Genomic DNA, 57,671 nt, shown 5'->3' on the forward strand with positions numbered 1-57,671 from the left:
GTTAAGCCAATCACTCTTTGAAGTACTATAAGTACTCAATTATTGGAATTAACGTTGACATATTGTCATTCAGTTTTCAATGTTCATTTTATAAAAAATCTGGAGCGGGTGATCGGAATCGAACCGACAACATCAGCTTGGAAGGCTGAGGTTTTACCACTAAACTACACCCGCTTAGTTATATTATTAAATTGATGAATGGTGCGGCCGAGAGGATTTGAACCTCCACGGGATTACTCCCACTAGGCCCTCAACCTAGCGCGTCTGCCATTCCGCCACGACCGCGCATGGTTTGCAGTTCTTAAATCAATATGTTGTTCAAGTGACTGTCATTAATTATATTACGTTGAGTTTACAAAGTCAATACAAACACTCAACTTTTTAATGTAATTTTACATTGCTTACAAACTCTTAAAACTTTGTTTCGTTTTGTTTAAGCAACGTTTATTATCATACGACGTTTCATCCATTTCGTCAATAACTTTTCTTCACTTTTTTACAAAAAAAGTACTACACCTCAAGTTATTAGTGTAGTACTTTCCTTATTATTATTTATGACATTTTTCTTAACTTTCCACCACAGCGTCCACACCTGTATTTTACTGTGTTGACCTTTCTAATACGCTTAAACTCTAATTTACAATTCGAACATTTATATAAATAATTGGCTCTTTCATCATAACTTTTAACTGCTTTACAAAATCTAGGAGCTCCAACATCTTTGCTCAATTCCCTAAAATCATCATCTCTATGTTTATAGCCTTTACCTTCTATATGTAAATGGTAATGACAAAGTTCATGTTTAATGATGTCTTTCAAAGCCTTTATACCATAAAATTCATATTGTTCTGGATTGATTTCGATATTATGACTATTAAGTAAATAACGTCCTCCAGTTGTTCTAAGTCTTTTATTAAAAGTGGCTTTATGATCAAAAGGTTTATTAAAGGATTCTAATGAGATGTTTGATACTAGTTCCTGTAATTTATTATCGTCCATTAGGATCAATCATAGTTAATGAAACTTTTTGTCTTTCTTGATTAACATCTAGTACCCATACATCTACAATATCACCGACACTCACTATATTCATTGGGTGTTTAACATAACCTTTAGATAATTTAGAAATATGAACTAAACCATCTTGCTTTACGCCGATATCTACAAAAGCACCAAAGTCTACAACATTTCTAACTGTTCCACTTAATGCCATGTTTGGTTTCAAGTCTTCCATAGAAAGTACGTCTGATTTTAATATTGGTGTTTCAAATTCATCTCTTGGATCTCTTAAAGGTGCTATAAGTGACGCAATTATATCTTCTAATGTTGGAATACCAATATTAAGCGTTTCACTTGTCTGATTTAAATCTATTTTACTTAATTCATCTTTTAATGCGTCTGTTCCAATATCTTCTTTGCTTAGACCAACATGGTTTATTAATTGATAAGCAGCATTATAACTTTCTGGGTGAATAGCTGTTTTATCGAGTGGTTCTGTTCCATCTAATATTCTTAAGAAACCAATACTTTGTTCAAATGTCTTGTTTCCTAATCTCGGAACTTTAGCAATTTCAGAATGATGTGAGATTGCACCTTTTTCTTCTCTAAATTTTATAATATTATTTGCAACAGTGTTACTTAAGCCTGAAACATAACTTAGCAATGATGGAGAGGCTGTATTAACATCAACTCCTACTTGGTTCACTGCAGTTTCTACAACGAATTTTAAAGTCTCACTTAATGATTTTTGATTAACATCATGTTGATATTGACCTACACCGATTGATTTAGGATCAATTTTTACTAGCTCACTTAAAGGATCCTGTACCCGTCTACCTATTGAAACCGCACTTCTTTCTTCTACTTTAAAATCTGGAAATTCAGCTCTTGCAATATCTGACGCCGAATATACAGAAGCCCCAGCTTCATTAACAATAACAAACTGACATGTTAGTTGATGTTTTTTTATCATTTCAGCTACGAATTGTTCTGATTCTCTACTAGCAGTTCCGTTTCCGATTGCTACAAGTTCTATATTGTGTTTATTGATCAATTCGACAAATACTTTTTCAGCTTGTTCCATTTTTGAAACTGGTGGATGAGGATAAATAACATTTTTATCAACAAATGAACCATATTCATTTATTACTGCTAATTTACATCCTGTTCTATATGCTGGATCTAGACCTAATATTTTCTTACCTTTTAACGGAGCTTGTAATAACAGGTTTTTTAAATTCTCTGAGAAAATCTCGATTGCATGATTTTCAGCTTTTTGAGTTAGTTCGCTTCTAATTTCTCTTTCAATTGATGGAAGGATTAATCTTTTCAAACTATCTTCAATTGCTTCAGTAATAATTTCAACGTGTTTATGATTATTTTTAATGTATTGAGATACTAAATATCTTTTTAATGTTTCATGATCAATTTCAAAAGCTACTTTTAAAACACCTTCAGATTCACCACGATTTATAGCTAACACTCTATGAGGCACTATTTTTTTTAGTGGTTCTTCGTATGCATAATACATTTCAAAGACATTTTTTTCATCTTCAGCTTTCTTTTTCTTTTCAGTAACCAGTTTACCTTGTTTCTCGATATTATTTAAAATATATTTTCGATATTTAGGTTCATCTGATATGATTTCAGCAATAATATCTTGCGCACCTTTTATAGCATCTTCAGTAGTTTCAACTTCCTCAGTTAAATATTTAGATGCTACATTTGATAAAAGTTCTTCTGAGTTACCTTCAATTATCCAATTCGCTAATGGTTCAAGACCTTTACGTTTAGCTTCTGTTGCCCTTGTTTTTTTCTTTTTCTTAAATGGGCGATATAAGTCTTCAATTCTTTGTAACTTAGTTTGATTAAGGATGTCATTTTTCAAATCATCAGTAAGTAAACCTTGCTCATCTATTAATCGAATAACTTCTTCTTTTCTTTTATGTAAGTTAACTGCATAAGTATATTCATTTTCAATAAGTTTGATTTCTACTTCATCTAATCCACCAGTTAACTCTTTTCTATATCTTGCAATAAAAGGCACTGTATTTTTATCTTCTAGCAATTCAAGTACAGTTTTAATTTGTTTTTCTGTAAAGGGATGATTATTTTTTATAATGTCTATTAATTCTTGATTCATAATTGCCTCCTAAAAATGATTATATTCTATTTTAACATAAATCTAATAAATGCTTTATCTTGTGTAAGTCTTCTTTCACAGCCTTTTAATAAATAAAAAAGAACACCTTAAATCGCGTTATATCGATTAAGGTGCTCTCCTATTTCATTGCTGCTTCTTTTAATTTTTTTATTGCTGTTCTTTGTAGTCTAGAAACGTGCATCTGGCTGAGACCGATTTTTTCACCAGTTTCTTTTTGACTCAAGCCTGTAATAAAGGTGTATTGGATAATTTCTCTTTCTCTTTCGGTTAAGATTGGAAGGATTTTTTCTAATATCATCCTTTTTTCTGTTAAGTCATAACCATCTTCAGATTCGCCCATTATATCTAATAAAGTAACAGTCGAACCGTCTTTATCCGCTTCAATTGAATGGTCAACACTTAACGCGTTATAGCTTTGTCCCATTTCCATTGCTTCTAATACATCTTCTTCTGTTACTTCTATCCTATTAGCAATTTCTATGATTTTAGGTGATCTTCCTAATTCATTCGTCAGTTCTTCATTAGCTTTTTTTATTTTAGGACCGATTTCTTTAATACGCCTCGGCACATGTACACTCCATGTTTTATCTCTTAAATACCTTTTGATTTCACCAATTACTGTTGGTACTAAAAAAGCTTCAAACTTTCTCTCGAAAGATACATCAAACCTTTTAATAGCTCCTAATAAGCCTACCATACCAACTTGCACTAAATCTTCATGGTGAGCTTGTCCTTTAGAATATTTATATGCTAGAGACTCTACTAATTTTTGATAATGTAACACAAGTTTTTCTTGCGCTTCACTATTATCGTTTTCTTGGTAATCAGCAATCCACGCGTTAATATCTTTTGGAGAAACGTCTTTATAAGCTTTGGACTCTTCCGTCATTTGTTTGCACCTGCTCTTTAGATAAATACTTTGTCATACTTATTGTAACACCAGCATCTTTTTGAACGCTTACTTCGTCCATCAATGATTCAATAAGAAATAGTCCTAAACCACCTTGTCTCAAGAAATTAATATTATCGCTTTCTTGATAAGGTCCAAGTACTTTTTTAGCTTCTTCATAATTAAAGCTTTTTCCTGAATCAGATACAATGATTTCTATTTTATCTTCGAACACAAGATATCCTATTAGTATTTCACCTTCAACTTTATCACTATACGCGTGTTTAACAGCATTTGTTACTGCTTCAGATACAGCGATTTTTGAATCTTCAATATCTTCGTATGAAGCGCCAGCTCGATTGAATACGCCTGACAAAGTTAATCTGACCAAACCTACGTATTCTGGAGCAGCAGGAAATCTCATCTCTATATAATCATAGTTAGATGTCATCATCTTATACCTCCGTTCCTTTGTTGACATGCATTAATTCTTTAAGACCCGTAATATCAAATAATCTCTCAATTCTTTCTGATACACCAAGCACATATAGTGACTTATCGTGTTCATTGAGTGATTTTAATGTGCCAACAAATAAACCTAAGCCAGTAGAATCCATATAACTTACGTTTTCCAAGTTAACATGTATATCGTGTGTTCCTTTTTGTCTAATTGGTTGTAAAACTTCTTGTAGTTCAGGCGCAGTATAAACATCTAGTTCTCCGCCAACCTTTATTTCATAGTAGTTTTCATGCTCAGTAGTTTCAATGTTAAGATTCATTCCTTGATACACCCCTAAATATATTAGACTTTCATCATTTATGTTTACCCGATTAAATATTTTTTAATCTTGCATTATTTAACACGCTTTACAATTAATATCGTTAAATCATCTCTCTTATTAGGATTTTGAAGTTTAACGAGTTCTTCATATAGAATTTGCACTATATCTTGTGGATGAAGTTGTTTATACTCATTGATCATTTTAAGTAAATCATTTGTTTTAACAAACTCATTTTGTTGATTTCTCAACTCTGTTACACCATCAGTAAATACGATAATCATATCTTGTAGTTCTATTTTTATTTCACTTTGTTTATATCTAGTATGTTTATGAACACCAAGTACGATACCACGTTCTGTCATTTCTTCAAATTCACCAGTTTGACTTCTATATATATAACCTGGTTCATGACCTGCTGAACTATAATAGAGCATATTATTTATTTCTTCATATAGACCATAGAACATCGTTACAAACATGTTTTGATTGACGTTCTTTTCCACAACACGGTTTAAACGTTTAAGTCCATCACTCGGAAGTTGAGAATGTCCATAAGAATCCATTCCAAATTTAATCATACTCATAGCTAATGCTGCAGGAATACCTTTACCGATTACATCGGCTACAGCAAAGCTCATCGTACCATCGTTATGATCAATTAAATTAAAATAATCTCCACTTACTTTTTGTGCAGGCACAGAAATAGCCCCTATTTGTATACTATCAAATTGAGGTATTTGTGGTTTAAGCATAGTTTGTTGCAAACTTGAAGCAACTTCCATTTCTTTGTCATGTATTTTTATTTTATTTAATAATTTTTTATAGTCACGATATGTAAAACCATAGCCTATCATTACTTCTAGAAGAACATCAAATGAACTCATGATTTGTGACTTACTTAAACTTTGTTCTTTTTCTATGATCTCAATATGTAGTTGTACAATTTCTTCTGGTGAAACATTATCTTCAATAGCTTCTGTCGAATAAGTTTGACAAGCGGATAAAATTTCATCATTACTAGTCTTAACATAATCGACTAATAACTTTTGATACTGTTGCTTCTTCTGTTCTGACACAAAGTCACCTCGTTTCAAATAGACTAAAAAAGCTTTAGGCTAATCCTAAAGCGGAGAATGTTTTAAATTCATTATGTATTACCTAATGCATCAAATCTTTGTTGCAAAGTAAGGTTGAGGCTGATGGCTATAGCTGTATCAACCTCTTTCATCTTTGCATCAGATAAATATGTTAGTTTTTCTTTTAATCGTTTCTTATCAATAGTTCTGATTTGTTCAAGCAAAATAACTGAATCTCTATCTAGTTTATATTTCGCTGCTTCAATTTCTACATGTGTAGGTATTTTAGCTTTATTTATCTTACCAGTAATTGCTGCTACAATGACAGTCGGACTATATCTGTTACCCGTATCATTCTGGATAATTACGACTGGTCTTGTTCCCCCTTGTTCAGAACCAGTAACTGGTGAAAGATCTGCGAGATATACATCTCCTCTTCTCATTTATTCACCTTGTTGAGATGCTAAGTGCGATTCATTTGAATCACAAGCTTCACATTCACTATAGTAAGCTTCAGATGCAAGGGAGAGATTTAAGTCAGCCATAGAACGATATCCTTCTTTCAGTGTTTGTTCTAAACTTTGAGTACGATTTTGAGTTAAAGATGTCATAACAAATACCTCCAGATAAATTAAGTATGAATTTATGTTGATTAAGTTATTAATATCATAACAAATGTAACTCTATTTGACTATGCTATTTCAGTAATTCATTTGTAACTTCTTCATTTTCACCATCATGATAAATACGTGGTAACCTCTTTTTTAAGTTACAAAGTACTTCATAATTAATCGTTTCTAACGCATCAGCAATCCTTTCAGCAGATTGTTCTGAATCAACATGATTATCCATTAAAATAACTTTATCGCCTATTTTTATGTCATCAGGAATTTTAATCATTGTTTGATCCATACATACTCTACCAATTACGGGGCAGTTTACACCATTTACATTAACATAAGTATTTTGCATTTTTCTTAAATATCCATCAGCATATCCAATTGGAAGTGTAGCTACTTTAATGCGTTCTTCAGCAGTATAAGTAGTGCCATAACTCACTGTATCTCCAGGTTCAAGATATTTAGTTTGAACAATTTCAGTTACTAATTGAGCTGCTGGTTTTAATTTTAAGTTTGAAATTTCTTGAATATATTTAGATGGATAATAACCATATAAAGAAATGCCAAATCTTACTGCTGTACAGATAGATGCATCATACCTAAGAGCACCTGCTGAATTTTGTGAATGAATATATTCTGGTGTTTTTGAAGATTGTACAAATTTTTCAAATAAGTCATATTGATTTTTCGAAAAATCATTTGGCTCATCTGCAGAAGCAAAATGTGTATAAACACCTTCAAATATTAATCGTTCATGTTGTTCTATTTTGTTGATAGCAGATTGATAACTTTCAATATCTCTCAATCCAATTCTGCCCATACCTGTGTCTACTTTTATGTGCATCCATAACGGTTTATCAGAGTCATCATCGAGTGATTCAATTGCTTTATCTAACCATTCTTCAGTTGGAACAGTTAAGGCAACTCTATGTTGTACTGCTTTATTAATATCTTTTGTATTAATCACACCTAGTACTAATATTTTCGCTTTTATACCGTGCATTCTTAACTCAATAGCTTCATCTAAAGTAGCAACTGCAAAGAAATCGACACCTTCATTCATTAAATAAGATGCAATCGGCACACTACCTAAACCGTAACCATTTGCTTTAACGACTGCCATAATTTTCTTATTTGGATGTAATCTACCTACAGCTTGATAATTTTCTAGTATTGCCTTTAAATCAACATTGATATAAGTTGGCCTATAATATTTTTCGGACAACAGCAAGGCACCTCCTCTTATAATAAGTGTATTTTATCATATAGATATTATTCTTGCTTATTATTATCTTTTTCGATAATAACAATTGCCTCAGCATACTTCTCAGTATGTGTGATAGACGTATGGACATGAAAACCATCACAGGCTATTTCAGGTTTCCCATTCTCATCAGGTAAACAGTTGATAGAATGAAAGCCGTACTTTTTACCAATACCGGTACCCATTGCTTTAGTAAAAGCTTCCTTTACAGCAAATCTGCCAGAAATAAATTCAACTTTCCTATTATCCAGGTTTATTTTATTAAAAATTTCTAGTTCATTGTCTGTTAAAATTTTATTAACCATTGTTGGTCGTTTATCATACCATTCTTTAATACGTTTAATTTCAACTAAATCAATACCAACACCATGAATCATAATTTACACCTTCATTCTCACTGGTTAATGTCATTTTCAATTCTATTTTGGATAGCATATTTAATTTTATTCGCTTTATCCTTATTTAAATATTGAATCATTTCATTACCACCTGCTGTAGATAAGGTGATATTGGCCAAATTGTATTTTCTCATAATAAATCCTTCATACAAGTCGACATTTTGAATTCTACCCATCGGAATTGTTGTTTCTTTTATCATAAATATTCCAGATTTAATGTTAATTTCATCATCATTAATTTCGTAACGGAAATTTCTATACATATAGTAAGGTTGAATTATTAAGCCATAAATACTTATGAAAAAAATAATTGCTATAGGTATAGTCAAAAACCATTTAGAAACGTCTGTCCACAACAATTCAAAAATCACAAACATAACTATTAAAATAATTAATAATAAAGAAATTGTAATGGATGATCCAATTCTTTCCACTGTCATTCCTTTTTTATCCATTCTATATCTAGGAAGCATGATCATTACCTCCTTTATATTTGTACCAATTGTAGATGTTTAATGCATCTTCTTTATTTATAAACCTTAATCCTTTAGACATCATGGCACTTCCATATGCTAAATGTATATTGAAATGTGCTATATCTTTTCTTTTAATTATAAGATTTTCATGCAATTCAAATGTCAAAACTTTGTCTCTATTTGCCCAAATTGTTGAATATTGAAATGGAGTTGCATTCAAAATCACAATTGAATCATCGTATATTTTGAAACCTGACTTCATTGTAATAACACTTGCAAATAACACCATTATTAAAAATATTACTACTCCAATTATCCATGTATAAGACCATAAATATATTTGTATAGGAATAATAGCTATTGCCAAAATTACTGTCGGAACAAATACTCTTCTGCGTATACCTTGAGCAGGCAACCCTTGATTTACAGAATGAAATTGAAATTGTGGAATAATTTCTTCTAATAATTTATAAGCTTCTTGTTTCTTCATAAATGGAAGTATTGTAACTGTACCTATATCAGATTCTTCATTATTTTCAAAATGACCATCTGAAGTAATAATAGCAGAAATTTTAGTATATCCTATAGCACGTCTGAAAAGTGATTCTTCTTCTTGTAATGCTTGTATTCTTTTGATAGGAACAGTTCTTTTCTGAACTGTTAACAATCCATACTTAACAGTTAGTAATTCCCCATCAAATGTTAATTGATATTTATAGTTCTTAATGAACACAATAAGCGATCCTATAATATAACTCATCATAATAAACACGACTACTATCGAAATGATGACAAATGTTAAGTTCATTACTTGATTTATTAATGGGCTAATATAATCTTCAATATCAATAACTTGCGTAATAACCCCTGATAATGATCCTAGTGCTGCAAAGACAATTAAAATACCACCACTCGTAAAACTCATTTTCAATAATTCTTTTACTGATAACTGGAAAAATACAGCCTCTTCTTTAAGGCTACTTTCAGAAATATTGTGGTCATGATGTTCAATATCTTCTTCTACTTGTACATCTTGATTTGTTTCATTATTTTTAAGCTTATTCTTTCGATCTTTCAGATACTCAGACAATTCATCACTTTGCTTTTTTGTGATTGTATCTAGTTCTATACCATCACTAGGCGTTTTCACACTTAAATTAACGCCTCCTAACAATTGATGGACAATATTTTGAGAAGTATCAACTGATTGAATTCTTTCTATATTTAACTCTTTTCTGTTTTTCGAAAAGACACCCCAAGTCATAATTAATTGATCTTTTTCAATCCAATAACGGGTTTTATAAATTTTAATACCTTTAAATATACTAATAATTAAAGAAAAAGCTAAAATAACTATTGGAAACGTGAGATCCCAAATATTATCAAAGCCGCGTGTTATAACTAGAAATACTGCAATGATTAATGGAAAGATATTTTCTTTTAAACTTTGTAAAAAGCCACTAACATATGAGATTGGATGCAACTTCTGCGGATTAAACATCATCTGTCACCTCTTTAACTTTTGTCATGATATTTAACCTCGTTTTGTCTGCAGTTTGTCGATTAACCATTGGTAAGAATACTGAACTACCAGCTGTTACAACAACTACAAAATATATATTTAACATTCTTGAAATTGGCCCATGCTTAATTTTCACAAATTGGACTCTTCTATATGGTTGTACAGACCTCTTTTGATAATACAGACCTTTCTGTACTTCTATATATTGTTCACCTATTTCAAATGAGGTTCTTTTTAATCTAATAATAGGATTAATGAATCCAATTACAATCATCATAATAGCTAAAGTTGGAATTACATAAATAAGAAACGTCCACCACTCAAATTTATTCCATAAATACAAAAATACACTAAACAATATTAGTATAGCTATTACATTAAAAATATGATGAATATACTCGTATTTTATAGACTGTTTTGGCATTTTATTATCGAGTACTTGTTTATACATATAATCTCCTCTATTGATCAATTTACGTGTATTATATCATAAAAAAAGTGTGTGTAACCTTAGAGATTACACACACTTTCGTAATTTTATTTTGAATGCTCAGCGAATGTTCTACCTGAGAATTGTTTTTTTGAACGAGGTTTATTTGGTTTAGTATTTTTACCTTTATTACGGTCAAAATTACTGTTTTTGTCGTTACTACGACGTTTGTTATTTTTACCTTCAAATCTAGTTCTAGATTTACCACGAGAATTACCTCCACCGCGGTTACCTCTTTGACCAGATTTTTTAGATAATGGTTTTTCAAATGTTAATTGAACATCTGATTCGTTATTTGAAGTAATTAATTCTTGCAATAATGCAGCAACTAATTTTTGATCTCCATATACATTGATTAGCTCTTCAGCTATTTTTTCAATGCGTCCTTCGATTGGACTTTCCACCCAACCTTTAACTTTATCTTTAACATCTGATTCTTTAGCTTGCATTACTTCACCAGGTGTTGGTGGACGTAAAGAAGTCATTTGGCGTTTATTTGCTTTTTCAATTTGACGGATATAATCCATTTCAACTGGGTTAACAAATGTTATTGCAGCGCCTTTTTTACCTGCTCTACCTGTACGGCCAATACGGTGAGTATAGCTTTCAGTATCTTGAGGAATATCAAAGTTATAAACATGACTTACGCCTGAAATATCCAAACCACGTGCAGCAACATCAGTTGCAACTAAAATGTCGATTTTGTCATTTTTGAATTTCTTCAATACTTCTAAACGTTTAGCTTGTGTAATATCACCATGTAATCCTTCAGCACGATAGCCTTTAGAAATTAAAGCGCTAGTTAATTCATCAACACGGCGCTTAGTACGTCCAAACACGATTGCTAATTCTGGATTTTGAACATCTAATAAATTAGTAAATGTCTCGAATTTTTCTAATTCTTTTACGATAGTGTAGTACTCATCGATTTGAGGATCTGATAATTCGTTAGACATTGTTTTAACGATTTTTGGACTCTTCATGAATTTTTGAACTAATTCTTGAATAGCTTTAGGCATTGTAGCTGAGAATAGTAATGTTTGACGGTTTTCAGATGGAAGTTTAGACATTATAAATCTCATATCATCTATAAAGCCCATGTTCATCATTTCGTCTGCTTCGTCTAATATTAACGTTGAAATAGATTCTGTTTTTAACGTCTTTCTATTTAAGTGGTCAATAACACGACCAGGTGTACCTACTACGATTTGAGGACCTTTTTTAAGTGATTTAATCTGTCTGTCTATTGGCATACCACCAAATACAGTAACAACACTTACATTTTGTCCTTTACTAAAACTACGTAATTGCTCCGCTACTTGGTTTGCTAATTCACGTGTTGGTGCAAGTATTAATGCTTGAACACCTTGTTTTTCTGCTACTTTATCTATTAATGGGATACCGAATGCACCAGTTTTTCCTGTTCCAGTTTGTGCTTGTCCTAGCACGTCCGTACCTTGTAATGTATGAGGAATACTTTCAATTTGTATTGGTGTTGGCTCAGTAAAGCCCATTCCGTCCAAAGCGTTTAAGGTAGCTTCAGAAATACCTAATTCTTTAAATTTTTGCAAAATAATTCTCCTTTTAGATAGTTAATTCTTCTCTTCTTTTTTATTCAACTTCTATATACTACCACCCTTTTAGCAATAGCGCAATGCAGTTAAATCGTCGTTTACATTTTATTTTCATAGTTTAAAACATAAAAAAACTGCACTAAAAAGGGATTTAGTACAGTTTTACATCATTATTTATTTTTAAATATAAATTTTTCAACTTCATAAAAAACTTTATAATTCACTTTTGATAAACAAATTTCATGTGGTCCTCTATCAATTTCAACTAATCTAGCATTTTTAATTCTTGATACAAGATCTCTAGATTTATCTATTGGAACTAACCCATCAATCGTTCCGTGTATAATGAGAGTCATAGCATCAATTTGTTCTGGTATATATAATGCACTTTGCTGTAATTTTTTAAATGCTAGAAAAGATTTATAATTTATTTTAATCGTTCTTAACAACATAAACTCTAATATTTTCAAATCAGCATGACGCATATTATTAATAAAGCGATAAGGTGATTTTACTAATTGTTGAATATTAATATTTTCATATGCAGGAGCGATTAAAATCAATTTATCTGGTTGTTCAATTTTAGCAAGCAGTCCTGCAATAACGCCACCCATAGAAAAACCAATAACGATGACGACATCTGATTTCTCTCTAAGTATTTCATATGACTTTTGAGCTCTTTCATACCACATATCTTCATTTGTATCTTTTATTAATAAATTAAGACCATGCCCAGGATATTCAGGTGCTTCAAGTATAAACTCATATCGACTACTTAAGTATTCAATCAAAGGTAATAATTCGTATCTTCCCCCTGTATATCCATGTAAAAATAAAATACCTATTTTCATGTTAGTGAATTGATAATCGTTTCTAGTGACATACCTCTTGATCCTTTAAATAAAGTAACACTTTCTCCATTTAAATGTTCTTTTAAGTAGTCTGTAATTTTTTCTTTAGAATCAAAATGGTAATGATTTTGAATATACTCACTTGCAATATTGGATATATGAGCCGCTTCTTCTCCATAAGTGATTAATGTTTGAATATCTTTTCCTTCTAAGTAATAGCCAACTTGTTGATGCATTTCTTTACTCATATCACCTAATTCTAGAACATCAGCTAATATTAATATTTTGTCATCTGACTCCATATTGTGCAGTGTATCAATCGCCGCTTTCATACTTGTTGGACTTGCATTATAAGCATCATTAATTAGTAAACCATATTTTTCTGTTTCGATACGCTGCATTCTCATATCTGTCAAAACTAAATCATCTAAAGTACTTTGAATAATATCTTCGGTTACACCAAATTGTTTTGCAACTTGTATCGCATACGTAGCATTTTTAACATTATGCTCACCTAATATGCTTAAGTGGTACACCATATTGCTATTGTTCAATTGAAAGTTTATGCCATTACTTGTTGATTGGTTAGTTTGTATAATCACGTTATTATCGACATTTGTTCCTACTGATACTTTAGTATTGTTAATTGAAGTAACGATTGATTTAAGTAATGGCTCATCTCCATCATAAATAAATAAACCATCATCTTTAAGTCCTTCAGTAATTTCAAATTTTGCTTTTGCAATACCTTCTCTTGATCCAAGATCTTGCATATGAGATTCGCCAATATTTGTCACAATTGCAACATCTGGTTCAGCTAAAAGTGTTAATTCTCTTATTTCACCAAAGCCACTCATACCCATTTCTAATATAGATACTTCAGTGTCTTCATCTAAATCCAAAATTGTAAGTGGGCATCCTATTTCATTATTGTAATTGCCTTGCGTTTTCTTTACTTTAAAAGATTTGTTTAGAACGCACTCGACCATATCTTTAGTTGTTGTTTTACCATTTGATCCTGTAATTGCAACAACTTTAGGATTAACATATCTTAAATATGACTTAGCCAAATCTTGTAATGCTACCAATGTATCCTCAACGAATATAATCGGTCCTTTAGGAGGATTAGGTATGTCTTTTTGCCAAAATGAAGCACCAGCACCATTTTCTAACGTTTGACTAACAAATCGATGGCCATCAACATTTTCACCTTTAAAGGGAATAAACAAATTTGATTTTTCAATTTTTCTAGAGTCAATACAAGTCCCTTGTACAACTTCATCTAAATAATCTTCTTGAATTTCACAATCTATCCATTCTTTTATTTTACGTAATTTAATATTCATTATGATTACCCTCAGTCAATTTTGTATTTAATATTTTTCTTGTTATCGTAACGTTCAATAGCAAGTTCAATTAACTTCGTTATAAGTTCTGTATAACTCAAATTCATATTTTCCCATAATAATGGATACATACTATATTGAGTAAATCCTGGCATTGCGTTCGTTTCATTAATATAAATTGTATTATCCTCAGTCAAGAAGAAGTCTGCTCTCACTAGACCAGAACAATCCGTTGCTTTGAATGCTTCTACAGCCATATTTCTTAATGTAGTAGCTGTTTCTTCATCTATATCAGCTGGAATTTGAAGTTGTACCTTACCATCTTTATATTTTGATTTATAATCATAAAATTGTACATCTTTAATAACTTCTCCCGGTAAAGTCGTTTCTGGATAATCATTTCCTAATACAGCGACCTCTATTTCTCTTGCATCGACACCTTGTTCAATTACAAGCTTACGGTCAAATTGAAATGCTTCATCAATACCAGAAATGAGCTCTTCTTTATTTGTACATTTACTTATACCTACACTTGAACCTAAATTAGCAGGCTTTACAAAAACTGGATATTCAAGTTTATTTTGAATTAATTCAATTATATTATGTTCATACTTTTCATACTCACTTTTTAAGAAACTTACATATGGTAATTGTGGTAACCCTCTATGAGCAAATAAATGTTTCATTACTAATTTGTCCATTGAACTTGAAGCTGCAAGAACTCCATTCCCAACATAAGGTATATCTAGCACTTCAAATAGTCCTTGAATCGTACCGTCTTCTCCGTTAGGACCATGTAATAGTGGAAATACAGCACTATATGCTTCACCATTATTACTTACTTCAAGTAATTTAGAAATTGGTGTTAGTTCAACGCATGTTAATTTTAATTGATCGATGTCAGTGATTTTTTCATTAATGGATTGTTCACTTTTAATCCAGTCACCATCATTCGTTATGTATATAATATCGATAATGTATTTAGATAAATCAACTGAATTAATAACATTTTGTGCTGTTAATATCGATACATCATGTTCAGCACTTTTCCCACCATATATAATACAAATATTTTTTTTAGACATAAAGACGCCTCCAAGTAGATTGTTAGCCTATATTTTATCATGTTTACTACCTTTGATGCACCTATCAACATTACTATTTTAAAAATAACCATTTTGAGAATAGCAAAATTGTACCACTTTATGTACAATCAAGTTATAATGATAATTATGAAATTTAGCGTTAATTAAAGGAGTCTTTTAATGGAAACTTCTACTCGAACATTAAATAAATCGTTCCTAGAGAGAATTGATTGGCGATTAATTACAATCATTCTTATACTATTTGGGACAAGTTGTTTAATCATCAATTCAGCAATGTCTGGCGGACAATATGAAACAAACTTCCTACTTAAACAAATCTTATACTATGTACTTGGGTTTCTTTTAGCAGTTGGCTTAATGTTTATTTCACCAAAGACTTTACGAAAGTATGTATGGATTATTTACATAATTGGAAACCTATCCTTAGTTGGTTTGTTAATATTACCAGAATCTAGTTTCACGCCTATCATAAATGGTGCAAAAAGTTGGTATAGACTTGGACCAATCAGTGTACAACCATCAGAATTTATGAAAATTATATTAATAATGGCACTGGCGAATGTCATTTATCAACATAATAGATTTACTTATAATAAATCTTTGACTAGAGATTTAAACTTATTAATGAAAATCGGTTTAACCTCATTAATACCAATGGCGTTAATTCTATTTCAAAATGATTTAGGTACAACGCTCGTATTAATTGCAATTATTCTCGGTATCGTGATTGTTTCAGGTGTTACTTGGAGAATTCTTGCACCAGTATTTGTCGGTTTATTTGCTATTGGATCTAGTCTGATTTTGCTTATGATTTTTAAACCAAGTATTATCGAAAAAGTATCTGGTATAAAGACTTACCAACTGGGACGAATAAATTCTTGGTTAGACCCATATGCATATAGCTCAGGAGATGGTTATCATTTAACCGAGTCTTTAAAAGCTATAGGATCTGGACAAATATTTGGTAAAGGGCTAAATAACGGAGAAGTTTATATACCTGAAAATCATACTGACTTTATTTTTTCAGTTATTGGTGAAGAATTTGGGTTTTTAGGAACAATGGTCGTCCTTATTATCTTTTTAGCATTATTTATTCACTTAATAAGACTAGCGACAATAACGAGCCATCCATTCAATGTAGTCTTTATAATTGGATATATATCATATGTATTGTTCCACGTTGTACAAAATATTGGTATGACTATTCAGTTATTACCAATTACAGGTATACCACTTCCATTTATTAGTTATGGTGGATCTGCTCTATGGTCTCTCATGGCGGGTGTAGGTATATTATTATCAATTTTTTATCACGAAAAAGATAAATATACAGTATCAAAAGAAAATATAGAATCAGAATAAAACATTAAAAAAGCATCCTCAGCTGAGGATGCTTTTTTAAATTCACCATTATATTATTTTAGTTTGTTTGCAGCTACGTTAGGCAAACTACGCATTATTTCTATTCGTGACTTAGTTTCTGTTATGTTTACGCCTAATGATGATAAAAGTTTGACCACATTCTTTACCTTTGACTTAGGTTGATTCATGGGTACCACCTCTTATTCAATTTAATTACCTTAACTACATTCTACTCTAAAATAATCAATTTGACTATAGTTCATTCGGACTATATTGTTATATTTTCGTTTGAATTGTTATGTTTTTATAATAATTATGAAAATTTTATTAAACTACTTCGTAACCTGCATCAAAAATTGCATTTTCAATATTATCTATACTTGCTGGATCTTGATAAACTACTCTTACTTGATTATCATCCGGACTTGCAACGACTTCACTAACTCCGACTAATTGGCCTACTGATTCTTCTACTGCTTGTTTGCAATGCGCACATGACATACCTTCAACGTTTATAATTTGTTCTTTCATGTTAACACTCCTATTTATATAAATTTTATTTAATTTTCTACCTTATTCTTTCAATTATATGCATATGTTTAATGACGGTCAAATACAACCTTTTCAATTTTATTTTAAATGTATTATACTAGGTTAAAGATAAAGAAACGGAGGCATTGGTATGGACTTTTTCTCGTATTTTTCATTTGATTTCTCCATCGTAGTATCAGTGCTACTTATTACGGCTTTTATTTTAAATGTCGTATTTGGATTTATTATTATCTTTTTAGAGCCAAGAGAAGCTGGCGCAATATGGGCTTGGCTATTAGTACTGCTATTCGTCCCTATACTCGGGTTTATACTTTACCTATTATTTGGAAGACAAATTCAGAAAAAAAGTATCTTCAATTTAGACGAAGAAGATAAAATTGGCCTCGAACACATTATTAACGAGCAAATTAAAGCAATAGATGAAAATAATTTCGAAATTGATAAACCTGAAATTTACAACTATAAACATCTTATTCATATGCTTTTATATAATAATTCAGCATTCTTAACAACTGATAATAAAGTTGAAATGTTCACTGATGGTCATGATAAGTTTGATTCTCTTATTGAAGACATTAAAAATGCTAAAGAATATATCCATATTCAATATTACATTTTCAAAAAAGATAATTTAGGTAAAAAAATCTTAAAAGAACTTGAAAAGAAATTACAAGAAGGTATAGAAGTTAAAATGTTATATGATGATATGGGCTCTCGTAAGTTAAACTTATCATCCTTTAAAAAGTTTAGAGAACTAGGTGGCGAAGTTGCTAGTTTCTTTCCATCAAAGTTACCTCTAATCAACTTCAGAATGAATAATCGAAACCATAGAAAAATTGTCGTAATCGATGGGAAAATTGGTTATGTTGGTGGATTTAATGTTGGTGATGAGTATTTAGGCCTAGATAAAAAGTTTGGATATTGGAGAGATACACATTTAAAACTTGAAGGCGACTCAGTTAATGCATTGCAATTAAGATTTATGATGGATTGGAACTCTCAATCTACTCGTGATAAAATGCTTTACGAATCTAGATACTTTCCAGATGTTGATTCTGGTGGAAAAGTTGGTATTCAGATTGCTTCAAGTGGTCCTGATGAAGAATGGGAACAAATTAAATACGGTTATTTAAAAATGATTTCAGAAGCTAAAAAACATATTTATATTCAAACACCTTATTTTATTCCTGACTTGTCATTTTTAGATGCCATTAAAATAGCATCTTTATCTGGAGTAGATGTAAATGTGATGATTCCAAATAAACCTGATCATCCTTTCGTATATTGGGCAACATACGCAAATGTAGGAGAACTTGTTAAAGCTGGAGTAAATGTTCATATTTATGAAAAAGGCTTTATACACACTAAAATGGTAGTTATAGACGATGAAGTCGTAAGCATTGGTACAGCAAATATGGATAATAGAAGTTTTGTCCTTAATTTTGAAGTAAATGCATTTATTTATGATCATGAAATTGCAAAAAATTCACGCCTTGCTTATAAAAACGATATGAAACATTCATCATTACTTACTGTAGAAAAATATGACAACAGAAGTACTTGGATTAAGTTAAAAGAAGGTATCGCTAGACTACTGTCACCAATATTATAAAAATTATGCAGGTAGAATCGATTATACATCCGTTTCTATCTGCTTTTTTAAGGAGAAAACGATGAATAAAGAAAAGATTATCTTAAATGCTGAAGCATACGTAAGACAACTACATCAACAAGATACTACTGGGCATGACTTCGAACATATTTTAAGAGTAAGATTTCACGCATTAGATATTGCACACTATGAAAAGGCAGATACCTTTGTTGTAGAGTTAGCTAGCCTATTACATGACTCTGTGGATAAAAAATTATTTAAAGATACTACTACAGCTTGGGAACAATTATACAAATGGATGAATGAAATGCAATTAAGTTCAGACATTCAAGACGAAATTGTTCATATACTTAAATTCATGAGTTTTAATGGTGGTAAAAACAATGGCAAATTAAAAAGTTTAGCTGGTAAAATTGTACAAGATGCAGATAGAATAGATGCTATTGGTGCAATTGGAATAGCGAGAACATTTCAATATGCAGGTCATTTTAAAGAACCAATGCATATCTCAACACAGAAACCTAGAAACTTAAATACTTTAAATTCAAGCCAGTACCATGATGAGCCAAATACGGCAATTAACCATTTCTATGAAAAATTATTATTATTGAAAGATATGATGAATACTGAAAGAGGAAAAGAAATTGCACAAGAACGACATTCGTATATGGAGAGCTTCTTAGAACAATTCTATAAAGAATGGGATGTTACAAAGAACGGAGAAGGACATAAATCCTAACTCAAAAGTATCTTACGATTTTGTTCGTGCATTTGCCAGAGGGTATGGCTCTAGCCTGTAGTCTCTCGCGCATACTATTCCCTCAGGCGTCCGCACTTACAAAATCGTTGTAAATATCCATTCTATACAAAAAAGAGCCTAGGATATTTATGTCCTAAGCTCTTTTTTTAAATTTATTTCTTTTTCTTTTTGTTAGAAACTAGTTTAGCTGGTTTCTTTTCTTTGTTTGCTTCTTGTTGATTTTTTTCATGTGCTTCGATAATAGGTTTCATTTCTTCTTCAACTTTATTGTTGTAGAACACGTTACCTAACCATGTTTGAACTACTAAGAATGCACCACCGACAGCCCAATATAAACCTAATGCTGAAGCTGAAATGTATGACATCCAGATAATCATAATTGGAGAAATGAACATCATCATTCTCATCATGTTTTTCTGTTCATCAGGAACATTGGCATATTTCATTGAAACAAATGCTTGTAGTGCATATATAATACCTGCAATAATTGTAATGAAAAGATCTGGTTGAGTTAAATTAAACCATAAGAAATGAGGATATTCTGTAATCCCGCCTTCTGTAGGGTATTTCAATACATAGAACAGACCCATAACAATTGGCATTTGAATGACAATTGGTAAACAACCCATATTCATTGGATTAATTCCGTGCTTTTTGTATAAAGCCATCATTTCTTGATTGGCTTCCATTTTTTCTTCTTGTGTACGAGCACGTTTAACTTTTTCTTGAATTGCTGTCATTTCAGGTTTTGCAAGTTTCATTTTTTCACGCATTAATTTTTGGTTTTTATACGTCTTCATCATAAATGGGAATAACGCAAAACGAACAATTAATGTAATAACGATAATAGCTAGACCATAGTTGTGATCCAAATTAGCACCAAGCCAATGAATAACGCTATCCATTGGTTTAACGAATGTATTATAAAAGAATCCATCCCTATTCTCAGGTTTAGAATAATCACAGCCAGCTAGCACAACCATTATACCGAATAATAATGGCCACAAAGCTTTTTTCTTCATTTTTCCACCTCTATTGATATACTCACATAAAGGTTATTCTATCATAGAATGATGACAACATAAATCAATATATTAATTTTATTAAAGAATTTTATATTGATTATGAAAGCCCTTCACAGTTTGTTCAATATTTTCACTTTTTGCAATTGCTGATATAACACTTACACCATTTGCTCCTGCATCTATTAAAGGTAAGACATCTGCCTCTGTAATACCACCTATTGCAACGATTGGAATTTCATTATCGATTTTTCTAATATTTTTTATAAGGTCATATCCACCTTCTTTACCTGCATCATCTTTAGAAACTGTAGAATGTACTGGACCTGTACCGATATAATCTACTTCAGAAATATCCGATTTCTCATATTCATTGCTATTTGCGACACTTAATCCGATAATTTTCCCTTTAAACTTATCTATAAATTCTGATACATTGCGATCATCTTGACCAACGTGTATTCCGTCAGCGTTTAATTTCAAAGCTAAATCTACATCATCATTAATAATAAAAGGCACTTTATGTTTTTTACAAAGTTCAAATAAATCTTTAGCTAATGTTTCTTTTTCAATTCCCTTTTTACTATTTGTTCCTTTTTCACGAAACTGAAACATTGTGATGCCACCTATTAAAGCTTCTTCAACTACTTTATATAAATCTCTATCTGGTGTATCTTGACTGCCAGCGATAAAATATACTTTTAATTTATTTATATCAAACATTTATTTCACTACTTTCACTTTCTTATTTTCTGCTACTATTTCATCGGTTATGGCATGTAATTGATCTATCAAAGCAATTTGAAATGTCCCTGGCAAATGAGCACCTGGTTGTTGGCTAGCTATTTCGCTTGCAACATTATAAGTAGATAGTGCTTCTTCTAGATGATCAATTTTTATAGTTTTTTCGTTTGATAAAAATGCAGCTACAACACCACCTAATAAACAACCTCCACCAGTAACTTTAGTTAACATTTCACTTCCATTATTCAATGCTATGATTTTATTATCACAAGCTATAACATCCACTTTTCCAGTTAATATAATAGGTAAATTTAATTGTTGATGGGCTTTTTTAGCAATTTTAATAGCATCTAATGAAGCATCACTATCTGTTCCTTTCATCATTGTATCGTCTTCGATGAGTGCTAATATTTCTGAAGCATTACCTCTAATTACGTCAACTACTTCATCATTTAATAAAGTATTACAAAAAGTTTTTCTTAGTTGTGATGCACCAACCGCTACTGGATCTAGAATGACTGGCACACCGTTTTCATACATGATTTCTGCATATTCTTTCATATCATAAGCTTTATCTGTTGTGATTGTACCTATATTAATTAAGAACGCACCTGCAGCTTTTGAAAATTCTTGAGCTTCTTCTGGTTCTTCGCTCATTGCTGGACTAACACCTAGAGATATTAACCCATTCGCTGTAAAGTTCTTTACTACATCGTTTGTATAACACACAATTAGTGGACTGTTTTCTCTTATATTATTTAATTTACTCATAATCTAATCCCTCTATTTTTTGATATGCAAAATGATTTACTGGTCCTCTTCCCTTACCTATTTCTGGCGTATATTGAATTGCTAAAGTTATAAACCTTTTAGCTACTTCGACTGCTTGTTCTATTGAATGACCTTTTGCTAACTCAGAAGTTATAACAGCACTGAAAGTACATCCTGTGCCGTGTGTATGCTGTGTACTGAATCTTTCACTATTCCAACTTCTCATTCCATCTTTCGTAAATAAGTAATCAATCGCATCACCTTCAAGATGGCCACCTTTTATGACAACACCATTAGTCCCAATTTCATTTAAGAAAAAAGCACCAGCTTTCTTAATTTCATCTTCTGTTTGAATTTTATAACCAGTTATATCTTCCGCTTCTGGAATATTTGGCGTAACAACTGTAGCAAGTGGCAATAATATTTCTTTAAGTTTATTTTTTCCTTTGTCATCCATCAAGGCATCACCACTTTTGGCAACCATTACTGGGTCAATAACATAAGGCTTACCTGACTGTGCAATAAATGGTTTAATGACATTCATCATCTCTTGAGAAGCTATCATACCTGTTTTAATTGCATGTGGCTGCTCATCATCGAAGACACTCTTCAACTGACTTTCAATTACTTCTACGGGCAAATGATAAACATCTTGAACGCCTAAAGTATTTTGAGAAACAATACTTGTTGCTACAGCCATACCATAAACCCCTGAAGCTTGAAAAGATTTCAAATCAGCCATTATACCCGCTCCACCCGTTGGATCAGTTCCAGCTATTGTTAATGCTATATTTGGTTTTTTCATAATACGCCACCTCAAATTTAATTTTCATATTTATAAAATCTATACTATTTGATTATTACTTAATAAAAAAAGACCTCTTTCGTTAAAAAGAAGTCAATTAAGTGTAGTATAATACGCTAATTGACCACTTCCCTACGTTGGCATTATCCAAATCAAGTGTTAAGGGACTGATAAAATCATCTCAGCCAACAGGCGCCCCTAGTAGTCATTCATCTATTCAGTTAATTAAAGATTATCAAATTGAAGAGATACGGTCAAATTAAAAAATCGCCTAGGATATTTCCTAGACGATTGGATTAATATATTAATTCACTTTTAAATAAAGTGTATGGCTTACCACCAGTTATTTTGAGAACGGAATGATAATGCAGCGTCAACAGAACCGTAACGTTGTTTCGCATAATTTAACATACCTTTTGTTTGTTGTTCAACTGAACCTGTTCCCCATGATTCTTTAGTTTGACCAAGACCTCTATATCCTAATTCGTTAACAGCATTTGGATTACCGCTTGATTCTGGTAATACAATTGTATTCCACATAGCTTCAGTACCACCTGCAGCTAAGAATTGAGCTTTAGTTGATCCACCAGTGCTAGCTGTTGATGTTTGAGTAGTTCTTACTCTTTGAGCTGGCGCTTGGTAACTTTGTTGAGCTGGCGCTTTGTAAGATTGTACTGGCGCTTGGTAGCTTTGTTGTTGAGCTGGAGCTGCAACTTGTTCTTTAGTTTGTTGAACTGGCGCTTGTTGAGCTACTGGAGCTTGAGCTGGCACAGCTGATTGAGCTGGTGCTTGTAATGATAAAGTTTGTCCAACAATGATTAAGTCTGAAGATAAGTTGTTCCATGCTTTTAATTGAGATACAGTTACATCATATTTAGATGCAATTTTACCTAAAGTATCTCCTGAAACTACAGTATATTCTGTAGTTGATTCTGTAGCTGCTTTAGCTTCGTTAACTTTAATTACTTGATTAGGTAAGATTAAGTTAGATTTTAAACCGTTTTCTGCTTTAATAGCACTTACTGATGTACCATATTGTTGTGAAATACTATGTAAAGTATCACCAGATTTAACTGTATGAGTTGCTGCATCTGCTGTAGCTGTTACCCCTGTAGTAACTGCAATTGCCGCTGTTGAAACTGCTAATAATTTTTTCATGATTGAATGTTTCCTCCCGTAAGGTTTTCACTTTTTATATGATTTTTACTTTCTAAACTATACCATTATTTTTTATGTCATAGGTTACAGGTATATGAAAAAACAACACCTTATATTACAGTTAGATTACACGTATTTCTAAGTGAAATCTAGCGATATTTAAGTATAAAAGCCTTTGTTAAAGTATTTATAAAGATTGAGTAAAATTAATTATCAGACAATTTGTCATCTATATGTAATTTATTAAACAATTAATGTAACATATGTATACTTGCTGCCCTACAGCAAGACAGCAAGTTCTGGAATTTAGAATCAAGAATTATATAAAATAAACAGAAAGGATTTTTAAATTCGAAAGCATAATTGAAGCATATTTCTATGAAGATGGAACTTTTGATTTAGAAGATGTATTTTCATTATTTTCGCTTTCTTCTACTTTTTTAATGACATTTACAACGTTACTATATTGATTGTATAATTCGTCATCTATATTACTGTCACTATATTCTTTTGCAGTATTTTCTGCTCTTAACTTTTCTTTGTTTACTTTAGAAGAAAGATCTTTAGAATAACTTTCAGCACTTTCACTTATTAAGTCACTTATCTCCTCTTTAGACTGTGGAATAACTGACTTACTTGATGCAGGCATGTTTAAAAATTTAATTGTCTCGCATATTATTTCTGTTATATATTGTTTCTTATCTTCTTTAATATATGCTCGAGACTGAATTTGTCCAGTTAAAGCAACAAGTTGCCCTTTCTTAGTATATTCGTGAATATTATAAGCAAGCTTGCCGAAAGCCTTACACACAATGAAATCAACCGCAATAGTACCTTCTTTTGTTTTATAGCCACGTTCAACAGCTAAACAGAAAGTGGATATCATGATATCTCCCTTTTTGAAATACGCAGGATCTTTTGTTAAACGCCCTACTAATACAGATTTATTTAACATATGCTCACCTCCTTATACTTATAATATAATGAGATGGATATTTTTCGTCAAAGCCCATAATTATAAAAATTGAAAACTCTTTTTTTACTTTATTTATAGATTATTGTTATTTCACTTAAAAGTCCTTTATAATAGAAAGCAAAGTTAAACATTCGTAGATTTAACTATAAGGGGGATGTTTATGAAAACATTTAAAGCTGTACGCTTTCAAATTGTAAACGATGAACAAATTACGGAGTTTGAATTATTAGATGGTATTATCATTAATAAAGAAAACAGTGGAACTGGTTGGCTACTAGAAATATTAATATCAGATATCCATTATGATCAAATGAAAGATTATCACGATAATCAAACATTACTTGATACGCGAGTTGTAATTACAAGACCTTCTAATGATCCAGCATTATTTGATGCAACTATTAAATATATCGAACCTCTTGAAGAAAATATTTCAGTTGTATTTGAATGCCATATTTATACTTTAAGACAAGTCTATGCAGAAAGATTGCTAGAGCAACTTATTGACGAAGGGCTATCAGGTGATGAGCTTAAAACATCATTTAACAGATTAATGCAATCTAAGCCAAAATTAAAAGACGAAAAAAGCAATATATAAAAAAAGAAAGAACAGATATCTGTTCTTTCTTTTTTTATTATTGATCTACAATAGCAAAGCTAATTTCACAGCTACACGCAATTTCTCCATCTACTGTAGCTTTAGCAGTACCTTTTCCTATTGGACCTTTAATTTTATTTATTTCTACTTCTAGTCTTAAAGTATCACCAGGTGTAACTTGTTTTTTAAAACGACATTTATCAATGCCTGCAAACATAGCTAATTTACCTTCATTTTCTTCTAAACGTAGCATTGCTACTGCTCCAGTTTGTGCTAGTGCTTCAACAATCAAAACACCTGGCATTACAGCATAATCAGGAAAATGTCCTTGGAAAAATGGTTCATTTCCTGCTACCTGTTTAATACCTACACAACGTTTACCATCTTCTAATTCTACTATTCTATCTAATAATAAAAATGGATAACGATGTGGAATTATTTTTTTAATTTCGTTAAAGTCATATATTGTCTCCATTATGAGCTCCTTCCAGTTAAATCAAAGATGTGTTGCCAAGTTTCAGGATTAAATACCCCAAATGGATTATGAAGTATACCATACCCAATCATAGTTCCAACAATAAATAACAAAATCATTAATACCAATAATATAAGTAATTTAATCCATAGTGGAATGACTCTATGCTCAACTTCCACTCCTTGAATTGTTTCTACCCTATTTTTTTGAAGTTTTTCTTTTAAATTTTTATATGGTGACTTTCTTTTTTTATCGTCAGACCTTGATGATTGTGTTTCAGCCATACTAAACCCTCGCTTTATCGTTTAACTTCCCTTGATCATTAATACGTTCTACGTCCGCACCTAATGCTTTAAGTTTACCATGAAAGTCAACATAACCTCTATCTAAATGTTTAAGTTCTGTAACATTTGTATAACCATCAGATACTAATCCTGCAAGTATTAAAGATGCTCCAGCTCTTAAATCAGTGGCTTTAACTTCAGCACCTTGTAATTTGCTGTTTCCAGTAACCATTGCACTTCTACCATTTATGAATATATCAGCATTCATGCGTTTAAATTCTTCAACATGCATAAATCTATTTTCAAATACAGTTTCAGTTACTTTACTCGTTCCATTAGCAGTTAATAATAATGCCATTATTTGTGACTGCATATCTGTAGGAAAACCTGGATGAGGCATCGTTTTAATATCAATCGCTTTAATTTCTCCTGGAACTTGGATATTTAATCCATCTTCAATGTCTGTAATTTGAACACCAGCTTCTTCTAATTTAGAAACTAAGCTTGTCATATGTTCTCTAATTGCACCAATTACGTTCACATTACCTCTAGTAATTGCACTAGCTATCATAAACGTACCTGCTTCAATTCTATCTGGAATAATTGAATGTTCTGCTCCGTGTAATTGTTGTACTCCAGTGATTCTTATTGTATCAGTGCCTGCACCATGTACTTGTGCACCCATTTCATTTAAATAATTGGCTAAGTCTACAATTTCAGGCTCTCTAGCAACATTTTGAATTTCCGTTTTACCTTCCGCTAATACAGCTGCCATCATAATATTTTGAGTAGCACCAACACTAGGGAAGTCTAAATAGATTTTCGTACCTTTAAGTCCGTTAGGTGTCGTTGCTTCAATAAATCCATTATGAAGCTCAATTTCTGCACCTAATGCTTCGAAGCCTTTTAAATGTTGTTCGATTGGTCTAGATCCAATTGCACAACCACCTGGTAATGCGACTCTAGCATGACCTTCTCTTGCTAATAATGGTCCCATTACTAATATACTGGCTCTCATTTTGCTTACATATTCATATGGTGCTTCAATTTTTAAAGTATTTGATGCATCAACTTTAACAGTATTTTTATCTGCTTCATATTCTACATCTGCATTTAAATGTGTTAAAACAGTATTTATTGTATCAACATCACTTAGCTTAGGTACATTAGTTAATACACTTTGACCAGTGCTTGGTAAAAGTGTAGCTGTTAATATTGGTAGTACTGCGTTTTTTGCCCCTTCGACTACGACTGTGCCATTAAGACTCGCTCCGCCCTTTACGACGATTTTATCCATATATTTATCCTCCAAAAAAACTTTACTATAATTTATTTTACAAACGTATATATATATTAAATACACATTTTCCTTGATTCATAAACATCACCAAAACATTATACTACTTTTTTGTTCTTTTTTCATTTATTTATGTATTTTCTAGTGTTATTAGAATAGTAATTTTAATTGTAGCGAATATTGGAGTATATCTAAAATAAAACGACTTACAGATGTGCCTAATAAAATCGATAAAATAATAATAAATGTTTGAGCTTGCGCAATATGGTTTTTCTTAAAAATAAATTCTAGTCGAATGCCCTGTAGTGCCCAAAATGCAAGACAAACACAGATAACATGTAAAACGAGTCCTATTATACCTAATTGACCATAGTATTCCATAACAAAATATCCCTTCTATAGTATAAAAAGGGCTGAGACATTAATTGTCTCAGCCTCTTAAAATATTATCTAAATTTAGCCACTTCAATTCGATTAATCGCACGATGAAGTGCACGTTCAGCACGTCTAAAGTCAACTTCGTCTCGATTACTATTCAATCGTTCTTCAGCACGTTCTTTAGAATTAATCGCACGGTCTTTATCTATTTCTTCGGCAGTTTCAGCCGATTGAACTAGAACTGTAACTTTATTGGTTCTTACTTCAACAAATCCTTCGGAAACAGCTAAATACTCTGTACCACTTGTTTTGTTTACTTTAACGTATCCAGTTTTTAAAGCTGCAACAGTTGGAATATGTCCAGCCATTACACCCATCTCACCAGTTTCAGTATGTAAAACAACAAGTTCTACTTCTTTTGCTGAGTAAACAGATCCATTAGGAGTGACAACATCTAAGGTAAATGTATTCATTTTCCATTCCTCCTAATTATTATTAGACCTCTACACCCATGTTTTTAGCATTTTCAAGAACTGCTTCAATACCACCGACTAATCGGAAAGCATCTTCTGGGATATGGTCATATTGTCCCTCTAGTATTGCTTTGAAATCTTGTACAGTTTGGCTAACTGGTACATAAGATCCTTTTTGACCAGTAAATTGTTCAGCTACGTGGAAGTTTTGAGATAAGAAGAACTGAATTCGACGTGCACGTTCTACAGTTTTCTTATCGTCATCAGATAACTCATCCATACCAAGGATAGCAATGATATCTTGTAATTCTCTATATTTTTGTAAAGTTTGTTGTACTCGACGCGCAACATCATAATGCTCATCTCCAACAATTTCAGGAGTTAATGCACGTGATGTTGATGCTAATGGGTCAACTGCAGGGTAGATACCCATTTCAGTTAATTTACGTTCTAAGTTCGTTGTTGCATCTAAGTGAGCGAAAGCAGTTGCTGGCGCTGGGTCAGTATAGTCATCGGCTGGTACGAATACCGCTTGGATAGATGTAACTGATCCTTTATTTGTAGATGTAATACGTTCTTGTAATTGTCCCATTTCAGTAGCTAATGTTGGCTGGTAACCAACTGCAGAAGGCATACGACCTAATAGCGCTGACACCTCTGAACCTGCTTGTGTAAAACGGAAGATATTATCGATGAATAACAATACGTCTTGTCCTTGTTCATCACGGAAATATTCTGCCATTGTTAAACCAGAAAGTGCAACTCTTGCACGGGCACCAGGTGGCTCGTTCATTTGACCGAATACCATTGCCGTTTTCTTAATAACGCCTGAATCACTCATTTCATAGTATAAATCGTTACCTTCACGAGTACGTTCACCAACACCCGCGAATACTGAAATACCACCATGTTCTTGAGCGATGTTATTGATTAATTCTTGAATAAGTACTGTTTTACCAACACCGGCACCACCGAATAAACCGATTTTACCACCTTTAATATAAGGTGCTAATAAGTCTACTACTTTAATACCTGTTTCAAGAATTTCTACTTTTGTAGATAAATCTTCAAATTTAGGAGCTAAACGATGAATTGGGTCACGACGCACACTTTCATCAATTTCTTCACCTAAATCAATTTTTTCACCTAATACATTGAAAACGCGACCTAACGTAGCATCACCAACAGGTACCGATATAGCTCTGCCTGTATCAGTAACTTCTTGTCCACGTTTAACACCGTCAGTTGACGCCATTGCTATAGAACGTACAACATCATCACCAAGGTGTAAAGCAACTTCTAATGCTAAATCAAAGCTTTTGCCATCAGGGCGGTCTACTTTAACTGTTAATGCATTATTAAGTTCTGGCAATTCACCATGTGGAAATCGAACGTCAATAACTGGCCCTGTAATTTGCGTTACTCGGCCTAATCCCATGTAAATTCCTCCTAATCATTATTCGAGTGCTGCTGCTCCACCGACAATTTCAGTAATTTGCTGAGTAATTGCAGCTTGTCGAGCTCTGTTATATTGTAATGATAAATCATCTATTAATTCTGAAGCGTTATCTGTTGCATTCTTCATAGCTGTCATTCTAGAGGCATGTTCACTAGCTTTTCCATCTAATAATGCACCATAGATTAAACTAATTGTATATTGCGGTAAGATAACTTTTAATATTGTCTCTTTATCTGGTTCAAATTCATAACCAGCCATCATACTTGAACCTTTTCCAGTATCTTCATCAGATAAAGGAAGGATTCTTTTCGATTTCACTTGTTGTTCAAGAACACTTACAAAATGACTATAGTAAACTGTTAACTCGTCATAATATTCTTCTGTAAATAAATCTACAGCTTTTTCAGTTAATGCTTGAACATTTTTAAATGTTGGTTGGTCTGATAAGCCTACATATTCTTCAACTACGTTATATCCTCTAGCTTTAAAGAAATCTCGACCAACTCGACCTACAACAATAATTGCATATTCATCTTCATTATTGTTGTGTTTTTCTTTTATATCATTTACTACATTTTTTAAAATATTAGCGCTATATGGTCCCGCAAGTCCTTTATCACAAGTAATAACTAAGTAACCAGAACGTTTAACAGCTCTTGTCTTTAGCATTGGATGTGAAACATCTGAACTTTTAGAAGCTATTGCCGTTACTGCATCTTGAATCTTATCCATATAAGGTTGGAATGCATGAGCATTCTCTTCTGCTTTACGCAATTTAGAATTCGACACCATATTCATCGCTTTAGTAATTTGACTCGTTTTTTGCGTAGAAGTGATTCTTCCTTTGATTTCTCTTAGTGAAGCCACAATTTCACCACCTTTTATTTAAAGCTTAATATTACTCTATGTGAGATTTATTAAATACTTTTTTGAATGCATCGATTGCAGAAACAAATTTATCATCTGATGGTAATTGTTTTGTTTCACGAATTTCTTTAAATAGATCGCTTGCGTTAGCATCAATCCAATTTAAGAATTCATCTTCAAATCGTGTAATATCTTCAACTGGAATATCATCTAAGTGACCTTTAGTTAAAGCATATAAAATAACGACTTGACGATCTACAGTCAATGGCTTGTTTTGATCTTGTTTAAGTACTTCAACAGTACGTTTACCACGCTCTAATTTAGATTTAGTAGCTTGGTCTAAATCAGAACCAAATTGAGCAAATGATTCCAACTCACGATAAGATGCTAAATCTAGACGTAATGTACCTGCTACTTTTTTCATAGCTTTGATTTGAGCAGAACCACCAACACGTGATACTGATAAACCAGCATTGATAGCAGGTCTTACACCTGAGAAGAATAAATCAGACTGTAAGAAAATTTGTCCGTCTGTAATTGAAATAACGTTTGTAGGAACATAAGATGAAATATCTCCAGCTTGTGTCTCAACAAATGGTAACGCTGTAATTGAACCACCGCCTAAATCATCATTCAATTTAGCAGCACGTTCTAATAAACGACTGTGTAAGTAGAATACATCACCTGGGTATGCTTCACGACCTGGCGGACGACGAAGTAATAGAGATAACTCACGATAAGCTGCTGCTTGTTTAGTTAAATCATCATATACGATTAATACATGTTTACCATTAAACATGAACTCTTCACCCATACTTACACCAGCATAAGGTGCGATATAAAGTAAAGGTGCTGGTTGTGCTGCTGATGCAGAAACAACTATTGTATAATCTAAAGCACCGTGTCTACGTAATGTTTCAACCGCAGTACGTACAGTAGATTCTTTTTGACCAATAGCAACGTAAATACAAATCATATCTTCGTCTTTTTGGTTAAGAATCGTATCAATTGCAACTGTTGTTTTACCTGTTTGACGGTCTCCAATGATTAACTCACGTTGTCCACGTCCAATTGGTACTAGTGCGTCAATTGCTTTAATACCAGTTTGTAGAGGTTCGTCAACTGATTTACGATCCATTACACCAGTTGCTGGTGATTCAACAGGACGTGTTTTTGACGTATTGATTGGACCTTGTCCATCAAGTGGTTGTCCTAATGGGTCTACAACTCGTCCAATTAATTCTTCCCCTACAGGTACTTCCATAATACGACCAGTACGTTTAACCTCGTCGCCTTCTTTAATACCTTCAGCAGGTCCTAAAATAACGATACCTACATTATTTTCTTCTAAGTTTTGTGCTAAACCTAAAACGCCAGTATGGAATTCTAATAGTTCGCCTGCCATAACGTCGTTTAAGCCATGAGCTAATGCAATACCATCTCCGACTTGGATTACTGTACCAACGTCGGTAACTGACATTTCTGACTCATAGTTTTCTATTTGAGAGCGTAATAAAGCACTGATTTCTTCAGCTTTAATGGCCATCTATGTCACTCCTTAATATTATTTCATTTGTTGAAATGATTTTGTTAATTGATTTAAATCATTCTGAATTGAGCCATCGTAAACTTTTGTACCAATGGATACTCGAATGCCACCAATTAGTGAATCATTAACTTGATTTTCTAATATGAGTTTTTTCAAACCCGTTCTTTTAATAAATGCTTTACCAATTTCATCTAACTCTTCATTTGATAATGGATAGACAGATTCCACTTTCATTAAATCTTGACTATGTACCTGATTGTAAATTTTTCTGTAATCTCCATCAATTTCTGGAATTAAAGATAATTTACTATTATTAGCTAGTAAGAATAATGTATTTAATAATGGTTTGGAAACACCTTTAAATACGTTCTCTACAAATTGTTGTCGTTCATTTTTTGCTAATTTAGGATTATTATCAATTGCTCTTACTTCACTTAATAGACCTTTAACGCTTATTGTTATTTGATCAAGCTCATTTAAAATGTCATCTGTTAAGTTTTGTTCTTCTGCTACATCATATAGTGCTTGGGCATATTTTTGACTTATGTTCGCCATTATTTATCCCCTGCCTCTTTAATGTATTTTTCAACAAGGTCTTTTTGGTCTTGTTCAGAAATTTCTTTATTAATTACTTTAGAAGCAATTAGTACAGAAAGTTCAGAAACTCTGTTGTTTATTTCAGAAATAGCTCTTTGTTTTTCTTGTTGAATTTCTGCTTGAGCTGATTGTACTAAGCCATTTGCTTTAACATTCGCATCATTGATAATTTGCTCTTGTTGTGTTTTTGCTTGATGTTTAGCATCGTCAAGAATCGTTTGTACTTCTTCTTGAGTCTTTCTAAGTAAATCTTTATTTTCTTCTTCTAATTTTTTAGCTTTTACTTTTGCATCGTGAGCATCATCAATATCTTTGTTGATAGAGTTTTCACGCTCATCCATGATTGATTTCAACGGTCCCCAAGCAAACTTTTTTAATAAAGCTAACAGGACGATAAATGTGATTAATGTGAATAATGCTGTTCCCCATTCGACACCACCACTTGCTGCACCTAAAACTAATACGTTTTGATCCACTGCCAATTACACTCCTTTCATTGCAAATAAAGATGTAAAACATCTCATAAATGAATGGCGAAATCCTTTTTAGATAGACTTCGCCTGTTCTAAAAATATGTTAATTTATCGATTCATTACCATGAATGCTACTACTACTGCAATGATAGGAAGGGCTTCAACTAAACCAACACCGATAAACATTATTGTCATTAATGGACCACGTGCTTCTGGTTGACGTGCTACACCTTCTACTGTTCTTGATACGATAAGACCGTTACCAATACCTGCTCCTAATGCTGCTAAACCAATCGCGATTGCTGCTGCTATTACACCTAAACTCATTATAAATTCCTCCTAAGAATTAAAAATATTAATTGTTTTTTTAAATTATATATTAATGATCGTCTGCCACTTTATGGGACATATAAACCATTGATAACATTACGAATATGTACGCTTGAATTGATCCAATGAAAATTGAGAATCCTTGCCATACTATCGCTGGTAAAATTGCACCGAAAAGACCAAGTGCGCCTCCTGCTGCTAATGTTGCTAATAAACCTAGTAATACTTCACCTGCAAATATATTACCGTATAAACGTAGACCAAGCGTTAATGTTGAAGCAAATTCTTCAACAATTTTGAAAGGTACCATAAAAGCAACAGGTTGTACGAACGATTTCAAGTATGCTCCTGTTCCACGCATTTTAACACCATAATAATGTGTCAGTAGAACCATCAATGTCGCTAAAGTTAAAGTAACTGTTGGATCCGCAGTAGGTGATTTCCACCATAATGTATGCCCAACAACAATTGAGAACGGTAACCCTAGCATATTTGATACAAATATGAAGAATATTAACGTAACTGCTAAGAAATGAAATTTTCCTCCGTCTTTCCAAGCCATATTACTTTGGATAATACCTTTAACAAAGTCAAATACCCATTCAATAAAGTTTTGTGCACCACTAGGTCTAACTTTTAGGTTTCTAGTACAAAAAACGGCTATTCCAAAAACGATTACAGCAGAAACTACTAACATTAACATACTCGAAAGATTGAATAATAAATCAAATCCTCCCAAATTGATGGACCACATAGGTGATTCGTGTTCCATATCTTCACCTCTTTTCACAATTTTAATTATTTAATCGAGACTTTTAAGAGACCTAAACATAATTAAGACATATGCAATCATAAGTCCAAATAAAATCCCAATAATATCAACAATTAGTGGATATTTAAGCCAAAAACAGCATGCAACGATTGTCACAAGATATCTGACCCAGTTTCCTGTTGATAATTGTAATGATTCAGCATTTTTTGCTCGATTGAGGTAAACTTCCCATGAAAACAAGTTAACAGCTGATGCTATTGTTCCAATAATGAGTCCTAAAATAAACTCATGTTTCAAGAAGAAATACACTACAACTAGAATAATAATGAAAAAAATAAAATACTGTAAATAAGACTTAAAAAAGCCCTTTATATCAAACATTCAGCTGAAACTCCTTAAATAAGTGGTATATCTTTGAAAACCGTTTCATCACACAATTTTCATGATAATATAGTGGCCCTATAGTGTCAATGCTATGACAAAAATAGAAAATATTTTTTTGTCATTTATTTGTCACAGAATTGACACAAACCACCACTTTTATTATTTTGTTTTAAATGGTTCTGGTGCTTCTGTCAAAATATCAAAATAATATTTAATATTTTCACAAATTCTCTTAGAAGCTTTTCCATCACCATATGGATTTTGAGCAATGCTCATTCTTTCGTATAATGCTTGATCAGTTAACAATGTTTTCGTTTCTTTATAAACATTGTCTTGCTCTATTCCTACAAGTTTTAATGTACCCGCTTCAACGCCTTCAGGTCTCTCAGTTGTGTCTCTTAAAACAAGTACTGGTTTACCTAATGATGGCGCTTCTTCTTGTACACCACCCGAATCTGTAAGGATTAAGTGTGAGTTTGCAGCAAAGTTATGGAAATCTATAACTTCTAAAGGCTCTATCAATTCTATACGCTCATGATCACTCAAAATTTGATTGGCAATATTTCTAACTTTTGGATTTTTGTGCATTGGATAAACTACTACAACATCTTCATGCTCTTCAACGATTTGTCTAACAGCTTTAAAAATGTTCTCCATAGGTTCACCAATGTTCTCACGTCTATGTGCAGTTAATAATACGATACGTTTACCTTCATGACGATTAATGATATCACTTTCGTAATCATCACTTACAGTAGTAGATAACGCATCAATAGCTGTATTACCTGTAACAACAATAGATTCGTCTTTTTTATTTTCCTGAAGCAAATTATGTTTAGACTGATCAGTTGGTGAGAAGTGTAAATCAGCAAGGACCCCCGTCATTTGTCGATTCATTTCTTCTGGGAATGGAGAGTATTTATTCCAAGTTCTTAACCCTGCTTCTACATGGCCAATTGCAACTTCATTATAAAAAGCTGCTAAACTGCCTGCAAAAGTAGTTGTTGTATCTCCATGTACCAATATCATATCTGGTTTCGCTTCTTGAATAACACTTTCAAGTCCACCTAACACTCTAGATGTTACCTCAGATAGTGTTTGACCTTGTTTCATAATGTTTAAATCATAATCTGGAGTAATGTCGAATGTTTCTAGAACTGAATCTAGCATTTCTCTATGTTGAGCAGTTACAACTACAATTGGTTGTAACTCCGGATCATTTTTTAACTCTAAAACTAAAGGTGCCATTTTGATGGCTTCAGGTCGCGTACCAAATATTGTCATAATTTTCTTCATTGTAATAAAATCCTCCTAATATTATTTAGTGCCAAATAATCGATCACCAGCATCACCTAAACCAGGTGTTATATAAGCATGGTCATCTAATTTTTCATCTAATGCAGCAATGTAAATATCTACGTCATCATGCGCTTCTTGTAATGCTTTAACCCCTTCAGGTGCAGCAATTAAGCCCATAAAACGTATTTTATTTGCTCCACGATTCTTTAATGACTGAATCGCTTCGATTGCTGATGCACCAGTAGCAAGCATAGGATCTACTACAATTATTTCTCTTTCTTCTATATCTTGTGGTAATTTCACAAAATATTCTACAGCTTCTAATGTTTCAGGATCACGGTATAAACCGACATGTCCAACTCTTGCAGCTGGAACAAGCTTCATTATACCGTCAGTCATGCCTAATCCTGCACGTAAAATAGGAATAAGCGCTAATTTCTTACCAGATAACCTTTGAGCTTTCATCTTAGTTACCGGTGTCTCAATTTCGACTTCTTTCGTTTCGAAATCTCTTGTAACTTCATATGCCATAAGCATACCTACTTCGTCGACAAGCTCTCTAAACTCCTTAGTGCCAGTTTTTTGATCACGAATATAACTCAATTTATGCTGAATTAATGGATGATCAAAAACATGTACTTTACCCATAAGTCTAGCCTCCAATAAATATTTATTTGTTGTAAAGTGGGAACTTAGAAGTTAATGATAATACACGTTCATGTGCTTCTTTCAGTGTTTGTTCATCTTCTGGGTTTTTTAGCACTAATGCTATAATGCGACCCACTTCTTCAACTGCTTCTTCATCGAATCCACGTGAAGTAACAGCTGGTGTTCCAAGACGAACGCCACTCGTTACGAAAGGTTTCTCTTGGTCAAAAGGTATTGTATTCTTATTACATGTAATACCTATTTCATCTAATGTATTTTCAGCTAACTTACCTGTTATACCAAGTGAACCTTTAACATCTACACAGATTAAATGATTATCAGTACCTCCAGATACAATTCGTAAACCTTCTTCTTCTAATGTTGCAGCTAATTTTTGAGCATTCTTAATTACTTGTTTTTGGTATTCCTTAAATTCTGGTTCTAATGCTTCTCCAAATGAAACAGCTTTACCTGCGATAACATGCATTAATGGACCACCTTGTATTCCAGGGAAAATTGTTTTATCAATTTCTTTAGCATATTCTTCTTTACAGAAAATCATGCCCCCTCTTGGTCCTCTTAATGTTTTATGCGTAGTAGTAGTAACAAAGTCAGCAAATTCTACAGGATTTTGGTGTAAACCAGCTGCTACTAAACCAGCGATATGTGCCATATCTACCATTAATTTAGCGCCAACTTCATCTGCAATTTCTTTAAATCGTTTAAAATCAATTTGTCTTGGGTAAGCAGATGCACCAGCGACAATTAATTTTGGTTTTGCTTCTTTTGCTACTTTCAAAATTTCATCATAGTCGATTTGTTCATCTTCTTTAGAAACACCATACTCTACAAAGTTATATAACTTCCCACTAAAGTTAACTTTAGATCCATGAGTTAAGTGTCCTCCATGACTTAAGTTCATTCCAAGCACAGTATCACCAGGCTCTAAAGCTACAAAGTACACAGCCATATTCGCTTGTGATCCTGAATGAGGTTGTACATTAACATGGTCTCCACCGAAAAGTGCTTTAGCTCTATCACGCGCTAAATTTTCCACGATATCAACATAGTCACAGCCACCATAATAACGACGACCAGGATAACCTTCTGCATATTTGTTTGTTAACACAGAACCTTGAGCTTCCATTACTGCTTCAGATACAAAATTCTCAGATGCTATTAGTTCAATATTATTATTCTGTCTATCAAACTCTTTTTCCATTGCTTTGAAAAGTTCTTCGTCTTGCTTTTTAATTAATGACATGTACAATCCCTCACTTTTAAGAATTTAATACTTAGCTCTTGCGCCACCAATTAGCTTGGGGCGACTTTTAGCTACTGTAACAATAGCTTCTCCGATATTTTTAGTATCAATAGATATCGGTACTGCGACGTGCTTTAAATGCATACCAATTAATGTCTGACCAATATCAATGCCTTTATCGCATTGAATGTGTTCAACAACAACTGGGTCTTTCATGTGTTGATAAGCATAGGTTGATAAACTTCCTCCAGCGTTCACTTGAGGTATAACAGAAACTTCGGCCATTGAATAAGCATCGAATACTTCACGTTCTATAGTAATAGCACGATTAATATGCTCACAACCTTGAAAAGCAAAACGAACACCTGTCTCTTTATGTATCAATTCAAGACTATCAAACAGTTCTTTAGCTATTTCGATTGATCCATCTGATCCAATTTTAGAACCTCTTACCTCTGAAGTGGAACAACCGATGATGCATAGTTCATTCTTATTAAAGAATCCAATTGAATTAAGCTCATCCAATAATTGTTTTAAATGCTTAATCATGAACAACCGCCTTCAATCTTATCTATACGTCGTTGGTGTCTTCCGCCTTCGAATTCACTTGTTAACCAAGTTTTGACGATGAGAAGTGCCAAACCTTCGCCTATAACACGTTGGCCCATTGCTAATACATTAGAATCATTATGTTGTCTCGTAACTTCTGCGGTAAAAACATCATGCACAAGTGCACAACGAATCCCCTTTACCTTGTTCGAAGCAATAGACATACCAATTCCAGTTCCACAAATCAAAATTCCTTTATCAAATGTTCCATCTGCAACACTTTCTGATACCGGTCTTGCATAATCAGGATAATCTACTGATTCTCCTTCATGTGTACCAAAGTCTTTATATTCAATGTTCATTTCATCAAGTAATCTTTTTATTGCTTCTTTGTATTCAAAGCCACCATGGTCTGCTGCAATAGCTACTTTCATCTTCCCACCTCCCAATTTGTTTATACATTAATATTATAACGTATTTTCTATGTGTGTTATAGCGATTCTGCAAATTATTTGAATTCTTAACTACTCTGTAATAATTCTTTTATGAGAATACTCAGTTCTTCATAAGTATTTTGATAAATATTTTGTGGTCGCCCATAAGGATCAGAAATATCTCCTTTTTCACCTTTTACATACTCTTTCAATGTATGAATATTTCCATGATTAAATTGTGACTCTAAAATCAGTTTATGGGATTCAGTCATAGTTAGTATTAGATCTGCATCTAAATCACTTGCTGAAAACTGTTGGGCTGTTCCAGGAACCGGTAAATTATTATTCATAATTATTTCCATAGATTGTATCGAAATAGGTGTACCCTCAAATGCAGAAATTCCCCTTGACTGAATGTCATAGTTTGGTTTTATGTCTTTAGCAATGGCTTCAGCTAAAGGACTTCTACATGTATTTCCAGTACAAATAAAAACTATTTTCACAATTCATCTTCTCCTTTTATATTATGGCCACTTGCTTTATCTATTCTGTTCATTAATGCAACGGTAGATTCATTTCGAATATATCCACTTATTAATATTTTATCTATATCTATAAGTTGGTCAGCTATTCTTAAAGCATCATATAAATCGTGATGCGCACCTTTAATATCTTTTGCATTTTTTCCTAATGGTATAAAAATCATTTCTTCTGAAATAAGTGATTCTATACTTTTAGGTCCAATAACAGCTATTCTCTCATCTTTATATACTGAACTTTTAATCGGTTTAGTTATACCTCCTTCAACCAATGTAACTGGTTGTGAAGGTGCATAATGTTTATATTTCATTCCAGGTGCTATTGGTTTCTCTATATCCATTTTTTCATTAACAACACTATTAGGTAATGCATCATTAATCATCTCAGTCGTTATTGATCCTGGTCTAGCTATTTTAAAAGGGAAACTTGTACAATCTATTACTGTACTTTCAATACCTTCATCTACGTCTTCCGCTTGAATAATCCCAAAAATTCTACCTTCTAAATCATGCTTCACATGTTCAAATTTAGTAGGAGATGGTCTGCCACTAACATTTGCACTTGGTGCTGCGATAGGTAAATTAGTCAATTGCAGTATTTCTCTACCAATAATATGACTTGGCATACGTACCGCTACTGAATTTAAACCTCCTGTTACTCGATCACTTAAAAATCCTTTTTTATACGGAACAATAAATGATATCGGTCCTGGCCAAAAAGCATCCATTAATATTTCTGCTTCTTTTGATATATTTTGAGTGAAATCATTTAACTGTGATTTATCATGAATATGAATAATTAGTGGATTATCTGAAGGTCTCCCTTTTGCTATATATATTTTTTTTACTGCTTGTTCATCTTTAGCATTTGCGCCTAAACCATACACAGTTTCAGTAGGTAATGCGATAAGCTCATTTTGTCGATATCCTTCAACGATTTGATTGATTTGTGGATAACTTTGTAAGTTGTGAACATACTTACGCACATCCCAAACGTATGTTTCCAAGGCATTTCTTCCCTTCTTTAAAGCATTTATTATATAAAAATAAAAGTTATACACACAATGTGGATAACTCCAGTCATTTCGTGTATAACTTTTATTGATTTATCCAATTAAATTGTATCATACGATTGTTTTGATTTATATCTTTGATAATTTCTAAGTTTTCTATATTATAATTTTCTTGAATGTAAGTTTTTAATATATCACCTTGCATATAACCTATTTCAAATATAACAAGTCCACCTTGTGTTATTACTTTATCAAGATTCGATAGAATGTCTTTATATATAGCTAAACCATCATCATGAGCAAACAAAGCTAAATGCGGTTCGTAATCTAATACAGTCTCAGACATTTGCTTTTGCTCGTCATATGAAATATAAGGAGGGTTAGATACTAAAATATCCACTTGAATATTTCTATCAATAAGTGGCTTTAGAGATTCTCCTAATAAAAATTCAACTTCAGTTTCTAAAAGTTTTGCATTTTCTTTTGCTATTGTTATTGCATTGGGGCTAATATCAGTTGCTATAACTGACAAATCCGGTCGCTCTTTTTTTAATGAAATAGCTATCGCTCCAGATCCAGTACCAATATCGCACAAGACTAAATGCTTCTTATGAATCTTCTGTAGAGTTTGATATACAAGTTCTTCAGTTTCTGGTCTTGGTATCAACACATCTTTGTTTACTTTAAATTTCCTACCATAGAACTCCGCAAATCCAGCAATATATTGTACAGGTTCTCCTTTATACATACGTTCTCTATAAGACAAATATTCACTCAGTATGTTTTCAGGTACTTTTTCTTGAAAATTTAAAGCTATTTCGGTTCTCGACATCCCAGTAATATCTTCTAATAGCCAATCAGCACGAGAGGTTTCAAACCCTCGTGCTGATAATTCATCATAAGTTTCTTTTAATAACAATTGAAAATTATAATTGTCCATTATTAAGTTCTTCCAATTTCTCTGTTTGTTCATGCATTGTTAATGCATCTATTATTTCGTCAACTTTACCTTCCATTATTTGATCTAATTTTTGTAAAGTTAGACCTATACGATGATCTGTTACTCTATTTTGTGGATAATTATATGTTCTTATTCTTTCAGAGCGGTCCCCTGTACCTACTGCTGATTTTCTCTTTTCAGCATATTTCGCATTTTCTTCTCGAACCATCATATCGTAAACTCTAGCTTTCAATACTTTAAAAGCTTTTTCACGGTTTTTAATTTGTGATTTTTCTGATGATGTAGCAACTATTCCAGTTGGTACATGTGTAATACGTACTGCTGAATCTGTTGTGTTAACGTGCTGTCCACCAGAACCACTTGAACGATAAGTTTCTATTTTCAAATCTTCAGTTCTAATATCTATTTCAACGTCTTCTGCTTCTGGTAATACAGCAACAGTTGCAGTCGATGTATGAATTCTGCCACCTGATTCAGTTTCTGGAACACGTTGTACACGATGAGCACCATTCTCATATTTAAGTTTACTGAATGCACCATTACCTTGAATTGAGAAACTCACTTCTTTGTATCCACCATGATCGCTTATATTTTCTTCGACAACATCAATTTTATATCCATTAGCTTCTGCAAATCTAGAATACATTCTAAATAAATCACCTGCAAAGATTGCTGCTTCATCCCCACCAGCTGCACCGCGAATTTCCATAATTACGTTTTTATCGTCATTAGGGTCTTTAGGAATCAATAATAATTTTAATTCTGATTCTAATTCTGGAACACGTTTAGTTAGACTATTAATTTCTTCTTTCAACATTTCTTGGTCTTCTTTGTCTGAAGTTTCATCTAACATTAATTTAGCATCTTCAATGTCACCATTTACAGATTTATAAGTTCTATATACATCGACAGTTTTTTGTAAATCAGATTGTTCTTTAGAGTATTTTCTCAATTTGTCAGTATCTGATACTACGTCTGGATCGCTTAACAATTCATTTAACTGTTCGTATCTATTTTCAACAATTTCTAATTGATCAAACATTTATATCACTCCTTGTTTCGGTTCTTATTATATGATGATCTCTACATCTCGGTTCATAACTTTCGTCTGCTCCTACTAATATAATTGGATCATCAATATGAGCTGGTTCACCGTTTATTAATCTTTGTGTTCTACTTGATGGTGCGCCACATACTGCGCAAACAGCTTGCAATTTTGTAACGATTTCAGCAACTGCCATCATTTCAGGCATAGGTTCAAAAGGTACACCTTTAAAGTCCATGTCTAAACCTGCTACAACTACACGATAGCCCTCTTCTGCTAATTTTTGAGCTACTTCCACAACTTCATTGTCGAAAAATTGAACTTCATCTATTCCAATTATATCAATACCTTGTAAATCACGACGTAAAATTTCACTTGAGTGCTCTATACTTATTGCATCTAGTTGGTTGCCATTGTGAGATACTACAGCTTCTTCACTATAGCGATTATCGATAGATGGCTTAAATACTATTACATTTTGTTTAGCATATAAACCTCTTCTCAGACGTCTTATAAGCTCTTCTGACTTACCACTAAACATGCTTCCGCAAATACATTCTATCCATCCGGAATGGTAATTTTCGTACATATTACTTATCCACCTTTTTCAACATAATCGCTTAATTATATCATATTATTTTTACATATTTATTAATAATTACAAAAAAAAGCATCCTTTAAAAAAGGATGCTTGATTCGCTTCATAATTAGTTGTTTGATTTGAAACCAAATTTTTTGTTGAAGCGTTCCACACGACCATCCGCAGATGCGAATTTTTGACGTCCTGTATAGAATGGATGTGAATCTGAAGAGATATCTAAACGGATAACTGGGTATTCGTTACCATCTTCCCATTCCATAGTTTCGTTAGAACTACGTGTTGAACCACTTAAGAATTTGAAGTCTGTAGTTGTATCTAAAAAGATAACTTTATTATACTCTGGATGAATTCCTTGTTTCATTTTTTTCAGCTCCTTTGCCCTGAACCATCTGGAACAGAGTTTATTTGTGACTAATTCACTCAATACTTACATATTATATATGTTGAAGAATTAAATTGCAACCTTAAATTTATATAATCGGTTTACCTGTTTTGGCACTTTCAACCATTGATTTTCTTAAAACTTCAAAGAATTCAGCATTAGACTTAGTACGTTTTAATTTTCTTATAAATCTTTCAGAGAAATCATTCTGATCCGTAAATAAATTACGTAATTGCCAAATCATTTCAAGTTCATTAGTTTCTAACAACAATTCTTCTTTACGAGTAGAACTTCTTCTTATATCAATAGCAGGAAACACTCTTTTTTCTGATAGTTTACGGTCTAAATGAAGTTCCATGTTACCTGTACCTTTAAATTCCTCATAAATCATATCATCCATACGTGATCCTGTTTCAACTAAAGCTGTAGCTAGAATTGTTAAACTACCTCCAGCTTCGATATTTCTTGCCGCTCCAAAGAAATGTTTTGGTCTATGAAGTGAAGCCGGATCTAAACCACCAGATAGTGTTCTACCACTTGGCGGTACGACTAAATTATAAGCTCTAGCAAGTCTTGTGAGTGAATCCATTAAAATAATAACATCTTCACCAATCTCAACTAAACGTTTAGCTCTTTCCAATAACAATTCTGCAACTTTTACATGGTGTTCAGGTGGCTCATCAAAAGTAGAGTTAACAACTTCTGCTTGTTCAACTGAACGTTCTATATCTGTTACTTCCTCTGGGCGTTCTCCAATTAATAATATAAATAATTTTGCTTTAGGTTGGTTAATTGCAATTGCATTTGCAATTTCTTTAAGCAATGAAGTTTTACCAGCTTTTGGAGGTGCAACAATCATGCCACGTTGACCAAGACCTATTGGAGTAATTAAGTCCATAATTCTTGTTGAGTGCTTTTTATCTGTTGTTTCTAATCGGATACGTTCTTGTGGGTATAGAGGAGTTAACGCTTGAAAGTGCGGTCTTTTCTTTACTTCTTCTGCATTTTGGTCATTTACAAAATCAACTTGCAGTAATCCATAATATTTTTCATTTTCTTTAGGCTTTCTAACTTTACCCGTTACTTTGTCACCTTTTTTAATTTCGAAACGTCTAATTTGACTAGCAGATATATAAATATCTTTCTCGCCTTTGGAATAATTTACAGTTCGAAGAAAACCATAACCATCTGGTTGAATATCATCTAGGATACCTTCCATATAGTAATTACCGTCTTTCTCCATTTGAGCTTCCATAATAGCTAAGACAAGTTCTTTTTTATTTAATTTACTATAATTTGTTATTCTAAATTCTTTTGCCTTAGTTGTTAATTCTTTAGTTGTATAATTCTTGTATAATTCGTGAAACGATTCATACTGTGGACTTGTTCTAACTCTTTCAGCCATTTTTATGACACCCATTTCTTAAAATCTAATTCTTTTATTGTAATACCAGATTTATAATCTGCCTTTAAACTATAGCATTTTTTTAGGATGATGACAAAATAAGTTATAGATATAAATAAGAAAAATAGCTGCCTTTGTGAACACTTCTTACACGTTTCTTTTATATAATATGACTTATAAGCACACTTTCAATCCAGTCATCTATTGTCATTATAATGATTAGAGGCTGAGACAATTAATTGTCTCAGCCTCTTCCAATTTAAACTTTATTTATAATAACCAGGGATTGCTTTTACTTCTAGGAATTCTTCAATTCCGTAGTCTCCCCATTCTCTACCAATTCCTGATTGTTTGTAACCACCGAATGGTAAGTTTGGTTGTCTGCCTGTATCATTAATTTCAACAGTACCTGCTTCTAATAATTTAGAAACTTCTCTTACTTTATCTTTATCGTTTCCGTATACGTATGCTGCTAAACCATAAATTGTATCGTTTGCAATTTCAATTGCTTCATTAAGGTCTTTATAAGTAATGATTGTACCTACTGGACCAAATATTTCTTCTTGAGCAATTGTCATATCATTTGTAACGTCTGTAAATAATGTTGGTTTAACAAAATACCCTTTTTCTAGTCCTTCAGGTTTACCTACACCACCGTGAAGTAATGTTGCACCTTCATCGATACCTTTTTGGATATAGCTTTGTACAGTATCAAATTGTTTTTTAGATACTACAGGACCTGTATCTTGACCTTCTTCTCTTGGGTTACCAACTTTAACATTTTCAATTGCTTTTTTAGCTGCAGCAATAAATTCATCTTTAATGCTTTCTGGAACTAATGTACGAGTTGCTGCTGTACATACTTGACCTGTATTTTGTACGAATTTAGCAACTGCGCCTTTAGCAGCTTTTTCAATATCCACATCATCTAAAACTACTAATGGAGATTTACCACCTAGTTCTAATGATACTTTTTTGAAGTCTTTAGCTGAGTTTTCCATAATTTTTCTACCTGTTGGTCCTGAACCTGTAAATGACATCATACGAACATCAGGATGACTACTTAATGGATCACCGACACTTTGTCCATCACCATTCACTAAGTTAAATACACCTTTTGGCACGCCAGCTTTTTCAAATATTTCAGCTAAAATAATTGCCGCAAATGGTGTTTCTTCGGATGGTTTCAATACTACTGGTGAACCTGCAGCAAAAGCACCTGCTAATTTCAATGAAGTTTGATTAGTTGGGAAATTCCAAGGTGTAACTAAACCTGCAACACCAATTGCTTCTTTGACTACAAGATCATCTCCACGACGTTCTTCAAATTGTATTGAATCGATTGCTTTACTTGCTTCTCTAAAGTGATTCAATCCCATTTGATAATGAACTGATTCAGATTTCTCAATTGGTGAACCTAATTCATCTGTCATAACATCTATTAAATCTTCTTTTCTATTTTCATATTCGTCTGCGATTCTTTCTAATAAAGCTTTTCTTTCTTCTAAAGAAGTATTTCTAAATTTTACATAGACTTTTTTAGCAGCTGCAACTGCATCATCAACATCTTGTTTGTTTCCTGCTGCTATTTGACCCATTACTTCTTCAGTAGCTGGGTTAATTACATCAAGAGTTTTTCCACTGTGGCTACTTACCCATTCGCCATTTATAAATTGTTTGATATCTTGTCTCATCAATTATCTACTCCTTTATATTTGTTACAGCTATTATTATAGTACGAAACATACATATAATTAAAATGATGTGTTTATAGATTTTAAAGTTTGTACTAAAAATAAAAATAAAAATAAGAGCCCCACCAGCTAAAAGTAATCTATACTTTGCTGATGGGACTCTTATTTTCCCTTACGAATGGTTTTCTTCTAACTCAACATTTCGCTGCGCCCACTCTTCTAATGGTACAAGAGCTTGAGCTAGCTCATAACCTTTATTAGTTATTTGATATTCAACAGATAGAGGCGTTGTTGTAACAACTTTCTTTTCAACTAATCCCCAGTCACTTAACTCGGTTAATTTAAGAGATAACGCTCTTGGTGTAATACGTTTAAGATCTCTTTTCATATCAGAAAAATGAGCAGAGCGTTCATCACAACGTGATAAATAATTGAGTATCAAACCATTCCAACTGCGTCCTATAACTTTAAATGTTTCTTCTAAATAAGGACATACTTCCATGTTACTCACCTCTTTAACTTCTATATTACAATTATACTACACTTTATATACAAAGTATACATTTTATACTAGTTATACTGTTTCTGTCCAAATATCAGCGCCTAATGCTTTTAGTTTATCCACTATTCCACTATAACCTCTGTGAATATGATTAACATTATAAACAGTTGTGACGCCATCAGATATCAAACCGGCAATTAAAAGTGAAGCGCCAGCTCGTAAATCACTTGCAGCTACACTTGCTCCAGTTAATTTTGATGGATAATAAATAGCTGTTCCATTTTCTAAACTAACTTTAGCACCCATTCTAATAAGTTCATCGACATGTTTAAATCTAGCTGGATAAATTGTTTCTGTTATTTTACTTTGACCATTAGCTTTTAATAATAACGGAGTGAAAGGTTGTTGTAAGTCAGTAGCAAATCCAGGATAAACAGAAGTTTGAATATCTACCGGCTTATACTCGTCTTTCCCTTTAATTAAAATAGAGTCTTCACCAAGTTCTATTTCAGTACCCATTTCTTTTAATTTAGCAATCAATGGTTCTAAATGTAATGGAATTATATTCTCTATATATACTTCTTCACCCATAGCAGCTGCCGCACACATATACGTTCCAGCTTCAATTCTATCAGGTATTATTGCATGCTTTGTGCCGTGTAATGATTCTACACCTTCAATTTTCAATGTATCTGTACCAGCACCTCTAATTTTTGCACCCATATTATTTAATAGAGTAGCAACATCAACAATTTCAGGTTCTTTTGCAGCGTTTTCAATTACTGTTTTCCCTTTAGCTAATGAAGCAGCTAACATAATATTAATCGTTGCACCAACACTTACAACATCCATAAATATTTTTGCACCAACTAATTCTTCAGCAATTAAATACATAGCACCTTGCTCATTAGTCACTTTTGCACCTAATGCTTCAAAACCTTTTATATGTTGATCAATTGGTCTAGGTCCTAATGGGCAACCACCAGGTAATCCAATAACACATTTTTTAAATCGTCCAAGCATAGCGCCCATCATATAATATGATGCTCTTAATGACTGAACTTTATTATTTGGTAATGGTAAATTAACTGCGTCACTAGAGTCTACTACAAGTTGGTCACCATCTAAATCTGTCTTTATATTTAAATCGCCTAATAAGCTCATTAACGTTTTTACATCTGAAATATCTGGTAGACCATCTAAAGTTACAACATCATTTGCCATCAAACTAGCAGGTATTAATGCTACTGCACTATTTTTAGCCCCGCTTATTTGTACTTTGCCGTTTAACTTGTTTCCACCTTTTATTTTTATAACTTCTTGAGACATATGTTTACTCCTTTACTTCATCGTCTTAGAGAATGCATACTCTCTCAACATGAATAGATAATTATTTCCATTATATACTATTCAATAACATAAACGCAAAAACATAAAAAGTAAATACTAATAACTTAATTTATTTAAAAACTGGATTAATAAATTAAGATTTTCTGTCTATTCTAATAAGCATTTTTGTTAGAATCTACTTTTACAGCAACACTTATAAGTACACCTGGGATTACGTGCATAAAATATGAAATAAAATGTAGATTAAAATCACTCTATACAATGAAAGGCTGGGACAAATTAATTTGTCCCAGCCTCATATTTTATTCTTAGTATTAAGAATTTAATTTAATTATGCTTGGTTAGAAGTACCAAATTCTTGGATTTTACCTTTAACTGTAGCTTTAATTGCTTCACGAGCAGGTCCTAAATATTTACGTGGATCGTAAACTTCACTGTCGTTATTTAACACTTCACGAACTGCTTTTACAGATGCAATTTGGTTTTCAGTGTTAACGTTGATTTTAGCTGTACCGAATGGAATAGCTTTTTTGATATCGTGAGTTGGGATACCAGTACCACCGTGTAATACTAATGGTAATCCAGTAGAAGCTCCGATTTCTTCCATTTCTTTAAATCCTAATTTTGGTTCACCTTTGTAAGGTCCGTGTACTGAACCTAATGCAGGTGCTAAAGTATCAATACCAGTTCTTTCAACAAGTTCTTGACATTCTTTAGGATCAGCATAGATTACGCCTTCTGCAACAACGTCATCTTCTTGTCCACCAACAGTTCCTAATTCTGCTTCCACAGAAACACCGTTAGCATGAGCGTATTCAACTACTTTAGAAGTAATTTCAATGTTTTCTTCGAATGAGTGATGAGAAGCATCAATCATTACTGAAGTAAATCCAGCATCAATCGCTTCTTTACATTTTTCGAAACTTGAACCGTGGTCAAGGTGAATTGCAACTGGAATTGTAATGTTGTAATCTTCCATTAAACCTTCAACGATTTTAACAACAGTTTTGAAACCACCGATGTAACGTCCAGCTCCTTCAGATACACCAAGAATAACTGGTGCATTTTCTTCTTGTGAAGCTTGAAGAATCGCTTGTGTGAATTCTAAGTTATTGATGTTGTATTGTCCAACAGCATAACCGTTTTCTTTCGCTTTAATTAACATTTCTTTCATTGAAACTAAAGGCATTGAGTTTCCTCCTATTGTGCAACGCACGTATTATTTACAAGATAATTATATCAAACTTTATTAACATATGCACCTTTTGAAACCCCTATCCTAAATGTTTTCTTACAATTTTCATAACTTCTTGAATTGTAAACGGCTTCATTAGCACTCCAGTAATATTTCCTTTATTTAAGATTTCTATCTCTGTGGATGATTGAAATGCTGAAATAATATAAACAGGTATTATTTTGTCCGTTTTTCTAATTTCTGTAAAAACTTCTTCACCAGAAATTCCAGGCATTCTTTTATCTATAAAGATAAGCTTATAAGAATTTTTATTAAATAATTCAATACCATCGCGACCATTTTTAGCAGTATCTACTTTAAAATGATTTAATTCCAATATTTCCTTTAATAATTGTCTAATATTCTTTTCATCATCTATAATAAGTACATCCATTGAAGATACCTCGCTTTTTCTATAAAATAAATTTAATTACGTTTATAAGGAGAATACACATTGCTTAAAATCTTTAATACCCAACTAAATGGTATATTCACTAAAATAGATGCTCAATTAGAAGAAATTGAAATTGCATCACAGTTACTCATGCAAGCGGCAAACGGCGAAGGTAAGATATTTATTAAAACTTTTGATGAAATCAACTATTTCAGTGAATTTATGACAAAAAGTACTGAAAGCCTACCGCATTCAATAACATTAGATTCATTAGAAGAAATCAATACGATTGATACAACAGATCGAGTCTTATTGGTTGGTTCATTTTTCACACCCGAACTGAATCAATGGATTAAAAAATTAAATGATGAAGATATCGATTTCGTAGTTATTTCAAATAAAGATAAAGAGCATAACACACATGAATCACTAATGCATTATATAGATTTATCTACACCTAGAGCGATTGTCCCAACTGCAGATTACAGCAAAATCATTACACCACATCTTATGGCTTTAAATTATATATATTATATCATGTATGCTGAAATGTATGAGATGAAGCAAGATTTAAATGAAGAATAATTTTCATCCATTATAAAAGCTCATCACGTAAAATGACGTGATGAGCTTTGTTATTATTTATTTATTTTTGATACTCGCTTCTACAAATCCTCTAAATAATTTTTGTGGACGTGTAGGTCTTGATAGAAATTCTGGATGGAATTGACAAGCTACAAACCATGGATGATTTTCTAGTTCTACTATTTCAACTAAACGACCATCTGGACTTGTTCCTGAGAATCTCATGCCTTCTGATTCTAATCTTTCTCTATATTCATTATTAAATTCATAACGGTGACGGTGTCTTTCATCTACTTCTACTTCACCGTAAACGTCATGTGCAATTGTACCTTCTTCAATTTTACATGGGTATACGCCTAATCTTAAAGTACCACCTAAGTCTTCAATATCTTTTTGTTCTGGTAATAAGTCAATAATTGGATAAGGTGTGTTTGGATTTAATTCTGCTGAATGAGCATCATGTAATCCAACTACATTTCTAGCAAATTCAACTGTTGCTAATTGCATACCTAAACAAATACCTAAATAAGGAATATTATTTTCACGGGCATATTGTATAGCTAAAATTTTACCTTCAACACCTCTATCACCAAAACCACCAGGTACTAAAATACCATTAACATCTGATAATTCTTGTTGATAGTTCTTGTCATTTAAGTGTTCAGAATTTATCCATTTTATTTCTATATCTGATTTAAAGTCATAACCAGCATGTTTCAATGCTTCTACTACTGATAGATAAGCATCTTGTAAGCTCACATATTTACCTACTAAACCAATTTTCACTGTTCCTTCTAAATTACGAACAGTATCTAATAGTTGGTTCCATTCAGTTAATTCCGCTTCTGCTGCAGCATCTAAAGATAATCTTTCAATAACAATATCATCCATATGCTGTTCTTGTAGTGCTAATGGTATTTGATACAATGTATCTGCATCACGACACTCGATAACAGCACGTTTGTTGATGTCACAGAATAATGCAATTTTATCTCTTAAGTCTTGCGTCATTTCATATTCTGTACGTACAACAATTAAATCAGGTTGAATACCTAAACCTCTTAACTCTTTAACACTATGTTGAGTTGGTTTAGTCTTCATCTCACCTGCTGCTTTAATATAAGGAAGAAGCGTACAATGGATGTACATAACATTTTCACGACCAAGATCACTCTTGATTTGTCTGATTGCTTCAATAAATGGAAGTGATTCAATATCACCAGTAGTACCACCAATTTCAGTAATAACTACATCAGCGTTAGTGCTTTCACCCGCCATCAATAATCTTGATTTAATTTCATTTGTAATATGTGGAATAACTTGAACTGTTCCACCTAAGAAATCTCCACGTCTTTCTTTCTTTAAAACGTGTGAATAAACTTTACCTGCTGTTACGTTAGAATATTTATTTAAATTTATATCAATAAATCTTTCATAATGACCTAAATCTAAATCTGTTTCAGCACCATCTTCAGTTACGAATACTTCGCCATGTTGATATGGACTCATAGTACCTGGATCTACATTCAAGTATGGGTCGAATTTTTGAATTGTTACATTTAATCCTCTATTTTTAAGTAATCTTCCTAGTGATGCTGCAGTGATACCTTTACCAAGAGACGAAACTACGCCACCTGTTACGAAAATGAACTTTGTCATGATTGTACCTCCATTTGATAATTAAAAAATAAAAAACGCTCCCACTTACATTATTTAAAATGTAAGGAGGGAGCGTTATATTTATACGTTGTCCTATTTAAAGGAGCCCAAATAAAATATTACCATCTTTTAAAGAAAAGTCAATTAAAATTCTTTTTCTTCTTCTTCCTCTTCTTCATCGTCTTCTTCATCTTCATCGACAACAAGACCTGCTTCGTCTAATTCATCCTCAACCTCTTCATCTTCTGGGTCTTCAGGATCATTTAGTCCTTCTTCATCATCTTGTACGATCGTAATGTCAAGGTCCTTCGTTTTGTCTTCTTCGCCTAATAATGAAATTTCTGAATCTGCTTCATCTTCTTCATCAAGTACGTTGAATTTTTGGATAGTAGGTGCGATTTTTTCTTCAATATCATCTACTGAATACCAATCACGTAAACCCCAAATATTCTCTCCAACACTTAAAAATCGTCCATCAGTATTTAAATCAGTATAAAATTGTAAAATACGATTTTCAATTTGTGAATCTTTATAATTACCTAATCTTTTGAATTCGTCTACCATGTCATATAGGTTTGTTTCTTTGCCGTTCTCTGTTAATAAAATATAAGCCATTTCGATAAATGAATGCTCATCTACCATCTCTTTAGTGAAATCTTTTAATTTCATCTTTACTCTTCCTTTCAACAATCGAACTATTGTCGCACATTAATATTTATAATCATAACAGTTTACGATTATAATTGACAAGCTGATTTTTAGCAAATGTTTGTTAATACTTAATATATTTCATAAGTTTGATATAGTCTTCTGATTTTTGTATTTCTACAAATCTTGCTTTCTCACATAAAGGCTTTAATTTGTTGTTTGAACCAAATAAAGTAATATGTATTTCTTTCTTATCTGCAAATCTTCTACGTACGAATGTGCTCAACTGTCTTAAAGCACTTTCTGCTATACCTTCTTTTCTTTCATTTTCTTCTACTTCTATACTTCGAATATCAAAGCTTTGTCCTTTATCTTCCAATACAATAATGCCCACTTTTTGTTTATCTTTCATTAAGTGAATATCTACAAACTCGTTATCTAAATTATCTTCATTTAATACTAGCTTTAATGATGATACATATTTAGAATCTAAATCTAAATAATATAAACGCTCTTTACCTAGAGGTCCTTCTTCTTTAGTTGCGGTATGCATAAAGCCTGCTCTTTCATATAAATTCCATGCAGCCTCATTTTCAGCATCTACTACTAAATATAAATGATCAAAATCAGGGAACACAAATTGTACATATTCCGGTAAATTCATCATAATCGTTGTTCCATATCCATTGCCTTGATACTTTTCATTAATTGATAAAGAACGAATATATACTACATTATCTGGTGTATCATAACCTTCATGTTGATAATATTTATGAAGGACAAAGAAACCAATAATTTCATTTTTCTCATTCACAACGATATTTGGCCTTCTATCAGGATCATTAATAGCACCATCTAACACTTCTTTTGGCAAAGAAGAATAGATTTGTTGACGCTCATTTAAACGAAAATCATATAGTGCCGTTCTCATACTTTCTTCAAAAGGTTTAATTTCAATATCACCGAATTGTTTTGCTTTCATTATTTAAATCCCCCCGTGTATTTATACATATCATACCGAACTTTATGTTCAATGCGCAATTAAGAACCTTATTATCTATTTATAAATTCTATGTTAATATCAATTTTATAAGGGTACTAAAATAAAGACTGCATTATTTATGAAGGGGGAAAATTATGAATCAGTCTGAAGAGCATCACGACAATAAGAATAATAAAACAACATTAGTTTTCTGGGTATCTATGTCTATTATAATATTGGTTACGCTAACTGCAGGCATATTTCCTAAAGGATTTGGCAAATATGCCAATGTTTTATACACATTTATATCAAATAGTACGGGATGGTTATTCTTAATAATTGTTTTTGTATTAGACATTTTCTTAATTGGCTTAGCAATTACAAGGTTTGGACGTTTTAAACTCGGAAGAGATGACGAAGAACCAGAATTTTCATTTATTTCTTGGATTGGTATGCTATTTTCAGCTGGCTTAGGTGTCGGTATCGTTTTCTGGGGTGTGGCAGAACCAATGACACACTATCTAAAATCACCTTTGCCAAATGAAGTAGATGGTAGTACTTTAGAATCTGCACGATTAGCTATGGGATACACATTCTTCCATTGGGGAATTTCACAATGGTCTATCTTTGCGATGGCTGGATTAATCGTAGCTTATTTCCAATTTAGAAAACGTAGAGATGGATTAATTTCCACAGCAATGGAACCCGTATTTGGTGAAGCTTACAAGAAACCTTACAGAAATATCATCGATGTACTTGCTATTGTAGCTACAGTAATGGGTATAGCGACATCAATTGGTCTCGGTATTTTACAAATCGGCGGCGGCCTTCATCATGTCTTTAATATTCCTAATAATAATTGGACTAAAATCATCATTACAGTAATTATGACTGTATTATTCCTTGGATCAGCTGCATCAGGTTTAAATAAAGGGGTTAAATGGCTAAGTAACGCAAATATCTTTATTTGTTTTGCATTACTATTATTCATTTTAGTATTAGGTCCGACACAATTTATATTTGAAACATTCACTCTCGCGATTGGTGATTACATTTCTAATTTCGTACAATATAGTTTACGATTAAACCCTTATGAAGGTGACAACTCATGGCTTCAACAATGGACAGTATTCTATTGGGCTTGGGTTATTGCTTGGTCACCATTTATTGGTGGTTTCGTAGCACGTGTTTCACGTGGTAGAACAATTCGTGAATTTGTTATTGGTGTACTAATTATTCCACCACTTATTTCATTTGCTTGGATTGCTACATTTGGTGGAACTGCAATATACTTAGTAATCAATAAAGGTGCAAGTATTGCCGAAGACGTTAAAGGAGATTATACAGTAGCCTTATTCTCCTTATTATCACACTTCCCGTTTTACGAAGCGACTAGTGTATTAGCAATAATATTAATCTTCTTATTCTTAGTTACAAGTGCAGACTCAACTACATTCATTCTATCAAGTATGTCTGATAGAGGATCAGTCACACCACCCTTTAAATATAAAATCGTTTGGGGTACACTGATTGGGGCAATCTCAGTATCAATGACATTAGCCGGTGGATTAGAAAGTTTACAAACCGCCTCCATAGTTGCTGGGTTACCATTTGCATTTATACTATTTCTCATGATGTTCTCAATTATGAAAGCATTAAGAAGAGAACCATCCGAACACTTTAAAATGACTTATATCAAAGATGACACAGATTTCTCTAAATCCTTAGAAGAACGTGAAGAAGAAGAAAATAAGAAATAGAACACAAAAAGCACTTCCCACCGTGGGAAGTGCTCAGACTGTCGACAAACTGTCTTGAATTTATCAAGACAGGTCCAACATGATAAATAGAGAGGCTGAATATTGCAAGACAAGGTCAACATGATAAATAGAGAGGCTGAATATTGCAAGACGAGGCTAACATGATAAATAGAGAGCCTGAATATTGCAAGACGAGGCTAACATGATAAATAGACGGGCTGAATATTGCAAGACGAGGTCAACATGATAAATAGAGAGGCTGAGCACTTCCCGTGGTGGGAAGTGCTTTTTATTTTTTAAAATGAATGAATTGAAAAATAAATAATATATACAATGATCCACACGATTAACCACATTGAAACTTTTAAATATTGATTTAAATTTTTAAAAATAATATGACTTAAAAAATAAGCAATGTAACTCGTTAAAATAAATCTCAATAATCTCGCAAAGAAACTAATGACCACGAAAGTAAAAAACGAAATCCCTTGTTGATAACTTAACATTGCATAAAGTTTGTAAGGAACACCAAATAAGGGTGCTTCTATCAATCCTAGAACGCCTTTGTCTTCTAAAGAAGTCATAACATGTTCGAACATATACTCGTGAATTCCTGGTATTTTAAGCATTACTGATTCCAAAAACGTTAAATGTTGAATAGAAATGATATAGACGATTACACCACCTATTACTGCTCCAGTAATCGCAATTATGTTTGCTAGTAATATTTTGAATTTACTTTTTTGTTTCATTGCATAATATGTTAATGCAACATCTGGTATGATAAAAAATATAATCGCTTCTAAAAATGCCCATGCAAAGATGATTACCATTCTTTAAAATCACCTTCATTTCTCAAATCATTCATACGGCTATTCAGTTCATCCATAAATTCTTTTCTATTTTTATTAAAAAGAAATGACTGACCCACAAAAATATCTACGAAGAATGGTACAAATAATTTTGATCCTTTAGGTAATGATTTTCCTAAACCATGTAAAAATAATGGCTGAATGGGTATATCAGGTCTTTCTCTCATTAAGTAATAAATACCAGACTTATACTTTGAAAGTTTTTCTGGTTCTCCTCTACTACCTTCAGGATATAAAATAATAATACTTCCTTCATCCAATGCTGTAACAATTGGTTCAAATAGCCCTTTTATATCCCGAGTCATTTTTCTTTCTATTGGAATAATCTGCATAATATTAATTGAAAACCATTTTAAAAGTTTATTCTTAAAAAAATAATCACCCGCTGCAACAGGTCGAGCTTTTTTAAATCCTTTTCCTTGGAATAACGACAGCAATACAAGTGTATCTAAATGTGAATTATGATTAGCGATAATCACTATTGGTCCTTCTTTAGGTAACCATTCTCTTCTGCGTATATTTAAGCCTAAAACGATTAGGATGATTGGTTTAATTATCATTGTAAATATAATGAGTCTTAACATATTAGTTCACTC

At 32.5% G+C, this 57,671-nt stretch carries 66 protein-coding genes, 2 tRNA genes and 1 riboswitch; of the genes, 6 read left to right on the plus strand and 62 right to left on the minus strand.

From position 1 onward, the window contains the following. Window positions 1-100: 100 nt before the first annotated feature. From LQ609_RS10085 to LQ609_RS10175, 19 genes are all read right to left on the minus strand, one after another. Window positions 101-174, minus strand: a tRNA-Gly gene (locus LQ609_RS10085). Window positions 175-199: 25 nt separating this feature from the next. Next, window positions 200-285 (minus strand) — tRNA-Leu (locus LQ609_RS10090). Window positions 286-552: 267 nt separating this feature from the next. Then, window positions 553-999, minus strand: a complete 447-nt coding sequence (locus LQ609_RS10095) for a SprT family protein (RefSeq protein ID WP_078357977.1) — start codon at window positions 997-999, stop codon at window positions 553-555. Continuing rightward, window positions 989-3,142 carry a Tex family protein gene (locus LQ609_RS10100; RefSeq protein ID WP_239734696.1) on the minus strand — a complete coding sequence of 718 codons (2,154 nt, stop codon included), beginning with the start codon at window positions 3,140-3,142 and terminating at the stop codon, window positions 989-991. The genes LQ609_RS10095 and LQ609_RS10100 overlap by 11 nt, the downstream gene beginning before the upstream one ends. 139 nt (window positions 3,143-3,281) lie before the next feature. Continuing rightward, the gene (gene sigB / locus LQ609_RS10105) at window positions 3,282-4,052 is read right to left on the minus strand and encodes an RNA polymerase sigma factor SigB (protein ID WP_078357979.1); all 771 of its coding nucleotides are present in this window, start codon (window positions 4,050-4,052) and stop codon (window positions 3,282-3,284) included. Further along, a complete protein-coding gene (rsbW, locus tag LQ609_RS10110; RefSeq protein WP_078358053.1) occupies window positions 4,027-4,503 on the minus strand; it encodes an anti-sigma B factor RsbW in 477 nt (158 codons plus the stop codon). Before rsbW ends, sigB begins: the two co-directional genes overlap by 26 nt. 4 nt (window positions 4,504-4,507) lie before the next feature. Next, window positions 4,508-4,831, minus strand: coding sequence for an anti-sigma factor antagonist (locus LQ609_RS10115; protein ID WP_078357980.1), 324 nt, complete (start codon window positions 4,829-4,831; stop codon window positions 4,508-4,510). Window positions 4,832-4,905: 74 nt separating this feature from the next. Then, window positions 4,906-5,910 carry a SpoIIE family protein phosphatase gene (locus tag LQ609_RS10120; RefSeq protein ID WP_078357981.1) on the minus strand — a complete coding sequence of 335 codons (1,005 nt, stop codon included), beginning with the start codon at window positions 5,908-5,910 and terminating at the stop codon, window positions 4,906-4,908. A gap of 71 nt (window positions 5,911-5,981) precedes the next feature. Beyond that, entirely contained in the window at window positions 5,982-6,353 is a 372-nt protein-coding gene (locus LQ609_RS10125) for a type II toxin-antitoxin system PemK/MazF family toxin (RefSeq protein WP_078357982.1), read from the minus strand. Next, window positions 6,354-6,521 (minus strand): type II toxin-antitoxin system antitoxin MazE, encoded by a 168-nt coding sequence (gene mazE / locus LQ609_RS10130; RefSeq protein ID WP_048540868.1) that lies wholly within the window; start codon window positions 6,519-6,521, stop codon window positions 6,354-6,356. Between the two features lie 85 nt (window positions 6,522-6,606). Beyond that, a complete protein-coding gene (gene alr / locus LQ609_RS10135) occupies window positions 6,607-7,755 on the minus strand; it encodes an alanine racemase (protein ID WP_239734697.1) in 1,149 nt (382 codons plus the stop codon). Between the two features lie 47 nt (window positions 7,756-7,802). After that, a complete protein-coding gene (gene acpS / locus LQ609_RS10140) occupies window positions 7,803-8,171 on the minus strand; it encodes a holo-ACP synthase (protein WP_078357984.1) in 369 nt (122 codons plus the stop codon). Window positions 8,172-8,188: 17 nt separating this feature from the next. Beyond that, window positions 8,189-8,665, minus strand: coding sequence for a PH domain-containing protein (locus LQ609_RS10145; RefSeq protein ID WP_078357985.1), 477 nt, complete (start codon window positions 8,663-8,665; stop codon window positions 8,189-8,191). Next, window positions 8,655-10,172 carry a PH domain-containing protein gene (locus LQ609_RS10150; protein ID WP_239734698.1) on the minus strand — a complete coding sequence of 506 codons (1,518 nt, stop codon included), beginning with the start codon at window positions 10,170-10,172 and terminating at the stop codon, window positions 8,655-8,657. Before LQ609_RS10150 ends, LQ609_RS10145 begins: the two co-directional genes overlap by 11 nt. Beyond that, a complete protein-coding gene (locus LQ609_RS10155; RefSeq protein ID WP_107509035.1) occupies window positions 10,162-10,641 on the minus strand; it encodes a PH domain-containing protein in 480 nt (159 codons plus the stop codon). Before LQ609_RS10155 ends, LQ609_RS10150 begins: the two co-directional genes overlap by 11 nt. Window positions 10,642-10,727: 86 nt before the next feature. After that, the gene (gene cshA, locus LQ609_RS10160) at window positions 10,728-12,251 is read right to left on the minus strand and encodes a degradosome RNA helicase CshA (RefSeq protein WP_078357988.1); all 1,524 of its coding nucleotides are present in this window, start codon (window positions 12,249-12,251) and stop codon (window positions 10,728-10,730) included. Between the two features lie 173 nt (window positions 12,252-12,424). Then, window positions 12,425-13,105, minus strand: a complete 681-nt coding sequence (locus LQ609_RS10165) for an alpha/beta hydrolase (protein WP_107509034.1) — start codon at window positions 13,103-13,105, stop codon at window positions 12,425-12,427. Continuing rightward, the gene (locus LQ609_RS10170; RefSeq protein WP_078357990.1) at window positions 13,102-14,454 is read right to left on the minus strand and encodes a UDP-N-acetylmuramoyl-tripeptide--D-alanyl-D-alanine ligase; all 1,353 of its coding nucleotides are present in this window, start codon (window positions 14,452-14,454) and stop codon (window positions 13,102-13,104) included. Before LQ609_RS10170 ends, LQ609_RS10165 begins: the two co-directional genes overlap by 4 nt. Before the next feature lie 8 nt (window positions 14,455-14,462). After that, entirely contained in the window at window positions 14,463-15,536 is a 1,074-nt protein-coding gene (locus LQ609_RS10175) for a D-alanine--D-alanine ligase (RefSeq protein WP_239734699.1), read from the minus strand. Window positions 15,537-15,716: 180 nt separating this feature from the next. On the opposite strand from LQ609_RS10175, the gene LQ609_RS10180 reads away from it, so the two are divergent. Next, window positions 15,717-16,919, plus strand: coding sequence for an FtsW/RodA/SpoVE family cell cycle protein (locus tag LQ609_RS10180; protein WP_078357992.1), 1,203 nt, complete (start codon window positions 15,717-15,719; stop codon window positions 16,917-16,919). 53 nt (window positions 16,920-16,972) lie between these two features. On the opposite strand, the gene LQ609_RS10185 is transcribed toward LQ609_RS10180, so the two are convergent. Together LQ609_RS10185 and LQ609_RS10190 are read right to left on the minus strand one after the other, a co-directional pair. Then, the gene (locus tag LQ609_RS10185; protein WP_237687731.1) at window positions 16,973-17,107 is read right to left on the minus strand and encodes an Lmo0850 family protein; all 135 of its coding nucleotides are present in this window, start codon (window positions 17,105-17,107) and stop codon (window positions 16,973-16,975) included. Between the two features lie 139 nt (window positions 17,108-17,246). Beyond that, window positions 17,247-17,450 carry a copper ion binding protein gene (locus LQ609_RS10190; protein ID WP_078357993.1) on the minus strand — a complete coding sequence of 68 codons (204 nt, stop codon included), beginning with the start codon at window positions 17,448-17,450 and terminating at the stop codon, window positions 17,247-17,249. A 151-nt stretch (window positions 17,451-17,601) separates the two neighbouring features. Here LQ609_RS10190 and cls point away from each other — a divergent pair, with 151 nt between their 5' ends. Together cls and LQ609_RS10200 are read left to right on the plus strand one after the other, a co-directional pair. Next, window positions 17,602-19,083: a cardiolipin synthase gene (cls, locus tag LQ609_RS10195; RefSeq protein ID WP_239734700.1), complete on the plus strand. Its 1,482-nt coding sequence runs from the start codon at window positions 17,602-17,604 to the stop codon at window positions 19,081-19,083. A 61-nt stretch (window positions 19,084-19,144) separates the two neighbouring features. Beyond that, entirely contained in the window at window positions 19,145-19,822 is a 678-nt protein-coding gene (locus tag LQ609_RS10200) for an HD domain-containing protein (RefSeq protein ID WP_078357995.1), read from the plus strand. Window positions 19,823-19,995: 173 nt separating this feature from the next. Here the strand turns inward: LQ609_RS10200 and yidC are convergent, their stop codons facing one another. From yidC to LQ609_RS10230, 6 genes are all read right to left on the minus strand, one after another. Further along, window positions 19,996-20,865 (minus strand): membrane protein insertase YidC, encoded by an 870-nt coding sequence (yidC, locus tag LQ609_RS10205; RefSeq protein ID WP_078357996.1) that lies wholly within the window; start codon window positions 20,863-20,865, stop codon window positions 19,996-19,998. An 81-nt stretch (window positions 20,866-20,946) separates the two neighbouring features. Beyond that, window positions 20,947-21,588, minus strand: a complete 642-nt coding sequence (thiE, locus tag LQ609_RS10210) for a thiamine phosphate synthase (protein ID WP_078357997.1) — start codon at window positions 21,586-21,588, stop codon at window positions 20,947-20,949. After that, window positions 21,589-22,380 carry a hydroxyethylthiazole kinase gene (gene thiM / locus LQ609_RS10215; RefSeq protein WP_078357998.1) on the minus strand — a complete coding sequence of 264 codons (792 nt, stop codon included), beginning with the start codon at window positions 22,378-22,380 and terminating at the stop codon, window positions 21,589-21,591. Beyond that, window positions 22,373-23,185 carry a bifunctional hydroxymethylpyrimidine kinase/phosphomethylpyrimidine kinase gene (gene thiD / locus LQ609_RS10220; RefSeq protein ID WP_078357999.1) on the minus strand — a complete coding sequence of 271 codons (813 nt, stop codon included), beginning with the start codon at window positions 23,183-23,185 and terminating at the stop codon, window positions 22,373-22,375. The genes thiM and thiD overlap by 8 nt, the downstream gene beginning before the upstream one ends. Window positions 23,186-23,297: 112 nt before the next feature. Beyond that, a riboswitch (TPP riboswitch) is annotated at window positions 23,298-23,395 on the minus strand. A 123-nt stretch (window positions 23,396-23,518) separates the two neighbouring features. After that, window positions 23,519-24,343 (minus strand): aggregation-promoting factor C-terminal-like domain-containing protein, encoded by an 825-nt coding sequence (locus tag LQ609_RS12775; protein WP_239734701.1) that lies wholly within the window; start codon window positions 24,341-24,343, stop codon window positions 23,519-23,521. 376 nt (window positions 24,344-24,719) lie between these two features. Beyond that, a complete protein-coding gene (locus LQ609_RS10230) occupies window positions 24,720-25,298 on the minus strand; it encodes a single-stranded DNA-binding protein (protein WP_239734702.1) in 579 nt (192 codons plus the stop codon). A gap of 181 nt (window positions 25,299-25,479) precedes the next feature. Between LQ609_RS10230 and LQ609_RS10235 the strand changes: the two genes are divergently transcribed. Continuing rightward, window positions 25,480-25,917 carry a YwpF-like family protein gene (locus LQ609_RS10235; RefSeq protein WP_078358002.1) on the plus strand — a complete coding sequence of 146 codons (438 nt, stop codon included), beginning with the start codon at window positions 25,480-25,482 and terminating at the stop codon, window positions 25,915-25,917. Between the two features lie 37 nt (window positions 25,918-25,954). Here the strand turns inward: LQ609_RS10235 and fabZ are convergent, their stop codons facing one another. The 30 genes from fabZ to LQ609_RS10385 all read right to left on the minus strand — a co-directional run bounded on the left by fabZ (window position 25,955) and on the right by LQ609_RS10385 (window position 50,569). Next, window positions 25,955-26,392 carry a 3-hydroxyacyl-ACP dehydratase FabZ gene (gene fabZ / locus LQ609_RS10240; RefSeq protein WP_078358003.1) on the minus strand — a complete coding sequence of 146 codons (438 nt, stop codon included), beginning with the start codon at window positions 26,390-26,392 and terminating at the stop codon, window positions 25,955-25,957. After that, complete coding sequence (locus LQ609_RS10245; RefSeq protein ID WP_078358004.1) at window positions 26,392-26,676, minus strand: DNA-directed RNA polymerase subunit beta; 285 nt, start codon at window positions 26,674-26,676, stop codon at window positions 26,392-26,394. The genes fabZ and LQ609_RS10245 overlap by 1 nt, the downstream gene beginning before the upstream one ends. Window position 26,677: 1 nt before the next feature. Continuing rightward, the gene (gene murA, locus LQ609_RS10250; RefSeq protein WP_078358005.1) at window positions 26,678-27,973 is read right to left on the minus strand and encodes a UDP-N-acetylglucosamine 1-carboxyvinyltransferase; all 1,296 of its coding nucleotides are present in this window, start codon (window positions 27,971-27,973) and stop codon (window positions 26,678-26,680) included. 150 nt (window positions 27,974-28,123) lie between these two features. Then, entirely contained in the window at window positions 28,124-28,354 is a 231-nt protein-coding gene (locus LQ609_RS10255) for a DUF1146 family protein (RefSeq protein ID WP_078358006.1), read from the minus strand. 65 nt (window positions 28,355-28,419) lie between these two features. Continuing rightward, window positions 28,420-28,824 carry a F0F1 ATP synthase subunit epsilon gene (locus LQ609_RS10260; RefSeq protein WP_078358007.1) on the minus strand — a complete coding sequence of 135 codons (405 nt, stop codon included), beginning with the start codon at window positions 28,822-28,824 and terminating at the stop codon, window positions 28,420-28,422. Between the two features lie 22 nt (window positions 28,825-28,846). Beyond that, window positions 28,847-30,262 carry a F0F1 ATP synthase subunit beta gene (atpD, locus tag LQ609_RS10265; RefSeq protein ID WP_078358008.1) on the minus strand — a complete coding sequence of 472 codons (1,416 nt, stop codon included), beginning with the start codon at window positions 30,260-30,262 and terminating at the stop codon, window positions 28,847-28,849. Between the two features lie 18 nt (window positions 30,263-30,280). Continuing rightward, window positions 30,281-31,150 carry an ATP synthase F1 subunit gamma gene (gene atpG, locus LQ609_RS10270; protein ID WP_078358009.1) on the minus strand — a complete coding sequence of 290 codons (870 nt, stop codon included), beginning with the start codon at window positions 31,148-31,150 and terminating at the stop codon, window positions 30,281-30,283. 31 nt (window positions 31,151-31,181) lie between these two features. Continuing rightward, window positions 31,182-32,696 carry a F0F1 ATP synthase subunit alpha gene (atpA, locus tag LQ609_RS10275; protein ID WP_078358010.1) on the minus strand — a complete coding sequence of 505 codons (1,515 nt, stop codon included), beginning with the start codon at window positions 32,694-32,696 and terminating at the stop codon, window positions 31,182-31,184. Between the two features lie 18 nt (window positions 32,697-32,714). After that, entirely contained in the window at window positions 32,715-33,254 is a 540-nt protein-coding gene (locus LQ609_RS10280) for a F0F1 ATP synthase subunit delta (protein WP_078358011.1), read from the minus strand. Further along, on the minus strand, window positions 33,254-33,778 hold the full coding sequence (locus LQ609_RS10285; RefSeq protein ID WP_078358012.1) for a F0F1 ATP synthase subunit B: 525 nt from the start codon (window positions 33,776-33,778) through the stop codon (window positions 33,254-33,256). Before LQ609_RS10285 ends, LQ609_RS10280 begins: the two co-directional genes overlap by 1 nt. Before the next feature lie 99 nt (window positions 33,779-33,877). Continuing rightward, complete coding sequence (gene atpE, locus LQ609_RS10290) at window positions 33,878-34,096, minus strand: F0F1 ATP synthase subunit C (protein WP_078358013.1); 219 nt, start codon at window positions 34,094-34,096, stop codon at window positions 33,878-33,880. A gap of 52 nt (window positions 34,097-34,148) precedes the next feature. Further along, on the minus strand, window positions 34,149-34,871 hold the full coding sequence (gene atpB / locus LQ609_RS10295) for a F0F1 ATP synthase subunit A (protein ID WP_078358014.1): 723 nt from the start codon (window positions 34,869-34,871) through the stop codon (window positions 34,149-34,151). A 30-nt stretch (window positions 34,872-34,901) separates the two neighbouring features. Then, window positions 34,902-35,252 (minus strand): ATP synthase subunit I, encoded by a 351-nt coding sequence (locus tag LQ609_RS10300; RefSeq protein ID WP_078358015.1) that lies wholly within the window; start codon window positions 35,250-35,252, stop codon window positions 34,902-34,904. Between the two features lie 162 nt (window positions 35,253-35,414). Continuing rightward, the gene (gene wecB / locus LQ609_RS10305) at window positions 35,415-36,551 is read right to left on the minus strand and encodes a non-hydrolyzing UDP-N-acetylglucosamine 2-epimerase (protein WP_078358016.1); all 1,137 of its coding nucleotides are present in this window, start codon (window positions 36,549-36,551) and stop codon (window positions 35,415-35,417) included. Between the two features lie 21 nt (window positions 36,552-36,572). Continuing rightward, complete coding sequence (gene upp / locus LQ609_RS10310; RefSeq protein WP_078358017.1) at window positions 36,573-37,202, minus strand: uracil phosphoribosyltransferase; 630 nt, start codon at window positions 37,200-37,202, stop codon at window positions 36,573-36,575. 22 nt (window positions 37,203-37,224) lie between these two features. Next, window positions 37,225-38,466 carry a serine hydroxymethyltransferase gene (locus LQ609_RS10315; protein ID WP_078358018.1) on the minus strand — a complete coding sequence of 414 codons (1,242 nt, stop codon included), beginning with the start codon at window positions 38,464-38,466 and terminating at the stop codon, window positions 37,225-37,227. 24 nt (window positions 38,467-38,490) lie between these two features. Beyond that, window positions 38,491-39,012 carry a TIGR01440 family protein gene (locus LQ609_RS10320; RefSeq protein WP_078358054.1) on the minus strand — a complete coding sequence of 174 codons (522 nt, stop codon included), beginning with the start codon at window positions 39,010-39,012 and terminating at the stop codon, window positions 38,491-38,493. Then, entirely contained in the window at window positions 39,012-39,449 is a 438-nt protein-coding gene (gene rpiB / locus LQ609_RS10325; protein ID WP_078358019.1) for a ribose 5-phosphate isomerase B, read from the minus strand. Before rpiB ends, LQ609_RS10320 begins: the two co-directional genes overlap by 1 nt. Window positions 39,450-39,535: 86 nt before the next feature. Then, window positions 39,536-39,952, minus strand: a complete 417-nt coding sequence (locus LQ609_RS10330; protein ID WP_078358020.1) for a low molecular weight protein arginine phosphatase — start codon at window positions 39,950-39,952, stop codon at window positions 39,536-39,538. Beyond that, window positions 39,949-40,995: an L-threonylcarbamoyladenylate synthase gene (locus LQ609_RS10335; protein ID WP_115337227.1), complete on the minus strand. Its 1,047-nt coding sequence runs from the start codon at window positions 40,993-40,995 to the stop codon at window positions 39,949-39,951. Before LQ609_RS10335 ends, LQ609_RS10330 begins: the two co-directional genes overlap by 4 nt. 91 nt (window positions 40,996-41,086) lie before the next feature. Next, window positions 41,087-41,941 (minus strand): peptide chain release factor N(5)-glutamine methyltransferase, encoded by an 855-nt coding sequence (prmC, locus tag LQ609_RS10340; RefSeq protein WP_239734703.1) that lies wholly within the window; start codon window positions 41,939-41,941, stop codon window positions 41,087-41,089. Next, window positions 41,928-43,004, minus strand: coding sequence for a peptide chain release factor 1 (gene prfA / locus LQ609_RS10345; protein ID WP_078358023.1), 1,077 nt, complete (start codon window positions 43,002-43,004; stop codon window positions 41,928-41,930). The genes prmC and prfA overlap by 14 nt, the downstream gene beginning before the upstream one ends. Then, window positions 42,997-43,596: a thymidine kinase gene (locus LQ609_RS10350; protein WP_078358024.1), complete on the minus strand. Its 600-nt coding sequence runs from the start codon at window positions 43,594-43,596 to the stop codon at window positions 42,997-42,999. The genes prfA and LQ609_RS10350 overlap by 8 nt, the downstream gene beginning before the upstream one ends. Before the next feature lie 118 nt (window positions 43,597-43,714). Next, on the minus strand, window positions 43,715-43,969 hold the full coding sequence (locus tag LQ609_RS10355; RefSeq protein WP_078358025.1) for a type B 50S ribosomal protein L31: 255 nt from the start codon (window positions 43,967-43,969) through the stop codon (window positions 43,715-43,717). Window positions 43,970-44,078: 109 nt separating this feature from the next. Then, window positions 44,079-45,395: a transcription termination factor Rho gene (rho, locus tag LQ609_RS10360; RefSeq protein ID WP_078358026.1), complete on the minus strand. Its 1,317-nt coding sequence runs from the start codon at window positions 45,393-45,395 to the stop codon at window positions 44,079-44,081. Between the two features lie 266 nt (window positions 45,396-45,661). Then, on the minus strand, window positions 45,662-47,089 hold the full coding sequence (locus LQ609_RS10365) for an aldehyde dehydrogenase family protein (RefSeq protein ID WP_239734704.1): 1,428 nt from the start codon (window positions 47,087-47,089) through the stop codon (window positions 45,662-45,664). Window positions 47,090-47,261: 172 nt separating this feature from the next. After that, window positions 47,262-47,591, minus strand: coding sequence for a winged helix-turn-helix transcriptional regulator (locus LQ609_RS10370; RefSeq protein ID WP_078358028.1), 330 nt, complete (start codon window positions 47,589-47,591; stop codon window positions 47,262-47,264). A 72-nt stretch (window positions 47,592-47,663) separates the two neighbouring features. Next, the gene (locus LQ609_RS10375; RefSeq protein ID WP_078358029.1) at window positions 47,664-48,920 is read right to left on the minus strand and encodes a UDP-N-acetylglucosamine 1-carboxyvinyltransferase; all 1,257 of its coding nucleotides are present in this window, start codon (window positions 48,918-48,920) and stop codon (window positions 47,664-47,666) included. 352 nt (window positions 48,921-49,272) lie between these two features. Then, the gene (gene fdaB, locus LQ609_RS10380; RefSeq protein ID WP_078358030.1) at window positions 49,273-50,130 is read right to left on the minus strand and encodes a class IIb fructose-bisphosphate aldolase FdaB; all 858 of its coding nucleotides are present in this window, start codon (window positions 50,128-50,130) and stop codon (window positions 49,273-49,275) included. A gap of 85 nt (window positions 50,131-50,215) precedes the next feature. Further along, window positions 50,216-50,569 (minus strand): response regulator, encoded by a 354-nt coding sequence (locus LQ609_RS10385; RefSeq protein ID WP_078358031.1) that lies wholly within the window; start codon window positions 50,567-50,569, stop codon window positions 50,216-50,218. 60 nt (window positions 50,570-50,629) lie between these two features. Between LQ609_RS10385 and LQ609_RS10390 the strand changes: the two genes are divergently transcribed. Then, on the plus strand, window positions 50,630-51,154 hold the full coding sequence (locus tag LQ609_RS10390) for a DUF2529 family protein (RefSeq protein WP_107509021.1): 525 nt from the start codon (window positions 50,630-50,632) through the stop codon (window positions 51,152-51,154). Between the two features lie 57 nt (window positions 51,155-51,211). Here LQ609_RS10390 and LQ609_RS10395 read toward each other — a convergent pair whose 3' ends face one another. The 3 genes from LQ609_RS10395 to LQ609_RS10405 all read right to left on the minus strand — a co-directional run bounded on the left by LQ609_RS10395 (window position 51,212) and on the right by LQ609_RS10405 (window position 54,446). After that, window positions 51,212-52,813 (minus strand): CTP synthase, encoded by a 1,602-nt coding sequence (locus tag LQ609_RS10395; RefSeq protein WP_078358033.1) that lies wholly within the window; start codon window positions 52,811-52,813, stop codon window positions 51,212-51,214. A gap of 144 nt (window positions 52,814-52,957) precedes the next feature. Then, window positions 52,958-53,482, minus strand: a complete 525-nt coding sequence (gene rpoE / locus LQ609_RS10400; protein WP_078358034.1) for a DNA-directed RNA polymerase subunit delta — start codon at window positions 53,480-53,482, stop codon at window positions 52,958-52,960. A 103-nt stretch (window positions 53,483-53,585) separates the two neighbouring features. Continuing rightward, window positions 53,586-54,446: a GNAT family N-acetyltransferase gene (locus LQ609_RS10405; protein WP_170167669.1), complete on the minus strand. Its 861-nt coding sequence runs from the start codon at window positions 54,444-54,446 to the stop codon at window positions 53,586-53,588. A 152-nt stretch (window positions 54,447-54,598) separates the two neighbouring features. Between LQ609_RS10405 and LQ609_RS10410 the strand changes: the two genes are divergently transcribed. After that, the gene (locus LQ609_RS10410) at window positions 54,599-56,203 is read left to right on the plus strand and encodes a BCCT family transporter (protein ID WP_107509019.1); all 1,605 of its coding nucleotides are present in this window, start codon (window positions 54,599-54,601) and stop codon (window positions 56,201-56,203) included. Between the two features lie 296 nt (window positions 56,204-56,499). On the opposite strand, the gene LQ609_RS10415 is transcribed toward LQ609_RS10410, so the two are convergent. After that, window positions 56,500-57,036, minus strand: a complete 537-nt coding sequence (locus LQ609_RS10415) for a YqaA family protein (protein WP_208143643.1) — start codon at window positions 57,034-57,036, stop codon at window positions 56,500-56,502. Then, entirely contained in the window at window positions 57,030-57,659 is a 630-nt protein-coding gene (locus LQ609_RS10420; protein WP_078358038.1) for a lysophospholipid acyltransferase family protein, read from the minus strand. The genes LQ609_RS10415 and LQ609_RS10420 overlap by 7 nt, the downstream gene beginning before the upstream one ends. Window positions 57,660-57,671 lie beyond the last annotated feature (12 nt).

This window comes from Mammaliicoccus sp. G-M28 (genome assembly GCF_022386595.1).
Classification (GTDB): domain Bacteria; phylum Bacillota; class Bacilli; order Staphylococcales; family Staphylococcaceae; genus Mammaliicoccus; species Mammaliicoccus fleurettii.

Coding starts and splice junctions, on each gene's coding strand:
- LQ609_RS10100 (WP_239734696.1), bottom strand. CDS start 3,142: ATGAATCAAGAATTAATAGACATTATAAAAAATAATCATCCCTTTACA.
- thiD (WP_078357999.1), bottom strand. CDS start 23,185: ATGAAAAAACCAAATATAGCATTAACAATAGCTGGAACTGATCCAACG.
- LQ609_RS10315 (WP_078358018.1), bottom strand. CDS start 38,466: ATGTCATTAATTAAAAAGCAAGACGAAGAACTTTTCAAAGCAATGGAA.
- LQ609_RS10165 (WP_107509034.1), bottom strand. CDS start 13,105: ATGAAAATAGGTATTTTATTTTTACATGGATATACAGGGGGAAGATAC.
- LQ609_RS10185 (WP_237687731.1), bottom strand. CDS start 17,107: ATGAATCAACCTAAGTCAAAGGTAAAGAATGTGGTCAAACTTTTATCA.
- thiM (WP_078357998.1), bottom strand. CDS start 22,380: ATGAGTAAATTAAATAATATAAGAGAAAACAGTCCACTAATTGTGTGT.
- atpB (WP_078358014.1), bottom strand. CDS start 34,871: ATGGAACACGAATCACCTATGTGGTCCATCAATTTGGGAGGATTTGAT.
- LQ609_RS10230 (WP_239734702.1), bottom strand. CDS start 25,298: ATGTTAAATAAATCTGTATTAGTAGGGCGTTTAACAAAAGATCCTGCG.
- atpA (WP_078358010.1), bottom strand. CDS start 32,696: ATGGCCATTAAAGCTGAAGAAATCAGTGCTTTATTACGCTCTCAAATA.
- wecB (WP_078358016.1), bottom strand. CDS start 36,551: ATGAAGAAAATTATGACAATATTTGGTACGCGACCTGAAGCCATCAAA.
- rsbW (WP_078358053.1), bottom strand. CDS start 4,503: ATGACATCTAACTATGATTATATAGAGATGAGATTTCCTGCTGCTCCA.
- LQ609_RS10175 (WP_239734699.1), bottom strand. CDS start 15,536: ATGTCTAAAAAAAATATTTGTATTATATATGGTGGGAAAAGTGCTGAA.
- LQ609_RS10150 (WP_239734698.1), bottom strand. CDS start 10,172: ATGATGTTTAATCCGCAGAAGTTGCATCCAATCTCATATGTTAGTGGC.
- LQ609_RS12775 (WP_239734701.1), bottom strand. CDS start 24,343: ATGAAAAAATTATTAGCAGTTTCAACAGCGGCAATTGCAGTTACTACA.
- LQ609_RS10280 (WP_078358011.1), bottom strand. CDS start 33,254: ATGGCGAACATAAGTCAAAAATATGCCCAAGCACTATATGATGTAGCA.
- LQ609_RS10300 (WP_078358015.1), bottom strand. CDS start 35,252: ATGTTTGATATAAAGGGCTTTTTTAAGTCTTATTTACAGTATTTTATT.
- thiE (WP_078357997.1), bottom strand. CDS start 21,588: ATGTTTGATATAAATAAATTAAAAGTATATTTTATCGCTGGCAGTCAA.
- LQ609_RS10235 (WP_078358002.1), top strand. CDS start 25,480: ATGAAAACATTTAAAGCTGTACGCTTTCAAATTGTAAACGATGAACAA.
- LQ609_RS10125 (WP_078357982.1), bottom strand. CDS start 6,353: ATGAGAAGAGGAGATGTATATCTCGCAGATCTTTCACCAGTTACTGGT.
- yidC (WP_078357996.1), bottom strand. CDS start 20,865: ATGAAGAAAAAAGCTTTGTGGCCATTATTATTCGGTATAATGGTTGTG.
- LQ609_RS10415 (WP_208143643.1), bottom strand. CDS start 57,036: ATGGTAATCATCTTTGCATGGGCATTTTTAGAAGCGATTATATTTTTT.
- cls (WP_239734700.1), top strand. CDS start 17,602: ATGGACTTTTTCTCGTATTTTTCATTTGATTTCTCCATCGTAGTATCA.
- LQ609_RS10145 (WP_078357985.1), bottom strand. CDS start 8,665: ATGCTTCCTAGATATAGAATGGATAAAAAAGGAATGACAGTGGAAAGA.
- LQ609_RS10260 (WP_078358007.1), bottom strand. CDS start 28,824: ATGAATACATTTACCTTAGATGTTGTCACTCCTAATGGATCTGTTTAC.
- LQ609_RS10190 (WP_078357993.1), bottom strand. CDS start 17,450: ATGAAAGAACAAATTATAAACGTTGAAGGTATGTCATGTGCGCATTGC.
- upp (WP_078358017.1), bottom strand. CDS start 37,202: ATGGGTAAAGTACATGTTTTTGATCATCCATTAATTCAGCATAAATTG.
- LQ609_RS10370 (WP_078358028.1), bottom strand. CDS start 47,591: ATGGAAGTATGTCCTTATTTAGAAGAAACATTTAAAGTTATAGGACGC.
- LQ609_RS10255 (WP_078358006.1), bottom strand. CDS start 28,354: ATGGAATACTATGGTCAATTAGGTATAATAGGACTCGTTTTACATGTT.
- LQ609_RS10385 (WP_078358031.1), bottom strand. CDS start 50,569: ATGGATGTACTTATTATAGATGATGAAAAGAATATTAGACAATTATTA.
- murA (WP_078358005.1), bottom strand. CDS start 27,973: ATGGATAAAATCGTCGTAAAGGGCGGAGCGAGTCTTAATGGCACAGTC.
- LQ609_RS10365 (WP_239734704.1), bottom strand. CDS start 47,089: ATGAGACAAGATATCAAACAATTTATAAATGGCGAATGGGTAAGTAGC.
- LQ609_RS10115 (WP_078357980.1), bottom strand. CDS start 4,831: ATGAATCTTAACATTGAAACTACTGAGCATGAAAACTACTATGAAATA.
- rho (WP_078358026.1), bottom strand. CDS start 45,395: ATGGCTGAAAGAGTTAGAACAAGTCCACAGTATGAATCGTTTCACGAA.
- fabZ (WP_078358003.1), bottom strand. CDS start 26,392: ATGGAGACAATATATGACTTTAACGAAATTAAAAAAATAATTCCACAT.
- atpE (WP_078358013.1), bottom strand. CDS start 34,096: ATGAGTTTAGGTGTAATAGCAGCAGCAATCGCGATTGGTTTAGCAGCA.
- LQ609_RS10180 (WP_078357992.1), top strand. CDS start 15,717: ATGGAAACTTCTACTCGAACATTAAATAAATCGTTCCTAGAGAGAATT.
- fdaB (WP_078358030.1), bottom strand. CDS start 50,130: ATGCCTTTAGTTTCAATGAAAGAAATGTTAATTAAAGCGAAAGAAAAC.
- LQ609_RS10420 (WP_078358038.1), bottom strand. CDS start 57,659: ATGTTAAGACTCATTATATTTACAATGATAATTAAACCAATCATCCTA.
- LQ609_RS10155 (WP_107509035.1), bottom strand. CDS start 10,641: ATGTATAAACAAGTACTCGATAATAAAATGCCAAAACAGTCTATAAAA.
- LQ609_RS10395 (WP_078358033.1), bottom strand. CDS start 52,813: ATGACAAAGTTCATTTTCGTAACAGGTGGCGTAGTTTCGTCTCTTGGT.
- LQ609_RS10095 (WP_078357977.1), bottom strand. CDS start 999: ATGGACGATAATAAATTACAGGAACTAGTATCAAACATCTCATTAGAA.
- LQ609_RS10375 (WP_078358029.1), bottom strand. CDS start 48,920: ATGTCTCAAGAAGTTATAAAAATAAAAGGTGGAAACAAGTTAAACGGC.
- prfA (WP_078358023.1), bottom strand. CDS start 43,004: ATGTTTGATCAATTAGAAATTGTTGAAAATAGATACGAACAGTTAAAT.
- LQ609_RS10355 (WP_078358025.1), bottom strand. CDS start 43,969: ATGAAACAAGGAATTCATCCAGAGTATAATAAAGTTATCTTTTTAGAT.
- sigB (WP_078357979.1), bottom strand. CDS start 4,052: ATGACGGAAGAGTCCAAAGCTTATAAAGACGTTTCTCCAAAAGATATT.
- LQ609_RS10245 (WP_078358004.1), bottom strand. CDS start 26,676: ATGGCTGAAACACAATCATCAAGGTCTGACGATAAAAAAAGAAAGTCA.
- atpD (WP_078358008.1), bottom strand. CDS start 30,262: ATGGGATTAGGCCGAGTAACGCAAATTACAGGGCCAGTTATTGACGTT.
- prmC (WP_239734703.1), bottom strand. CDS start 41,941: ATGGACAATTATAATTTTCAATTGTTATTAAAAGAAACTTATGATGAA.
- LQ609_RS10200 (WP_078357995.1), top strand. CDS start 19,145: ATGAATAAAGAAAAGATTATCTTAAATGCTGAAGCATACGTAAGACAA.
- rpiB (WP_078358019.1), bottom strand. CDS start 39,449: ATGAAAGTAGCTATTGCAGCAGACCATGGTGGCTTTGAATACAAAGAA.
- mazE (WP_048540868.1), bottom strand. CDS start 6,521: ATGACATCTTTAACTCAAAATCGTACTCAAAGTTTAGAACAAACACTG.
- acpS (WP_078357984.1), bottom strand. CDS start 8,171: ATGATTCATGGTGTTGGTATTGATTTAGTTGAAATTAAACGTATTAAA.
- LQ609_RS10410 (WP_107509019.1), top strand. CDS start 54,599: ATGAATCAGTCTGAAGAGCATCACGACAATAAGAATAATAAAACAACA.
- rpoE (WP_078358034.1), bottom strand. CDS start 53,482: ATGAAATTAAAAGATTTCACTAAAGAGATGGTAGATGAGCATTCATTT.
- LQ609_RS10350 (WP_078358024.1), bottom strand. CDS start 43,596: ATGTACGAAAATTACCATTCCGGATGGATAGAATGTATTTGCGGAAGC.